At 66.1% G+C, this 45,237-nt stretch carries 38 protein-coding genes, 1 tRNA gene and 3 pseudogenes; 25 read left to right on the top strand and 17 right to left on the bottom strand.

Annotated features, from left to right (window positions below; all coding sequences use genetic code 11):
- Positions 1–177 precede the first annotated feature (177 nt).
- A complete protein-coding gene (locus OA56_RS00565; RefSeq protein WP_461583130.1) occupies positions 178–1,902 on the top strand; it encodes a cation:proton antiporter domain-containing protein in 1,725 nt (574 codons plus the stop codon).
- 23 nt (positions 1,903–1,925) lie between these two features.
- On the opposite strand, the gene OA56_RS00560 is transcribed toward OA56_RS00565, so the two are convergent.
- Positions 1,926–2,813 carry a universal stress protein gene (locus OA56_RS00560; RefSeq protein WP_461583129.1) on the bottom strand — a complete coding sequence of 296 codons (888 nt, stop codon included), beginning with the start codon at positions 2,811–2,813 and terminating at the stop codon, positions 1,926–1,928.
- 18 nt (positions 2,814–2,831) lie between these two features.
- Entirely contained in the window at positions 2,832–5,567 is a 2,736-nt protein-coding gene (locus tag OA56_RS00555; RefSeq protein ID WP_461583128.1) for a cation-transporting P-type ATPase, read from the bottom strand.
- Positions 5,568–5,706: 139 nt separating this feature from the next.
- Between OA56_RS00555 and OA56_RS00550 the strand changes: the two are divergent.
- From OA56_RS00550 to OA56_RS00530, 5 genes and pseudogenes are all read left to right on the top strand, one after another.
- A pseudogene (locus tag OA56_RS00550) lies at positions 5,707–6,868 on the top strand (IS3 family transposase); the annotation flags it as partial.
- 235 nt (positions 6,869–7,103) lie between these two features.
- Positions 7,104–7,988 carry a universal stress protein gene (locus tag OA56_RS00545; RefSeq protein WP_461583127.1) on the top strand — a complete coding sequence of 295 codons (885 nt, stop codon included), beginning with the start codon at positions 7,104–7,106 and terminating at the stop codon, positions 7,986–7,988.
- A gap of 2 nt (positions 7,989–7,990) precedes the next feature.
- On the top strand, positions 7,991–8,149 hold the full coding sequence (locus OA56_RS00540; RefSeq protein WP_461583126.1) for a helix-turn-helix domain-containing protein: 159 nt from the start codon (positions 7,991–7,993) through the stop codon (positions 8,147–8,149).
- Between the two features lie 38 nt (positions 8,150–8,187).
- Positions 8,188–8,550 (top strand): hypothetical protein, encoded by a 363-nt coding sequence (locus tag OA56_RS00535; protein WP_461583125.1) that lies wholly within the window; start codon positions 8,188–8,190, stop codon positions 8,548–8,550.
- Positions 8,551–8,820: 270 nt separating this feature from the next.
- Positions 8,821–9,012: pseudogene (locus tag OA56_RS00530) on the top strand (IS5/IS1182 family transposase); the annotation flags it as partial.
- 16 nt (positions 9,013–9,028) lie between these two features.
- Here the strand turns inward: OA56_RS00530 and OA56_RS00525 are convergent.
- The 3 genes and pseudogenes from OA56_RS00525 to OA56_RS00515 form a co-directional block, all read right to left on the bottom strand.
- Positions 9,029–9,178 (bottom strand): annotated as a pseudogene (locus OA56_RS00525) (BrnT family toxin); the annotation flags it as partial.
- A gap of 130 nt (positions 9,179–9,308) precedes the next feature.
- Positions 9,309–12,194 carry an adenosylcobalamin-dependent ribonucleoside-diphosphate reductase gene (locus OA56_RS00520; protein WP_461583124.1) on the bottom strand — a complete coding sequence of 962 codons (2,886 nt, stop codon included), beginning with the start codon at positions 12,192–12,194 and terminating at the stop codon, positions 9,309–9,311.
- Positions 12,195–12,403: 209 nt separating this feature from the next.
- Positions 12,404–13,840 (bottom strand): putative nucleotidyltransferase substrate binding domain-containing protein, encoded by a 1,437-nt coding sequence (locus OA56_RS00515; protein WP_461583123.1) that lies wholly within the window; start codon positions 13,838–13,840, stop codon positions 12,404–12,406.
- 86 nt (positions 13,841–13,926) lie between these two features.
- Here OA56_RS00515 and tadA point away from each other — a divergent pair, with 86 nt between their 5' ends.
- Positions 13,927–14,421, top strand: a complete 495-nt coding sequence (gene tadA / locus OA56_RS00510; protein WP_218054552.1) for a tRNA adenosine(34) deaminase TadA — start codon at positions 13,927–13,929, stop codon at positions 14,419–14,421.
- Entirely contained in the window at positions 14,412–14,930 is a 519-nt protein-coding gene (locus tag OA56_RS00505) for a L,D-transpeptidase family protein (protein WP_461583122.1), read from the top strand. The genes tadA and OA56_RS00505 overlap by 10 nt, the downstream gene beginning before the upstream one ends.
- A 108-nt stretch (positions 14,931–15,038) precedes the next feature.
- Here OA56_RS00505 and OA56_RS00500 read toward each other — a convergent pair whose 3' ends face one another.
- Positions 15,039–15,800, bottom strand: coding sequence for an NRDE family protein (locus tag OA56_RS00500; protein ID WP_141056607.1), 762 nt, complete (start codon positions 15,798–15,800; stop codon positions 15,039–15,041).
- Positions 15,801–15,803: 3 nt separating this feature from the next.
- Positions 15,804–16,799 (bottom strand): CAF17-like 4Fe-4S cluster assembly/insertion protein YgfZ, encoded by a 996-nt coding sequence (gene ygfZ, locus OA56_RS00495; RefSeq protein ID WP_461583121.1) that lies wholly within the window; start codon positions 16,797–16,799, stop codon positions 15,804–15,806.
- A 96-nt stretch (positions 16,800–16,895) separates the two neighbouring features.
- Between ygfZ and mltG the strand changes: the two genes are divergently transcribed.
- Genes mltG through thrC form a run of 9 tightly spaced genes read left to right on the top strand, consistent with a single transcriptional unit; the run spans position 16,896 to position 26,598 of the window.
- The gene (gene mltG / locus OA56_RS00490) at positions 16,896–17,924 is read left to right on the top strand and encodes an endolytic transglycosylase MltG (RefSeq protein WP_461583120.1); all 1,029 of its coding nucleotides are present in this window, start codon (positions 16,896–16,898) and stop codon (positions 17,922–17,924) included.
- A complete protein-coding gene (tmk, locus tag OA56_RS00485) occupies positions 17,921–18,556 on the top strand; it encodes a dTMP kinase (protein WP_461583119.1) in 636 nt (211 codons plus the stop codon). Before mltG ends, tmk begins: the two co-directional genes overlap by 4 nt.
- The gene (locus OA56_RS00480) at positions 18,544–19,554 is read left to right on the top strand and encodes a DNA polymerase III subunit delta' (RefSeq protein WP_141056609.1); all 1,011 of its coding nucleotides are present in this window, start codon (positions 18,544–18,546) and stop codon (positions 19,552–19,554) included. The genes tmk and OA56_RS00480 overlap by 13 nt, the downstream gene beginning before the upstream one ends.
- Positions 19,551–19,925, top strand: coding sequence for a PilZ domain-containing protein (locus OA56_RS00475; protein WP_461583118.1), 375 nt, complete (start codon positions 19,551–19,553; stop codon positions 19,923–19,925). Before OA56_RS00480 ends, OA56_RS00475 begins: the two co-directional genes overlap by 4 nt.
- Positions 19,926–19,938: 13 nt before the next feature.
- The gene (locus tag OA56_RS00470; RefSeq protein WP_461583117.1) at positions 19,939–20,724 is read left to right on the top strand and encodes a TatD family hydrolase; all 786 of its coding nucleotides are present in this window, start codon (positions 19,939–19,941) and stop codon (positions 20,722–20,724) included.
- Positions 20,721–21,437, top strand: coding sequence for an ankyrin repeat domain-containing protein (locus tag OA56_RS00465; protein WP_055424070.1), 717 nt, complete (start codon positions 20,721–20,723; stop codon positions 21,435–21,437). The genes OA56_RS00470 and OA56_RS00465 overlap by 4 nt, the downstream gene beginning before the upstream one ends.
- A 23-nt stretch (positions 21,438–21,460) precedes the next feature.
- A complete protein-coding gene (locus OA56_RS00460) occupies positions 21,461–22,639 on the top strand; it encodes a M20 aminoacylase family protein (RefSeq protein ID WP_141056628.1) in 1,179 nt (392 codons plus the stop codon).
- Positions 22,636–25,137, top strand: a complete 2,502-nt coding sequence (locus tag OA56_RS00455; protein ID WP_461583116.1) for an ABC transporter permease — start codon at positions 22,636–22,638, stop codon at positions 25,135–25,137. Before OA56_RS00460 ends, OA56_RS00455 begins: the two co-directional genes overlap by 4 nt.
- 30 nt (positions 25,138–25,167) lie before the next feature.
- Positions 25,168–26,598, top strand: a complete 1,431-nt coding sequence (thrC, locus tag OA56_RS00450) for a threonine synthase (RefSeq protein ID WP_461583115.1) — start codon at positions 25,168–25,170, stop codon at positions 26,596–26,598.
- A 67-nt stretch (positions 26,599–26,665) separates the two neighbouring features.
- Here thrC and nadC read toward each other — a convergent pair whose 3' ends face one another.
- Complete coding sequence (gene nadC / locus OA56_RS00445; RefSeq protein WP_055424074.1) at positions 26,666–27,514, bottom strand: carboxylating nicotinate-nucleotide diphosphorylase; 849 nt, start codon at positions 27,512–27,514, stop codon at positions 26,666–26,668.
- 53 nt (positions 27,515–27,567) lie between these two features.
- Between nadC and OA56_RS00440 the strand changes: the two genes are divergently transcribed.
- Positions 27,568–28,242, top strand: a complete 675-nt coding sequence (locus tag OA56_RS00440) for a M48 family metallopeptidase (protein ID WP_170210826.1) — start codon at positions 27,568–27,570, stop codon at positions 28,240–28,242.
- 12 nt (positions 28,243–28,254) lie between these two features.
- Here OA56_RS00440 and OA56_RS00435 read toward each other — a convergent pair whose 3' ends face one another.
- Complete coding sequence (locus tag OA56_RS00435; RefSeq protein WP_028873784.1) at positions 28,255–28,926, bottom strand: OmpA family protein; 672 nt, start codon at positions 28,924–28,926, stop codon at positions 28,255–28,257.
- Between the two features lie 38 nt (positions 28,927–28,964).
- Positions 28,965–30,761, bottom strand: a complete 1,797-nt coding sequence (aceK, locus tag OA56_RS00430) for a bifunctional isocitrate dehydrogenase kinase/phosphatase (RefSeq protein WP_055424076.1) — start codon at positions 30,759–30,761, stop codon at positions 28,965–28,967.
- Between the two features lie 202 nt (positions 30,762–30,963).
- Here aceK and icd point away from each other — a divergent pair, with 202 nt between their 5' ends.
- On the top strand, positions 30,964–32,208 hold the full coding sequence (gene icd, locus OA56_RS00425) for an NADP-dependent isocitrate dehydrogenase (protein ID WP_461583114.1): 1,245 nt from the start codon (positions 30,964–30,966) through the stop codon (positions 32,206–32,208).
- Positions 32,209–32,228: 20 nt separating this feature from the next.
- On the opposite strand, the gene OA56_RS00420 is transcribed toward icd, so the two are convergent.
- The 5 genes from OA56_RS00420 to OA56_RS00400 all read right to left on the bottom strand — a co-directional run bounded on the left by OA56_RS00420 (position 32,229) and on the right by OA56_RS00400 (position 37,237).
- Positions 32,229–32,552 (bottom strand): DUF4212 domain-containing protein, encoded by a 324-nt coding sequence (locus tag OA56_RS00420; protein WP_461583113.1) that lies wholly within the window; start codon positions 32,550–32,552, stop codon positions 32,229–32,231.
- Positions 32,549–34,165, bottom strand: coding sequence for an MFS transporter (locus OA56_RS00415; RefSeq protein WP_055424103.1), 1,617 nt, complete (start codon positions 34,163–34,165; stop codon positions 32,549–32,551). Before OA56_RS00415 ends, OA56_RS00420 begins: the two co-directional genes overlap by 4 nt.
- Before the next feature lie 136 nt (positions 34,166–34,301).
- Positions 34,302–35,903: a malate synthase A gene (aceB, locus tag OA56_RS00410; RefSeq protein ID WP_141056616.1), complete on the bottom strand. Its 1,602-nt coding sequence runs from the start codon at positions 35,901–35,903 to the stop codon at positions 34,302–34,304.
- A gap of 21 nt (positions 35,904–35,924) precedes the next feature.
- Positions 35,925–36,683: a sulfite exporter TauE/SafE family protein gene (locus OA56_RS00405; protein WP_461583112.1), complete on the bottom strand. Its 759-nt coding sequence runs from the start codon at positions 36,681–36,683 to the stop codon at positions 35,925–35,927.
- A gap of 32 nt (positions 36,684–36,715) precedes the next feature.
- Positions 36,716–37,237 (bottom strand): bacteriohemerythrin, encoded by a 522-nt coding sequence (locus OA56_RS00400; RefSeq protein ID WP_055424081.1) that lies wholly within the window; start codon positions 37,235–37,237, stop codon positions 36,716–36,718.
- An 81-nt stretch (positions 37,238–37,318) separates the two neighbouring features.
- Between OA56_RS00400 and OA56_RS00395 the strand changes: the two genes are divergently transcribed.
- Positions 37,319–37,777, top strand: coding sequence for an HIT family protein (locus OA56_RS00395; RefSeq protein WP_461583111.1), 459 nt, complete (start codon positions 37,319–37,321; stop codon positions 37,775–37,777).
- Between the two features lie 46 nt (positions 37,778–37,823).
- A tRNA-Ser gene (locus OA56_RS00390) sits at positions 37,824–37,913 on the top strand.
- A gap of 36 nt (positions 37,914–37,949) precedes the next feature.
- Here the strand turns inward: OA56_RS00390 and OA56_RS00385 are convergent.
- Positions 37,950–39,290: a glycerate kinase type-2 family protein gene (locus OA56_RS00385; RefSeq protein WP_461583110.1), complete on the bottom strand. Its 1,341-nt coding sequence runs from the start codon at positions 39,288–39,290 to the stop codon at positions 37,950–37,952.
- A gap of 7 nt (positions 39,291–39,297) precedes the next feature.
- Entirely contained in the window at positions 39,298–40,959 is a 1,662-nt protein-coding gene (locus tag OA56_RS00380; protein ID WP_141056620.1) for an L-lactate permease, read from the bottom strand.
- A gap of 107 nt (positions 40,960–41,066) precedes the next feature.
- Between OA56_RS00380 and OA56_RS00375 the strand changes: the two genes are divergently transcribed.
- The 4 genes from OA56_RS00375 to OA56_RS00360 form a co-directional block, all read left to right on the top strand.
- On the top strand, positions 41,067–42,149 hold the full coding sequence (locus OA56_RS00375; RefSeq protein ID WP_055424085.1) for a TRAP transporter substrate-binding protein: 1,083 nt from the start codon (positions 41,067–41,069) through the stop codon (positions 42,147–42,149).
- 46 nt (positions 42,150–42,195) lie between these two features.
- Entirely contained in the window at positions 42,196–43,602 is a 1,407-nt protein-coding gene (locus OA56_RS00370; protein ID WP_055424086.1) for an FAD-binding oxidoreductase, read from the top strand.
- 69 nt (positions 43,603–43,671) lie between these two features.
- The gene (locus OA56_RS00365; protein WP_055424087.1) at positions 43,672–44,241 is read left to right on the top strand and encodes a TRAP transporter small permease subunit; all 570 of its coding nucleotides are present in this window, start codon (positions 43,672–43,674) and stop codon (positions 44,239–44,241) included.
- On the top strand, positions 44,238–45,237 hold a 1,000-nt coding region (locus OA56_RS00360), incomplete at its 3' end, for a TRAP transporter large permease subunit (protein WP_461583109.1). The genes OA56_RS00365 and OA56_RS00360, both read left to right, overlap by 4 nt.

Here is a 45,237-nt window from a genome sequence, read left to right as displayed (position 1 = left end):
CTGTACAATCACCACATCCCCCAGAAAGCCTTGGGGCATGTCCCGCCCATCGAAGCCATGAAAAGGTGGTACGCAGAAAAAGCGGAACTTTTCATAAAAATACCGCGTAATCGTCCGAGACCTGACACCTAGCTAGCCCGTTTTCATCATCTCCATTTCCATTTCAAAGACCACTGCATGGATCACAACATCTCACTCATCACCACGCTCGCCGCTGGCTTCGGCATCGCCCTGATCCTCGGTTTTCTGGCCGAGCGGATCAGGGTGCCGGCACTGGTGGGCTACCTGGTGGCCGGCATCATCATCGGACCCGGTACGCCGGGCTTCGTGGCCGATGTGCAGCTGGCCTCCCAACTGTCGGAGATCGGCGTCATGCTGCTGATGTTCGGCGTCGGGCTGCATTTTTCGCTTGATGACCTGTTGGCAGTCAAGCGTATCGCCGTGCCGGGCGCAGTGGTGCAAATGGGACTGGCCACGTTGCTGGGCATGGCGGTTGCGTGGGGATGGGACTGGAGTTGGGGCAGCGGCTTGATCTTCGGCTTGTCGCTGTCGTGCGCCAGCACCGTGGTGCTGCTCAAGGCCCTGGAGAGCCGTGGCGTGCTGGAAAGCATGAATGGTCGCATTGCCGTGGGCTGGCTGGTCGTCGAAGACCTCGCCACGGTGCTGGTCCTGGTCTTGCTGCCGCCGCTGGCCGGCGTCCTGGGCGGTTCAGAAGCCGCCCACGCGGCAGCTGCCAAGCCCTTGTGGATCACCATCGGGCAAACGCTGCTGCAAGTCGGTGCCTTCCTGGCCCTGATGCTGGTTGCCGGCCGACGCGTGCTGCCCTGGATGTTGTGGCAGGTCTCGCGCACAGGTTCGCGCGAGTTGTTTACGCTCGCGGTTGTCGCAAGCGCCATTGGCATTGCCTACGGGGCGGCTGCGTTGTTCAGCGTCTCGTTTGCCCTCGGGGCCTTCTTCGCCGGCATGGTCATGCGCGAGTCGGAATTCAGTCATCGCGCGGCGGAAGAGTCCTTGCCTCTACGCGATGCGTTCTCCGTGCTCTTCTTCGTATCGGTGGGCATGCTGTTCGATCCCGCGATTCTGGTGGAACAGCCCTGGCACGTGCTGGCTGTGCTGGCGATCATCATTTTCGGCAAGTCCGTCGCGGCATTGGCCCTCGTGCTGGCTTTCCGCTATCCGCTCAATACGGCGCTGATCGTTTCCGCCAGTCTGGCGCAGATTGGCGAGTTCTCATTCATTCTGGCTGGGTTGGGTCTTTCCCTGGGGTTGCTGCCCGCCGAAGGCATGAGTCTCGTCCTGGCAGGTGCGCTCATTTCCATCGCGCTCAACCCGGTGCTGTTCGCCACGGTCGAGCCCGTGCGAAAGTGGATTCTCCAACGCTCGGAATTCGCTCGCAGCCTTGACCGGCGCACCGATCCCTATGCCGAGCTGCCGATGAGCACCGAGCGCAAGTACCTGGAGGGGCACGTGGTGCTGGTCGGCTATGGCCGGGTCGGCAAGCGGATCGCCAGCGCGCTGGAGGCGCGCGGCATTCCCTACGTGGTGGCCGAACAGAATCGTGAACTGGTGGAGAAACTCCGTAAGCAAGGAGTGGCAGCGGTTTCAGGCAACGCCGCCGATCCTGCAGTGCTCATCCAGGCGCATATCGCGGAAGCGGCCATGCTCGTGGTGGCCACGCCCGATCCGCTCAATGTCCGGCAGATGGCCGAAACGGCGCGGACGCTCAATCCGGATATCGAGATCGTCCTGCGCACCCACGGCGAGGACGAGGCGCTGATGCTGCGCAAGGAAGGCATCGGCACGGTCTTCTTCGGCGAGGAAGAACTGGCCAAGGGGATGGCCGGGCACGTGCTGCAACGCTTCGCCCCTCAGCCGAACAGTTCGTCCCGCGCTCACGCCTGAAGTTATCCAGGCACGAGCCGCCGTCATCCCCTGGCGCGCGGGTCGGGCACCAGCAGCATGTCGCAAGGCAGCCAGTTGAGCAGTTTGGCGGCGGTGCTGCCCAGCAACAGGCTCATGATCCCGCTACGGCCGTGGCTGCCCATGACCACAAGATCGATGTCGTGCTCGCGCACGTACTGGGTCAACGCGGCCTCGATGGCCCCGTATTCGACGACCGTCCTGAGCTTCGTCCCCTCGGGCAGGACTGTCGCCGCCAGGAAGGCGGCGCACTCGGTTTCCACGATGCTCACGCACACGCCGGAGTTGACCGACGCATCGGCCAGTTCTGCCATCGGAGACCTGTGCGCGTGGTACACGATCAGCTCGCGCCCGGGAAAGAGGCGCGCTGCGGCCATCAGGGCGTGCCGAGAGGATTCAGAAAAGTCGGTCGCCACGACGATCCGCCGATACGGTTCATGCACCCGGTTGTGCACTACCAACAAGGGTACGGGCAGCGTGCGCGCCAGGTTCTCGACGGTCGATCCGAGCAGCAGCCGTCCCAGGGTCTCGTTGCGGGAGACGCCGGTGATAACCAGCGCCGATTGCGTGTCGACGGCCGTTCTGCGAATAGCCGCCGCCGCGTCTCCGCTGCGGCTGATGCAGAGGTTTACCGGAACCTTGATCGCCTTGAGGTCGCGGGCGAGCTGCCGCCGGGCCACGTGCAGGAGCTGCTCATCGGAGGCCCCGCTGGCCCAGGTCAATGCCTGGTCAGGCGATGCTGCCGGGTCGAGGACGTTGAGCACAGTCAGTTCGGCCTGCCATTCTTCGGCCAGCTGGGCCGCCCGATCCAAGGCACGGTCGCAGCGGGCGCTCAGATCGGTGGCCAACAGGAGGCGCTGGGGCGCAGTATCGGACGAAGCAATGGCGGTCATGGGCATCTCCTTGAAAGACTATCTGCTCAGACGCGCGGCCAAAGGACTGCGGCGGATCATGAGCTTCTCGAACTCGGCCACGCTGAACACCAACAAGCCGGCTGCCACGACCTTGCCCCACTCCAGCAGCGTCAGGTCGGCCGAATCGAAAACATCCTGCATAGCCGGCAGATGGGTATAGGCGATCTGGAGCGGGATGCAGGCGGCGATGGCCAGTAGGACGTAACGGTTGCCGGTCAGGCCGTCGAGGCTGACGACCGAGGCAAAAATGAAACGGCTGTTGACCAGATAGAACACCTCTGCCATCACCACCGCGCTAACGACCATGGTGCGCGCGGTTTCAAGGCTCTTGCCCAGCTCCAACTCCCACAGGAACAGGCCAAGGGCAGCACCCGCCATGAGCACCGACACCATCGCCAACCGCCAGACGAAGAACCACGAGAGCAGGGGCTCGCGCGGATCACGGGGTGGGCGGCGCATCACGTCGTGCTCGGGAGGTTCGAAGGCAAGGGCAAGACCGAGCGTGCTGACGGTGACCATATTGATCCACAGCACCTGCGCCGGCGTGAGTGGCAAAGTCAGCTCGAACAGGATGGCGGCGATGACCACCAACGCCTCCCCGCCGTTGGTGGGGAGCATGAACAGGATGAACTTCTTCAGGTTGTCGTAGACGGCGCGGCCTTCGCGCACGGCGCTGACGATGGTGGCGAAGTTGTCGTCGGCCAGTACCATGTCGGCGGCCTCCTTGGCCGCCTCGGTGCCCTTCATGCCCATTGCCACACCCACGTCGGCGCGTTTTAACGCCGGGGCGTCGTTCACCCCATCGCCGGTCATGGCCACGACCTGGCCATCATCCTGGAGCGCCTGCACCAAGCGCAGTTTGTGTTCCGGTGCTGCGCGGGCGAAGACGTCCACCTCCATGGCCACCCGGCGCAAGGCGGCGTCATCCATCACGGCGACTTCGGCCCCGGTGACCGCGGGTTTGCCGACGCCAATGCCGAGCTGCGCACCAATGGCGCGTGCCGTCTCGGCATGATCGCCCGTGATCATCTTGACCCGGATGCCAGCGCGGTGACACTCGCCGACGGCACGCACCGCTTCTTCGCGGGGCGGATCGATGATGCCGACCAGGGCAAGCAGCACGTAGCCCGACTCCGCGTCGGCGAAGCTCAGACGATCCCCCAGTGGGGCTGCCCGCTTGTAGGCGAGGGCGAGCAAACGCAGCCCTTGGGCCGCCATGTCGGTCGCCATGCGCCGCCAGTAGTCGACGTCGAGCGGCCGCTCGACGTCATGGCTCAACTGCGCGCTGCACATGTCGAGGATGCGCTCCGGTGCGCCTTTGACGAAGATCCAGGGCTCACCGTCGCTGTCGCGGTGGTAGGTGATCATGAAGCGGTGCTGCGACTCGAAGGGAATGGCATCCAGCCGCGGCCAGGCCGCGTCGCCCACGCGCTGGGTGAAGCCGGTCTTGCCACCGAGCACGAGCAAGGCCCCTTCGGTCGGGTCGCCCTCTACTCGCCACACGCCATCCTCTTCGCTCAGACGGGCATCGTTGCACAACACGCCCACGCGGATTGCCATGGCCAGCGCGGGATAGTGGTCCGGATCGATGATGTGGCCGTCGATGGAGAGGTCCCCGACCGGGGCATAGCCGACGCCGCCCACGTCGAATACATGCCCTGCGCAGACCACGCGCTGGACGGTCATTTCATTGCGTGTCAGCGTGCCGGTCTTGTCCGAGCAGATCACGGTCACCGAGCCCAAGGCTTCCACGGCCGGCAGGCGGCGGATGATGGCATTGCGGCGGGCCATGCGCTGCACGCCCAGCGCCAGGGTAACGGTCATGGTCGCCGGCAGCCCCTCCGGGATCGCCGAGGCGGCCAGCGCCACCACCATCATGAACATTTCCGACGGGGCATGTCCGCGCAACCAGACGCCGAGCACGAAGGTCGCAGCTGACATGCCCAGGATGGCCACGGCGAGCACCCGGCCGAAACGGTCCACCTGACGCAGCAGGGGTGTGGTCTGGGCGCGGATGCCGGACACCATCCGGTTGATCTTTCCCAACTCAGTGGCGGTGCCGGTCGCGACCACGATGCCGATGCCCTGACCATAGACCACCAGCGTTCCCGAGTAGGCCATGCAGTAGCGGTCCCCCAACGGGGCGTCGGCGGCTACGGCTTCATCGGATTTCTCCACCGGCAGCGACTCGCCGGTCAGGGCGGCCTCTTCGATGCGCAGCTCCCGCACATCGATCAGGCGCAAATCGGCCGGGACGCGATCTCCCGAGGCGAGCACCACCAGGTCGCCCGGCACCAGTTCGGCGGCATCGATCTCGCGGCGCTGCCCGTCGCGGATCACCGTGGCACGCGGCGAGAGCATGGCGCGGATGGCATCGAGCGCCGATTCGGCCTTGCCCTCCTGAATGAAACCGATGATGGCATTGATGAGCACCGCCGCCATCAGCACTCCGGTGTCGATCCAATGTCCGAGCAGGGCCGTGATGGCGGCGGCCCCCATCATCACGTACAGCAAGATGTTGTGGAACTGCATGAGCAGGCGCAGCAGCGGGCCGCGCCGTTTCGGCGGGACCAGGCGGTTCGGGCCATACTGGGCGCGGCGGTTCCGCGCTTCCGTATCCGTCAGGCCATTCATCCCGGTTTGCAGCGTGTGCTCGACCTGTTCCTTCGTCAGCGCATGCCAATGGGGGCGCAGCGGAGTTTCCTGGCGATCACTGGTCAAGTGCTTGGTCATGAAACGGCCTTGTTGTTGGTATGAGGGCTGGAATCTGCACATTGCAGAACAAGTGAAAATACTTGACAATTCTACCTCACTATAGTGGTCCCCGAATTTGAGACACCGGTTTAAGCTGTCGTCCGGGGAGGACGATGACATGAGCGAAGGCAAGAAGCGCAAGGTGCATAGCGCAGAGTTCAAGGCGAAAGTAGGGCTGGAAGCGCTGAGGGGGGTAAAGACGCTCAACGAGATCGGGCAGCAGTACGGCGTGCATCCAGTCGTGGTCGGGCAGTGGAAGAAGGAACTCATGGAGCGGGCGGCCACGCTGTTCGAGGGCAAGCGCGGGCCGAGGCCTGCGGCCCAGGCGGACGAAGAGCGCCTGTATGGGGAGATCGGGCGGCTGAAGATGGAACTGGACTGGCTCAAAAAAAGTCTGGACTATGAGCGGCGAGCTGAGAAAGGGCTGGATTGACCGGAAGGCGGGACCGGCGCTGGCGCGGCAATGCGAACTGGCGGGGGTGGCGCGGGCTACCTTCTACCGGCAGCAGGCACCCGGCGAGGCGAGCGAGGAGGATCTGCTGCAGTGCCGGCTGATCGACGAGGAATACACGCGACGGCCGTTTTACGGCAGCCGGCGGATGGTCGTGTACCTGGCGCGCCAGGGCCATACGGTCAATCGCAAGCGAGTGCAGCGGCTGATGCGCCTGATGGGGTTGGCGGGAATGGCACCTGGGCCGTCGACCCGCGTCAAGCATCCGGGGCATCGGGTCTATCCCTACCTGCTGGGCGGCATCGCAGTGACAAGACCGAACCAGGTGTGGAGCACGGACATCACCTACCTCCGGCTGCTGCGCGGCTTCGTGTATCTGGTGGCGATCATCGACTGGTATTCGCGGCGGGTGCTGTCCTGGCGAATCAGCAACAGCATGGACACGTCATTCTGCGTCGATTGTCTGGAGGATGCGTTGAGCCTGCACAGCAAGCCCGAGATCTTCAACACCGATCAGGGATCGCAGTTCACGAGTGCGGCATTCACGGGCATGCTCCAACGCGAAGAGATCGCCATCAGCATGGATGGGCGCGGCCGTGCCCTGGACAACCTCTTCGTCGAACGGCTGTGGCGCAGCCTCAAGTATGAGGACGTGTATTTGAAAGGGTACGGCACGATAGCCGAGCTGACGATCGGGCTGACGGAGTATTTCGCGTTCTACAACGCCGAGCGCCCGCACCAGTCGTTGGGCAACCGCACGCCGAATGCGGTGTATGCCGACGCGACTGGCGGCGGCGCGAGTATCCCGGATCGGTTCGGCGGCGTGCGGGAAGCATCTCCTGTGCACCGTAGCGGAGCAGGGGATACTCCCTGCGCAACAACAGGGCAGCGCTGTTCTGCTGCGATGGAAGCGATGGACGCAACTTAAACTCGGATGAAATCTGTCTTGACATCGGGGTCCAGTTCACACGATCTGCGGGCAGTCCAAACCGCCGAGGTCGCCAAGGGCACCGGTTTGCCGCTCTGCAATGCACGGCAGGACTCATCAAACCAAGGAGGACGACTTGAGTCAACTGAAACGAATATTGGCGGCGACCGATTTGTCGGCGCCGGCCCGCCATGCGGCCGAACGCGCGGCCCTGATCGGCAAAGAGACGGGGGCTTCCCTTGATCTGCTCTACGTGGCCAATCTCGCCCCGTTGGAACGGCTGCGCCAACTGATGGGGATTGCGCCCGCTGACATGGAACAGAGGGTGCTGGATGCGGCGCGGCAAAAGCTTCGCGACCTGGCGGCATCCCTTCAGCAGCGCTACGGCATCGCGCCCGGCGTACATCTGGCCTCCGGTGCTTTGCTGGCGGAACTGGCGAAAAAAGCCGACGCACTGGCCGCCGACTTGCTGGTCTGTGGGGCCAAGGGAGAAAGCCTCATTCGCCGCTTCGTGCTGGGGACGACGGCCTTGCGCATCCTGAGCACAACGACATGCCCCGTCCTGGTGGTCAAGCTGCCACCACACGAACCCTACCGGCGGCTTCTGGTGCCAGTCGATTTTTCGCCTTCTTCGCTTCGCGCGATCCGGCATGCACGCAGCGTTGCGCCGCAGGCCGACATCGTGCTGCTTCACGCCTTCGAGGTGCCCTTCGAGGGGCAGCTACGCTATGCCAGCGTGGACGAGGACACCATTCACCGCTATCGGATCGTGGCCAGACAGGAGGCGCTTCAAAAGCTTCATGCGCTGCGCGACGAGGCGGGGCTGCCGCCTGAGGGCACCCATCTGGTCGTCCTGCACGGCAATCCAACCTTGCGCATCACCGAGCAGGAGCAGGAATGCGATTGCGACCTCATCGTGATGGGCAAGCACGGAGAGAACTTCCTGGAAGAGTTGCTGCTGGGCAGCGTGACCAAGCATGTGCTGGCCGAATCTCAAGGTGACGTTCTGGTATCGGTGTGATCATGATCGAAACTGGGTTCGATATCCTGACCCTGACTGAAGTCGCCGCCTATCTGCGCGTGACGAAGCGAACGCTGTATCGGCTTGCCCAGGAAGGGCAACTGCCCGCTTTCAAGCTCGGTGGCACATGGCGCTTCCGACGCGAAGAACTCGACCGGTAGATCACCGAGAACATCGGCAAGCAGCGAAACGAGGGCGCGTGACGACGCAGCCTTCGCCGAACGACAGCATGCCGCCCCTTCCATTCAGCACGCATGTCGTCGTCGCCATCGGCGTTCTCCTTGGGGGCGTGCTCGTCAGTACCGTGACCGATTCCCCGGTTCGGAGCATTTTTCCGTATGCCCTGTCGGTGGGCCTGCTGGCCTGGAAGCACGGCATGACTGCCGGGTTCCTGGTTGCGGGAATGGCGACACTTGCCGCGCTGTTCGCCGGGGCATTCCCGAGTAATGCTGCCTTGTCAGGCCAGGAAGTCGGGGAATGGCTGTACACCTATCTGAAACTGTCCGTCGTCAGCGCTGGCGTGGTGCTCGGTAAGCGGAGCAGAAGGCCGCCGTCCGCTTAGCGTACGATTTTTTCCGTTTTCTGAGACGACCCCGAGTTGCCGCACCGCTTCCAGCGTCGGTCGCAGTCCCTCGCCGGCAAGACGGTCGGCGGCGGCGAACACCGCCTCGCGGGTGACGGCGGAGCGGCGGGTGGCGGCGGTCATGATCGTTTCCCAGTTTTATGAATAGTATGTAGTATCGTACTAAGGAAACGCTGATTTATTCCCCCTTCCCGACGTCGACCCGGCCTGGGATAATGCCGGAGACGATCCAGCCGAAGGGGGGCTGCCATGCAGTCGAGCTTTTCCGAACTCGAGTATGCCGCGAAGAAGAAACAGACGCGCCGGGACCGTTTTCTGGCGCAACTCGAGGCAGTGACGCCCTAGAAAGCGCTAGTGGCGACGCTTGATCCGTTCTACCCCAAGAATGAAGGGCCTGGCCGGCCGACGATCGGGCTGGAGCGCATGCTTCGGATGTACGTGGGAACCTCGATCAACCCAATTGGTAACGCTCTTCTCCATAGCTGTATCGGGTGTCAGCCTGGATCAGGCGATTCGGATCGAAGAAGGCTCTGGCCGCATAGGCGAAATCAAACCCGCGCTCGACGAAGCACGTTTCGCTTTTTGCCTCATCCCATTCGAAGTCCATGGCTGAATTGTAGTTCAACGGACTACAAGCCACAAGGGAACCCGCTTCGGATTGGTGTGGCGTTGCAGATGAAAAGCGAAAAACGCCCGGCTCCTGGCCGGGCGTTTCGTTTTCCGCGACGGGGCAGAGGTCAGCCGCAGGTGCCGACCGCGCCGCAGGCGGTGCAGAAGTCGCAGCCGTCTTTGCGGATCACGGCGTAGTTGCCGCATTCGCTGCAGCGCGCGCCTTGCATGAGCTTGGGATCGCGCTCGTCACGCGGTGCTTCCAGCAGGCCCATTTCGCGGATGGGGAATCCCCGTTCATCCAGGATGCCGAGCATGGCGTAGCGGTGGATGATGAGGCGGGCGAGGTAGGCCACGGTGCTGGGGAAGTTCTGCTGGCGCCGGTCGCCGGGCACGAAGGCCATGAAGTCGCCCAGGGGCTCGGGGTAGTTGAGGAGCTTGCGCAGTTTCATGCCGATCCAGGCCGGGTCGATGACGCGCATGTCGAGCGACAGGATCCGGGTGAGGCCGTCGAGCGAGCGCGGATAGTGACCGGCAAGCCACATGGCGTAGGGTCGGGTCATGGGGCCGGCGCCGTCGGGCGAGGGCAGGGTGATCTCTTTCAGGCCCAGGATGAAGTCGTCGCCCGTGGTCGGGTTCTGGATGTCCACCGTCCAGGAGAGCGTGCCTTCCGTGCCGGTCTTGGGCTCGTGGCGGCTGAAGAGGCTGTCGAGCACGGGGGTGTCGCCGAGGTGCTCGAAGGCGCCGAGCCGCTCGCAGCGGTAGCGCACCACCTGACCAAAGGCGGAGACGACGCTGGGGAAGCGCTTGGGCTCGCCATGTGGCGGGAAGGGCATGTCGAAGGATTTCTCGCCCACGACCTTGGCGAGCTCTTCGAGTTTGAGCTGCAGCCAGCCGCGGTCGTTGGCGCGCATGTCCATGGAGAGCGTCTTGGCAACCGCGCCGAGGCCGCGGGGCTGGTCGGCGCCATTGACCCAGACTTCGAAGGGGAAGGCGCCGTGCCCGTTCTGGTCGATGTGGCCGACGAAGAGGGCGAATTCGCCTTCCGGCGTTTCGAGCATGTAGGTCCAGGCGGGGTTGCCGTCGGGCAGTTTCGGCCGCCCGGGCCAGCGCAGGCTGGAGAGGACCGGTGCGGGCAGTTTCTGGATGGAGAGGCGCCGGTTGGCGTCGGTGAATTCGATCTCGCTCGTCTCGGGCGTTTTTTCCTTGGAGGGTTCGACCGTGAGTACGGCGCCGACGACGGTATTGGGCCGGTAGGTGGCCAACCCTTTGAGGCCGGACTTCCAGGCGAAGGTGTAGAGGTCCTGGAAGTCGTCGTAGGGGTAGTCTTCGGCGACGTTGACCGTCTTGGAGATGGAGGTGTCGATGTAAGGGGCGACCGCCGCGACCATGGCGGCGTGGGCCTTGGCCGAGATCTCGAGGGCGGTGACGAAGGCCGGCGGCAGGTGTTCGACGTTGCCGCCCAGGTGTCTGTAGAGGCGCCAGGCGTGGTCTTCGACGCTGTATTCCTTGAAGGTGCCGTCGGCCATGCGCTTGCGCCGAGTGTAGGTGTAGGAGAAGGGCGGTTCGATGCCGTTGCTCGCATTGTCGGCGAAGGCGAGCGAGATGGTGCCGGTGGGGGCGATGGAGAGGAGGTGCGAGTTGCGCAGGCCGTGCTTGCGAATGAGCGCTTTGAGCTCGGCGGGCAGGCGCGAGGCGAAGTTGCCGCCGGTGAGGTAGAGGTCGGGATTGAAGAGGGGGAAGGGGCCGCGCTCCTTGGCGAGTTCCACCGAGGCGGCGTAGGCCCGGTCGCGCATGTAGCGCGAGATCTCGGAGGCGGTGAGGCGCGCTTCTTCGGCGTCGTAGCGCTTGCCGAGCATGATGAGCGCGTCGCCCAGGCCGGTGAAGCCAAGGCCGATGCGCCGCTTGCTCATGGCCTCGCGCTGCTGCTCGGGCAGGGGCCAGTGGGTGACGTCGAGCACGTTGTCGAGCATGCGCACGGCCACGTCGATCACTTTGCCGAAGGCCTCGAAATCGAAGCGTGCTTCGTCGGTGAAGGGGTCACGCACGAAGCGCGTCAGGTTGATCGAACCGAGATCGCAGCAACCGTAGGGGGGAAGGGGTTGCTCAGCACAAGGGTTGGTGGCTTCGATCGTTTCGCAGTAATAGAGGTTGTTGTCCTGGTTGATGCGGTCGATGAAGAGCACGCCTGGTTCGGCGTGGTCGTAGGTCGAGCGCATGATCTGGTCCCAGAGCTCGCGCGCGCGCACCTTGCGATAGACCCAGAGTTTGTCGTCACGCTGGTAGGCGCCGGCGGCCTTGATCTCGGGGCCGGGCTCGGCCTTGTGCACGAGTTCGATCATCTCGTCGGCTTCGACCGCGCGCATGAAGGCGTCGGTGACCGCCACGGAGATGTTGAAGTTCGACAGGTCGCCGTGGTCCTTGGCGTGGATGAAGGTTTCGATGTCGGGGTGGTCGCAGCGCAGCACGCCCATCTGGGCGCCGCGCCGCGCGCCGGCCGATTCCACCGTTTCACAGGAGCGATCGAAGACGCGCATGTAGGAGACGGGCCCGGAGGCGTTCGACTGGGTGCCGCGCACGAGCGCGCCGTGCGGGCGGATGCGGGAGAAGTCGTAGCCGACGCCGCCGCCGCGGCGCATGGTTTCGGCCGATTGGGCGAGCGCCGTGTAGATGCCGGGGTAGCCGTCGACCGATTCGGTGACGGAGTCGCCCACTGGTTGGACGAAACAGTTGATCAGCGTGGCCTGCAGCTGGGTGCCGGCGGCGCTGTTGATGCGCCCGGCGGGGATGAAGCCGTGCTCCTGCGCCCAGAGGAATTTCTTCTCCCAGGCGGGGCGTTCTTCTTCCTTCTCGACCGCGGCGAGCGCCCGGGCGACGCGCCGGCGCACGTCGGCGACGGTGCGTTCGTCGCCTTTGGCATATTTCTCCAGCAGGACCTCGGTGGAGATCTCCTGAGGCGGGAGGTTGTCGACGGTGGGTTTGGCGGGAGTCTGGGTGGTGTTTTTCTGGCTCATCTCGATGCTCCTGGGCGTTGCGCTGGAGCGAACTATAGCCCAGAAATCGGGTAAACGCAAAAAATTAAAGTATTTTAAAATCAATAAGTTATAAAAAATGTAGTTGTTTCAAAGCGTTGTACATACGACATTTAGTATGACAAAAGTATCGGATTTTGGCGAAAACCGGCGCCGCGACAGGGGGTGCGGCACGACGAAGCGTCGAAAAATCAACTGCGCAGCAGATCGAGGCGAAAATGCAGTTTGAGAAATTTCTGGAAACGCCGCACCGTCTCGAGCGCGCTGCGCAGTTCGGCGCGCTGCAGGCGGCCGAGGCGGCGTAAGGGGAGGGCATTGCGCGCGGGCTCTCCGGCGGCGAGGCGTTCGAGCTGGGCGTCGAGCCGCAGCCGGGTGAGGAAGGCGAAGGCGGCGGCGAGCTCGGCCGCTTCGGCTTGCGGCAGCACGCCGAGCGCGGCGAGCCGTTCGATGCGCTTGAACGTATTCCCCTCTAGTGCCCGGTGTTGGATGGAGAGGATGCGCACGCCGTCGGTGATGGCGAAGATGCCGGCTTTCTTGAGATCGAGCAGGTCCTCTTCGCCGGTGTTGGGCTGGATGCGGCCGAACCAGCCCAGAGGGACGGCAAAGCGCAGGGTGTTCTGCGCCATGCGGGCGAGTACCAGAGGGTCGCTCTGCGCGTGTTCGTAATAGGCTTCGCGCAGCGGCTCGGCGAGCGCGGCGTTGCCCGCGAGGGGTTTGAGGTCGGCCAGCATGCTGGCGTTCATGAGGTGGGCGGAAGTAGGCTTTTGCAGCCATTCCCAGAGGAGGATGCGCCATTCATGTACCGAGCGGCGCCAGTCGGGGTTGCGCGTCATGATGCCGCCTGGGCAGGGGGGGATGCCGATGTCGATGAGGCGTTGGGTGAGCGTCTCGCCAAATGCATCGAGCGCGGCGAGTTCTTCCAGGGTGCAGTCGTCGGCGTAGACGAAGGCGTTGTCCTGATCGGTGGCCAGCGTCTGCTCACCGCGCCCCTGGCTGCCCAGGGCGAGGAAGGCGAGCTTGTCTTGGAGGGCCGGATCGGGCAGGGTGAGTTCGAAGACGCGGCGGGCGAGCGCGTCGTCGAGGAAGGCGATCACTTCGACGAGCTCGCGAATGGGGGTCCCGGCACGGGCGAGGACACCGACGAGCCGCTGCAGGTCGCGCTGCAGGGCGGCGAGGGTGGCGAAATCCTCGGCGTGTTCGATGTCGAGCGCGAGCTGGTGCGGCGAGTGGCGCTGCAACCGGAGCAGATCGGTTTGGCTGAGAATGCCGACGAGGCGCCCCTCGGCGTCGACGACACCGAGCCGGTGGATGCGGTGGCGCGCCATGAGGTAGAGGGCGCGGTGCAGGGGTTCGGCTGCGCCCACCGTCACCAGGGGCGTGCTCATGATCTGGGCCACGGTGAGGGTCGAAGGCAGGCGGTTTTCCGCGACGACGCGGTTGCGCAGGTCGCGGTCGGTGAGGATGCCGAGGGGGTGTTCGGGCGCCTCGGCCACGATGAGGCTGGAGATGCCCAATTCCCGCATGCGGCGTGCGGCGGCGTCGACGGAGGTCTCGGGCGGGCAGGCGTGGACCGTGCCCGAGCACCATCGCCCTACCGGCTGGAACAGTGCGCTTTCTTCCGTGGCCATGAGATCCTCCTCGCGGCGTCATTCTAGCCGGGAAGAGGCGGCGCTGGGGTAGACTTGCCGCTTCAGTGTGGTACGAGAGACGCGGCGTGTTGCAGCAAGGAGAGTCGGACGACGAGCGCTTCATGGCGCTGGCGCTTGCGGAGGCGGAGAAAGCCTGGGCGCTTGGCGAGGTGCCGGTGGGGGCGGTGGTGGTGCACGAGGGCGAGGTGATCGGGCGGGGCTTCAACCGTCCGATCGCGAGCCGGGATCCGACGGCGCACGCCGAGATCGTGGCCCTGCGCGAGGCAGCCCTGCGGCTCGACAACTACCGGCTGCCGGGCTGCGTGCTCTACGTGACGCTGGAGCCTTGCCTGATGTGCGTCGGGGCGATGCTGCACGCGCGGCTGGCGGGTGTGGTCTTCGGCGCGCCCGATCCGAAGACGGGGGCGGCAGGCAGTGTGCTCGATCCGTTCCGGGAGCGGCGGCTCAATCATCACACCTCGGTGCGCGGCGGGGTGGCGGCCGAGGCCTGCGGCGCGCTGCTGCGGGCATTTTTCGCCGAGCGGCGCCTTGCGCGGAAAAAGGAGCAGGGATGTTGCTGATCGTGGCGCTCGATGCGCAGCGGCTGTGGTGCTGCGAGGAAGGAAGGGTGGTGGCGAGCTATCCGGTGTCGACGGCGGCCCGCGGGGCGGGACAGCGGCGGGGCAGCCTGCAGACGCCGTTGGGGTGGCACCGCATCCGTGCCAAGATCGGCGCCGGGGCGCCGCTGGGGACGGTGTTCGTCGGACGTCGCCCCACGGGCGAAATCTGGACGCCGGAACTGGCGGCGGCGCACCCGGGGCGGGATTGGATCCTCACCCGCATCCTGTGGCTGTGCGGCGAGGAGCCGGGCTTCAACCGCCTGGGCGAGGTCGACACCATGCGCCGCTATATTTACATCCACGGCGCGCCGGACACGGTGCCGATGGGCGTGCCCGGTTCCCACGGCTGCATCCGCATGCGCAATGCCGATGTGGCCGAACTCTTCGACCGGGTGCCGGTGGGGACGAAAGTGCGGATCGTGGCGCGGGCGCAGGAGGCGGCAGAGTCGCTCGCATCGGCCTCCGAATGAGCGGCTGTGAAGGCAATGTCGCGAGCGGCGCTGTAGCGAGGTGCACGGAAGAGGCAGCGCCGCGTAACGTCACCCCGCCGTCGCGCAGCAGGTGATTCGGGCGGCCCGTCAATCGCTTGGCGTCACGCTGAACCGCACGCTGCCCGCCGCTTCGCCCGCTTCGTTCCAGGTGATCTCTTCGACTTCCGTGACGCCATCGGCGCGGCGCAGCACCAGGGTGCTGCAGCGCGTGCCGTAGCCCGGGGTCTGTACGAAGATCGCCGACAGGGCCCGTTCCCAGTCGGGGGCGATGCCGGTGTCGGGCAGCAGCTCGTCCGGGGCGTGCGCCCGGTCGGTGAGCAGCGCCAGCAGCCGCTCGTGCGAGGGCTGGGGAAAGATGGCGGCGCCGAGCAGTTCCCGCGCGCGCTCGGCCTTGGGCCAGGGGGTGTTGAGGAGCGCGTTCGACAGAACGTGCAGGCCCGGGGGGATGGGCGCGACGCGGCCGGTGCGCGATTCGAGGATCGCCGCCTCGTCACGGTCGATCACGAGGAGATTGAAAGGCGGGTACTCGTCCTTGCGCTCGGCCAGGCGCTCGAGCACGGCGAGCGGGGCGGAGTCGGCGAGCGCCGCGGCGACGACGAGGGCGCCGCGGCTGGGGGCGCCGGGGCGATGCCGGGTCGGGTCGCGGTAGTTGGTCAGCGCGGCGAGCCGTCCGCTGCGCGTGAGGGCGAGCCACGTGCCGCCGCCGGTGCGATCGCGCCCGGCGAGCAGCGGCGCGTCGGGCCACCAGTGCATGGGTTCGGCCGGGCGGGCGAAATACTCGTCGCGGTTGGCGGCGAGGATGAGCGGATAGTCCGGGTGTGCCTGCCAGGCGAAGGCGATGAGGCACATGGGCTAATCCAGAGGGTAGGGCAAGGGCAGGGGTGCGGCGCGAGGCCCGTCGGGGGAGCCGAAGCGCACCTCGCCCGTCTCGGCCGCTTCGCGCTGCAGGACGGCGAGCGCTTCGAACCCGCCTTCGGGGCACGGCGCCGCGAGCACGATGTGGCCGGCCGCCTGCTCGCCGAAGGCGGGGGAGAAACAGTCGGCGCCGGTCGCCGGCGGTTCCCCTTCGCGTGCGCCCAGCCGGTACATCCGCCGCTTGAGGCGGCCGAGGTAGTGCGTTCTGGCGACGATCTCCTGGCCGGGGTAACAGCCTTTGGTGAAACTCACGGCGCCGAGCAGGTCGAGGTTGAGCCATTGGAGGAGGAAGGCTTCGCGGTTCTCCGGCAAGAGCCAAGGTAACCCATGGCGCACCAGGGCGAGCCGCCAGTCGGCGGTTCCGCCGGGGACGTGGCCCGCGGCGAGCAGCGCTTCGAACCGTGCGGGAGCGGTCTCGGCAGGCAGGAACTCGAGGCCGAGCCCGGGGGCGAGGTGCAGCGCATGGCCGGCGTCCAAGCGTTCGAGCGTGGGGGGTACGAGCGGCGGTTCGATCCGGTCTGGCTGCAGGCGAGCGAAGGCGAAAAGCCCTTCTTCGAGGAGGAATTCGACCTTGCTGCGCAGCCGGTAGCGCAGGAGCGCGACGCGCAGCGGCTCGGCGAGCGCCGCTTCCAGGGCGAGCAGGAAACGGTCTTGCGCTTCCCGCCACAGCAGCATGAGCGCGGATACGCGCCCTTTGGGCGTGAGGAGCGCTGCCCAGCGGGCTTCGCCGACGGGCAGGGCGCGTATGTCGTTCGTCAGGAGATTGTGCAGCAGGGTGGCGGCGTCTGGCCCTTCTGCCTTCAGAACGGCCAGCGAAGGCAGCGGCACGACGCGGGGGGCGTTCTCTGGCGAAGGCGGAGCGAGCACTTCGTCGCCGGCGAGGCGGCAGCGGTGCTGGGCGAGGGTTTCGGCGAGCTCGGGAGTCAGGGGCATAGGAACGACCGGAGGACGGAATTGTCGACGCAATCATTATAGAATCGCGCTTTTGGCCGTCCACCCGGCGGACGGCAGGGCTTTGCGAGGCGCTTCGTGGGTAGGAAAGAACGCAAGGGCGCTTGGCGGCGATGGGGGGCGGCGATCGTCCTGGCGCTGGCCGCGATCCTCGGCCTGAGTGCGGCTTCGGTTTGGTGGCTGTGGCTGCGGCCCTTGCCGATGGCGGCGGCGACGATGGAGGTGGAAGTGCCGCGAGGAGCTTCGGTGCTCGAGGCAGGGCGCGCCCTGGCCCGCCAGGGGGTGGGAGTCGAACCCCATGCCTTGTATCTGCTCGCGCGCGTGCAGCCCGGCAGTGCCATCGTCGCGGGCTATTATCGCCTCGAACGCGGCCTGACGGCGCCGCAGCTGCTCGATCTGCTGCGCCGTGGCGAGCGCATCCGCGAGAGCGTCACCTTCGTCGAGGGGTGGACGTTTGCCCAGATGCGCACCGCGCTGGAGCGCCATCCCTGGGTGGAGAAAACACTCACCGGGGCCGACGAGCGAGCGTTGCTCGCGGCGATCGGCGCGAGCGAAGTGCGGGCCGAGGGGCTTTTCTTCCCCGACACCTACGTGTTCGACCGCAAGACGCCGGATCGCGAGCTCTATCGCTTGGCCTATCGCAAGATGAAAGAGGAACTCGAGGCGGCATGGCAGGCGCGCGATCCGGATCTGCCGCTTTCTTCCCCCTACGAAGCGCTGATCCTCGCTTCCCTCGTGGAGAAGGAAACGGGGCGGGCGGAAGATCGCGGCAAGGTGGCCTCGGTCTTCGTCAACCGCCTGCGCCGCGGCATGCCCTTGCAGACCGATCCGACCGTCATCTATGGCCTGGGAGAGGGCTTCGACGGGAACCTGACGCGGCGCCATCTCGGCGAGGACCATCCCTGGAATACCTATACGCGCGGCGGTCTTCCGCCTACGCCGATCTGCCTGCCGGGCCGGGGCTCGCTCTGGGCGGCGGTGCGGCCGGAAAAGACGGAGTACCTTTATTTCGTAGCGCGCGGCGACGGATCGAGCGAATTCTCGCGCACGCTCGAGGAGCACAATCGCGCGGTGGCGCGCTGGCAGAAAGGACGAAAAAGCCCATGACCGGATCCGAGGCACGCGCTCCCTTCATCACCTTCGAAGGGATCGACGGGGCGGGGAAGACGACCCAGCTCGAATCTTTGTGCCATTTTCTGCAGTCGCGCGGCACGCCGTTCGAGCGCACGCGCGAGCCGGGCGGCACGCCCGCCGGTGAGCGCCTGCGCGAGGTGGTGCTCGCGGAAGCGATGCAGCCGGAGACGGAGCTCCTGGTGATGTTCGCCGCGCGCTGCGAGCATGTCCAGGCGCGCATCCTGCCGGCGATCACGGCCGGCCGCTGGGTGGTGTGCGACCGCTTCAGCGATGCGTCCTATGCCTATCAGGTGGGCGGGCGCGGCGTGGACGCGGCGCGCTTCGCCCTGATCGAGCGCTGGGTGCTGGGAGGGTTTCGTCCCGATCTCACCTTCCTCTTCGATCTCGATCCGGCCGTGGCGGGGCGGCGGCTCGCGCAGGCCGGCGCCCGGGGGCGGGACCGCTTCGAGCGGCTCGACCAAGCTTTCTTCGCCCGGGTGCGGGCGGCCTATCTCGAACGGGCGGCGCGCGAGCCGGGGCGCTTCGTCGTGCTCGATGCGACCCGTCCGCCCGAAGCGCTGTCGCAGCAGGTGATTGCGGAGGTGCAGCGGCGATGGCCGAGTTGATGCCCTGGCTCGAACCCTTGTACCGGCGCTTCGCGGCGGCGATGGCCGCAGAACGTGCACCCCAGGCGCTCATGCTCGGCGGGCCGCGCGGCGTGGGCAAAGAGGCGCTCGCCCAAGCGCTCGCCGCCCGTTGGTTGTGCGAGCGTCCGCTCGAGGCGGGTGAATCGGCGTGCGGCCAGTGCCGTTCCTGCCGCTTGCTGCATAGGGGCGCCCATCCGATGGCCTGGCGTCTGGCGCCGGAGACTGCGCTCGGGAACGAAGGGCGGCAGATCACGATCGAACAGATTCGCGCCTTGCAGGAAGGCTTGAGTCTGGCCGAGACGGGGCGGCGGGTGGTGACGATCGTGCCGGCCGACGCGATGAACCGCTTCACGGCCAACGCGCTCCTCAAGGTGCTGGAGGAGCCTCCGGCGGGAGTATCATTCCTTTTGGTAACCGATTCGCCGTCGGCGCTGTTGCCGACGGTGCGCAGCCGCTGCCAGGTTTGGTGGATCGCGCCGCCGCGGCGGGACCTCGCCCTCGCCTGGCTCGAGACTCAGGAGGGCGGGGCTCAGGCCGCGCCGCTGCTCGATCTCGCCGGGGGGGCGCCTTTGGCTGCCTTGCGCTGGGCCCGGTCCGGCTGGGGGCGGTGGCTTGAGCGTTTTCTTGCCGAGGCAGGTGGAGATGCGCCGAAGGCCCCCCTGGCGTGGGCGGCCGGGCTGGAGAGTTGGCTCAGGGCCAAGGAGACGCAGGAGAGCGGCTTCGGGCTGGAGGCGTGGATGGATTGGTGGCTGCGCTGGCTGCATGACCTCGCTCGCGTCGCCTCGGGGGCTGCCGCGCGCCATTTTTCCCGAGCCGCGGGGCAGCTCGAGGCGCTCGCCGGGCGGGCTTCCTTGCGTGCCTGGCTCGCGCTGGAGCGTAGGGCAAGGGCCCGGGCCGAGTGGGTGAGGCATCCGCTCAACCTGCGGCTCTTTCTCGAAGACGTGCTGTCGGATTACGTCGATACGGTGGGAGGATGACGATGGTGTTCGATGAAGGGCCGCGAACCGAAATGCGCCCGACGGTGCTGTCGCTGAACGTGGCCAACGTCAGCGCCCTGTACGCAGCCTACATGCCTTTTCTGCTGCGCGGCGGCGTGTTCGTGCCCACGACCAAGCATTACGATCTGGGTGACGAAGTCTTCCTCCTGCTGCAGCTGCCCGACGAACCGGAGCGTTTCTCGGTCTCCGGCACCGTGGTGTGGATCACGCCGGCGGGGGTGCCGGGGAATCGGGTGCAGGGGATCGGCGTGCATTTCGCCGAATCGGAAACTTCCCAGCAGCTTCGGGTGCGCATCGAGCGTAAGCTCGGCACCTTGCTCGGTTCCGGTCGCACCACTCATACCTTGTAAAGGAAAGGAAACGATGACCGTTCTGGTCGATTCGCATTGCCATCTCGATTTTCCCGGGCTTGCCGAGCGCCTGCCTGCAGTGCTGGACGACATGGCCGCGAACGGCGTGGGTTACGCTCTGTGCATCGGCGTGACGCTGGAGGATTTCCCCAAAGTCTTGGCGGTTGCGCGCAGCGACGATCGGCTGTGGGCGAGCGTCGGCGTGCATCCCGATCACGAGGGTGGCGAGGAGCCGACGCTGGAGCGCCTCGTCGAACTCGCGGCCGAGCCCAAGGTGATCGGCATCGGGGAAACAGGGCTCGATTATTATCGGCTCACCGATCGTCCCGAGTGGCAGCGCGAGCGCTTTCGCACCCACCTGCGGGCGGCGCGTGCCTGTGGCAAGCCGGTCATCGTACACACGCGCGCCGCGGCCGAAGACACGCTGGCGATCCTGCGCGAGGAAGGGATCGAGGCAATCGGTGGGGTGATGCACTGCTTCACCGAATCGCTCGAGGTGGCACGGGCGGCGCTCGACCTGGGCATGTACCTTTCCTTTTCCGGCATCCTCACCTTCAAGAACGCCGCGGCGCTGCGCGAAGTGGCGGCCTTCGTGCCCGAGGATCGCATCCTCGTGGAGACCGACGCGCCCTATCTCGCGCCAGTACCGCACCGCGGCAAGACGAACGAGCCGGCCTATGTGCGTTTCGTGGCCGAGTGCCTCGCCCAAGTGCGCGGCGTGCCCTTCGAGCGCATCGCCGAGCGTACCACCGAGAATTTTTTCCGCCTCTTTTCTGGGGCAAGGAGCTCATCGCAATGAGGAACGCTCGTCGATCCACGAAATCTCTTTTTGGCAAGCGCTGGCTGCACACGGTGGTTTTGGCCGTGACCTTGGGCTGGGGAATCGCCCCGCTCTTCGCTGCCGATCTCGTCGAGGATACGGCGCTCGCCGTGCAAAACGGCGACACGGCCACCATGAAGAAACTGCTCGCCAAGGGGATAGATCCAAATACCACCGACGAAAAGGGCAATCCGCTCTTGAATCTTGCCGCCGCCAACGGCGACGAGGCGATGGTGGATCTGCTGTTGCGCTCCGGGGCGTCTCCCAACCGGCGTAACCTCGTCGGCGAGACGCCGGCGATGATGGCGGCGCTCAAGGGGCATGCCAAGGTGCTGCAGCGTCTGATCGATGCCGGAGCCATCGTCGATCACGCCGGTTGGACGCCGCTGCATTATGCGGCGCTACAGGGCAACCTCGAGTGCGTCGAGGTGCTGCTGCGCGCCAAGGCCGACGTGAATGCCGCTGCGCCCAACGGCAGCACGGCCTTGATGCTGGCGGCGCGCAACGGTCACGTGGACGTGGTCAAACGCCTGCTCGCCGCCGGGGCGGATACCGAAAAACTCAACGAGGAAGGGCGAACGGCGGTGAGCTGGGCGCTGGAAAAACGGCAGACCGAGGCCGCGGATCTCATCGAGAAGGCACGGCGCGCCAAAGGCTTGCCGCCGACCAAGGTGCAGCTCGTGATCGAGTGAGTCCTCGAGGGGGGGAGGGGATGATGGATACGGAATCGTGGTTGGCGCGGGCTCGGGCCCGTGAATCGGTCTGGCGGAGCTGGCGGCACGAGTTGCACGCGCATCCCGAGCTCGCCTATGAAGAGCGGCGGACCGCGGCCTTCGTCGCCGATCGCCTGCGCTCTTTCGGGCTCGAGCCGATCGAGGGACTGGCCGGCACCAGCGTGGTCGCAGTGCTCCGAGGGCGGGGGGGCGACGGCCCCATGATCGCGCTGCGCGCCGACATGGACGCCCTGCCCATCCCCGAGGCCAACACGTTCGCCTACGCCTCGCGCGAGCCGGGCAAGATGCACGCCTGCGGTCACGACGGGCATACGGCCATGTTGCTCGCCGCTGCCGAGCTCCTCGCCGCCGATCCGGCGTTCGCCGGCACCGTCGTCTTCGTCTTCCAGCCTGCCGAGGAGGGGGGCGGAGGGGCGCGGCGTATGGTCGAGGAGGGGTTTTTCGAGCGCTTTCCCGTGCGCGAGCTCTACGGCATGCACAACTGGCCGGGCCTGCCGGTCGGCCAGTTCGCGGTCCACTCCGGTCCGGTGATGGCGGGCACCGAGCGGTTCCGCATCGCCTTGCGCGGTCGCGGCACGCATGCGGCCATGCCGCATCTGGGCGATGATGTCGTCGCCGCCGGGGCGGCGCTCGTGCAGGCGCTGCAGACGGTAGTGAGCCGCCGCGTGGATCCGCTGCAGGCGGCGGTCGTGTCGGTAACACAGTTCCACGCCGGACATGCCTTCAACGTGATCCCCGAGGAGGCAGAGCTCGCCGGTACCGTGCGCGCCTTCGCGCCGGAGCTTTTTTCCCGTATCCGCGAGGAGCTGGAACGCATCGGACGAGGGGTGGCGGCGGCTTTTGGTCTCTCCTTCCGTATCGAGTGGGACGAGGGTTATCCGCCCACGATCAACACCGCCGCCGAGGCGGCGCGCTGCGCCGAGGCGGCCGCCGCGCTCGTCGGAGCGCCGAACGTGCGCCGCAACGAGCCGCCGTCGATGGGGGCGGAGGATTTCGCCTTCTTCCTGCAGCACCGCCCCGGCGCCTATGTCTGGATCGGCAACGGCCCCGGCGAGGGGGGTTGCCTGCTGCATAGTCCGCACTACGACTTCAACGACGAGATCCTGCCGCTGGGGGCGGCCTACTGGGCCACGCTCGCCACGCGCGTGCTCGCGGCATGAACCTGCGGATCACGCTGCGCCTGCTGCGGCGCGATCTGCGCACGCCGGCGCTCGCGGCCATCGTCGCGGCGCTCGCACTCGCCGTCGCCGCCGTGGGCAGCGTCCTGTGGCTCAACGACCGCCTGGGACGGGCCCTGATGAGCGAGGCCGGTTCCTGGCTCGGCGGGGATGCCTTGATCACCGCCAACCGCCCCTGGCGTCCTGAAGTGCTTTCCTGGCTGGATCGTCATCCCGAGCTCGAGCGCGTGCAGAGCGTGGCCATGACCTCGATCCTGCGCGCGGGCGAGCGCTGGCAGCTGTCGGCTTTGCGGGCGATTCCGCCGCGCTATCCCCTACGCGGACGGTTCCTCTTGCGGCGAAATGCCGACGGGCCGGAAGAATCCGTACAAGAAGGACCAGCGCCAGGGGATGTCTGGGTCGACGAGGCGCTGGCGGGCCTGCTCGGTATCGAACCCGGCGACGAGGTTCGGGTGGGGCGCCTCACCCTGCGCGTTTCTGCCATCGTGCGCGTCAATCCCGAGCACGGGGGAAGCTTTCTCGATTTTCTCCCTGAATCCTGGATCAGTCTCGAGGATCTGCCGGCGAGCGGCCTCCTCGGGCCGGGGGTGCGGGCGCAGTGGCGCGTTCATCTGGCCGGGCCTGCGAAGGCGCTGAGTCGCGTGGCCGAGGAGGCGCAAGAGCGTCTGGGCAAGGGGGAAGAATTCGTCTCGCTGCAAGACGGTCAGCCGGCGGTGAAAACGCTGCTCGAACAGACGCAGCGCTTTCTGCGCCTTGCCGTGCTCGCGGCCGTGGCGCTCGCGGCCGTGGCCGTGGGGCTCGCCACGCGCCGTTTCGTGCGCGACCGGCTCGACGTCGCCGCCTTGCTGCGCTGCCTGGGGGCGAGCCGGCGGCAGGTGGCAGCGATCGTACTGGGGGAATTCGTCGCGGCGCTTGCGCTCGCCTTGGTGCTCGGGGCGGCGCTGGGGCTCTTCGCTCAGCAGGGGTTTGCGGTGCTTGCGGCGCAGGTGGTGGAGACGGCGAGCCTTCCTTCGCTGCGGTGGTGGGCCGCCTGGCCGGCGGGGCTGCTCGCCCTGCTGCTCGCCTTCGGCTTCGCCGTGCCACAGCTCGTGGCGCTCGCGCAGGTGACGCCGCTTGCCGTGTTGCGGCGCGATTGGGGCGGCTGGCGTGGCGGGGTGCTCGCCACCGCCGGCGCCGGGGCGCTGGCGCTCTTTGCGCTCACAGTCCTGCTCGCGGGGGAGACGCAACTGGCCTTGGGCGTCTTCGGGGGACTGGTGGCGGGTTTCGCGCTGCTGCTGGTGGCGGGCTCGAGCGGTTTTGCCGCCCTCAGGCGGCTTGCCGCGGGCGCGGCGGTGCCACTGCGCCTTGCCTGGCGTGCGCTCGGCAACCAGAAGGGCCTCTCCGCCCTGCAGGCCGGGGCGCTCGCTCTGGGGCTGGCGGCGCTGTGGCTGCTGGCCATCGTGCGTGGCGATCTGCTGGAAGCCTGGCGCTTCAGAATCCCGCCGGATGCCCCCAACCGCTTTCTCATCAACGTGCAGGCCGACCAGATGGAGGCGCTGCGCACGTCCTTTGCCGAGGCAGTGCTAGCCGAACCGCGCTTCTGGCCCATGGTGCGCGGTGCCCGCCTGGTGGCGATCGACGGCGCGCCGGTGAGCGATACCTCTTTCGAAGATCCGCGCGCGCAGCGCCTGATGCGCCACGAGTTCAACCTGAGCTATGGCACGACGCTGCCCGAGGACAACCGCGTGGTGGCGGGGCGCTGGCACGGCGAGGCGGGTGCGCCGGAGAATGCGATCTCGGTCGAAGAGGGGCTGGCGCAAGCCTTCGGCCTACGGCTGGGCAGCCGCCTGCGCTTCGTCATCGATTTGCAGGAAGTCGAGGGGGTGGTGACCAGCATCCGGCGGCTGCGATGGGAATCGATGAACGTCAATTTCTTCGTCGTCACGCAGCCGGCACTGCTCGAATCCTTTGCCGCTACCTGGATCACGAGCTATCGCCTGCCGCCGGGACGGGAATCCTTCGAGCGGATGCTCGTCGAGCGCTTTCCCAACGTGACCGTGATCGACGTCGGTCGCATCCGCGAGCAGTTCGAACGCATGAGCGATCGGGTGGCGGCGTTGCTGCAGGCGGTGTTCGCCTTCACCCTGGGGGCGGGGGCATTGGTGCTGGCGGTGGGCTGGATGCTGGGGCAGGAGGAGCGGCGCCAGCGCGTGGCCGTCCTGCGGGCGCTGGGGGCGCGTCGCCGGCAGATCCTCGCCACGCTCGCGCTCGAGTTCGCCACGCTGGGCGCCGTGGGGGCGCTGGTTTCGGTCGTGCTGAGCGCGGGACTCGGCCTGTGGCTCGCGGCGTCGGTCTTCCGCCTGGAAGTGGCGCTCAGCTGGGGGCTGCTCGCCGCGGCCGCCGGGTTCGCCGTGCTGCTGGTGGCCGTTGCCGGCATGCTTACGGTGACGCCGCTGCTGCGCCGTCCGCCGCTCGAAGCGCTGCGCTCGAGCGTCGTATAATCGCGACTATCGTTCGATCTCGAGGTGGCCGTGGAGTACTTGTCGACGCGCGGGCAGGCGCCCGTACTGAAGTTTTCCGACATCTTGCTGGAGGGGCTCGCCGCCGACGGCGGGCTCTACGTGCCGGCGCATTATCCCCATATTCCGCTCGAAGAGCTCGAGCGCCTGTCGCGCCTGCCCTATGGGGAACTCGCCTGGGAGCTGCTACGCCGCTACCTCGACGATATTGCCGAGGACGATCTCGCCCGGCTCGTGGTGCGCACCTATACCGCCACGCGCTACCCCTTCGCCCGCCATCCGGCGCGCGCCGCGCGCATCACGCCGCTCACCTGGCTGGAAGAGGGCCGTTTCGGGCTGCTCGAGCTCTCCAACGGCCCCACGCTCGCCTTCAAGGACATGGCCCTACAGCTGCTGGGCGAGCTCTTCGAGTACGTGCTCGAGCGCCGCGATGAGCGCTTGAACATCCTCGGTGCCACCTCGGGCGATACCGGCTCGGCCGCCGAATACGCCATGCGCGGGCGCGAGCGCGTGCAGGTCTTCATGCTCTCGCCGGCCGGGCGCATGAGCCCGTTCCAGCGCGCACAGATGTATTCGCTGCAGGAACCGAACATCCACAACCTCGCCGTCAAGGGGACCTTCGACGATGCCCAGGACATCGTCAAGGCGGTGAGCCAGGATGCCGAGTTCAAGCGCCGCCATCGCATCGGCGCGGTCAATTCGATCAACTGGGCGCGCATCGCTGCGCAGGTGGTCTATTACTTCGCCGGTTATTTCCAGTCGGCCGAGCGCGTGGGCGAGCCGGTGGCTTTCGCCGTGCCCAGCGGCAACTTCGGCAATATCCTCGCCGGGCACATCGCCCGCCAGATGGGGCTGCCCATCGGGTGTCTGATTCTGGCGACCAACGAGAACGACGTGCTCGACGAATTCTTCCGCACCGGCGTCTACCGCCCGCGCGCATCGAGCGAGACCTTCGCCACCTCCAGCCCGTCGATGGACATCTCCAAGGCCTCGAACTTCGAGCGCTTCGTCTTCGACCTGGTGGGGCGCGACGCCGAGGCGCTGCGCCGGCTGTGGCAGGCGCTGGAGACACAGGGATATTTCGACCTCAAGGGGACGCCGTATTGGGCGCGCTTGCCCGAATTCGGCTTCGTCTCCGGTCGCAGCACGCATGCCGACCGGCTCGCAACCATCCGCGACGTCTGGACGCGCCACGGCGTGCTCATCGATCCGCATACGGCCGACGCGGTGACGGTGGCACGCTGCGCTGGCATCGAGGACACGCCCGTGGTCGTGCTCGAGACGGCGCAAGCGGCGAAGTTCGCCGAGACGCTGCGCGAGGCGGTGGGATTCGAACCGCCGCGCCCGGCCGAACTCGCCGATCTGGAGCAACGGCCGCAGCGCGTCACACGCCTGCCCGCCGACGTGCAGCAGGTGAAGGACTACGTCGCGGCGCATGCCTGAGGGCGTGTGAATCGTTCCTGAGGACGCCTCGCTTGCCTGTGCGCAGGGGCCGCGGTCCTCCGGAGGCTCAGGTTTCGAGCAGGCGCAGCGAGAGGTCGACGGCACGCACGTCCTTGGTGAGCTTGCCCACCGAGATGCGGTCGACCCCCGTCTCGGCGATCGCCCGCACCCGCTCGAGCTCGACGCCGCCGGAGACTTCGAGCTCGGCGCGGCCGGCGTTGATCCACACGGCTTCCTTCATCTGCTCGAGCGTCATGTTGTCGAGCAGGATCATCTGCGCCCCGGCTTCCAGCGCTTCCGCGAGTTCGTCGAGCGTCTCCACCTCCACCTGGATGAAGGCGTGCGCCGCCCCTAGCGCCTGCGCCCGCGCGAGCGCCTGGCGGATGCCGCCAGCGGCGATGATGTGGTTCTCCTTGATGAGGATTCCGTCGTAGAGTCCCAGCCGGTGGTTGGTGCCGCCGCCCACGTGCACGGCGTATTTCTGCGCCAGGCGCAGCCCCGGCACCGTCTTGCGCGTGTCGACGATGCGGGCGCGCGTCCCTTCGACCGCACGCACGTAGGTGCGCGTGGTGCTGGCCGTGCCGGAGAGCAGCTGCAGGAAGTTGAGCGCCGTGCGTTCGGCGGTGAGCAGCGCCCGGGCGTTCGCCTCCACTTCACACAGCGTCTGCCCGGGTGCGACTTCCGCCCCCTCGGCGGCGTGCCAGGTGAAACTCGCCGCAGGGTCGAGCACGCGCAGCGTCGCCTCGAACCAGGGTTGGCCGCACAGGATCGCCGCTTCGCGGCTGATGACGCGGGCGCGTGTGCGGACATCGGCGTCGATCAGGCGGGCGGTGAGATCGCCCGTGCCGACGTCTTCGGCGAGCGCCTGGGCGACGTTGCGTTGGATCTCGATGCGCAGGGCTTCGGTGAAGAGCATGATGGCATCCTCGCAGGGTGGCATGAGTGAGGGCTATGGTAGCATCGCTGGCCATGAAAGCCGAAACCGGATTCTTGGAGGTCGACGGGGAAGTCGTGGAAGTGCGGCGTAAGCCCATCCGCCACTGGCATCTTCGTGTCATGCCACCCGACGGGCGTCTGCGCGTGTCCATTCCCCTGCATGCCGATGGGGACGCGGTATCGGCCTGGATACGAGGAAAATCGGCCTGGGTGCAAAAACAGCGATCGCGCTTGCGCCGTGAACCTCCGGATCGGGTCTGGCTCTTCGGGGTTCCCTATCCCTTGAAAATATCTCCGGACACAGGGGAGGCAGTGGTCCTTTTCGGCGAAGGGGAAGGATTTCTCGTGCGCGGTGTCCGGAGCCTGGACGAAGGGTGGAGGCTCCTGCGCGCCTGGCAGGGAGAGCGCCTCGCGCGATGCCTCGCGGAAATGCTACCCCACTGGCAGGAGCGAATGCACGCACCTTCCGTTCGTTGGCGCATCCGTCCCTGCAAATCCATCTGGGGCAGTTGTACCCGGGCCACGGGACGTTTGACGTTCAACCTCTATCTGGCCGAGCGCTCGCCCGATCTCATCGAATACGTGGTCGTCCATGAGCTCGCCCATCTGTTCCATGCACACCACGGCCCGGCGTTCTGGGCCATGGTGGCGCGCTACCTGCCGGATTGGCAACAGCGGCGCAGTGCGCTCAGACGGCCACTGGGCTGAATCTTCGGCCGGTCAGCCTTGGCCCTGCTGATCCACGATGGGCACGAGCAAAATCTCCACCCGGCGGTTCTTCGCCCGGCCCTCGGGAGTGCGGTTGTCGGCGATGGGACGGGTGGCGCCGAAGCCCACGGTCTGGATGCGGTTGGCCGGCACGCCGCGCTGGATGAGGTAGCTCGCCACCGCCTGAGCGCGGTTCTCCGACAGCGTCTGGTTGAAGGCCGCCGAACCGGTGGAGTCGGTGTGCCCCTCGATGCGCACGATGGTGTTGGGATACTGCTGCAGGCTCTGGGCGAGCTGGTCGAGTACGCTCATGAACTGCGGCTGCAGGGTGGCGCTGCCCGTTTGGAAGGTGATGGCCTCGGGCGCCTGCAGGCGGATGGTGTCGCCCTGGCGGTGGACCTCCACGCCGCTGCTCGCCATCTGGCGGCGCAGTTCGGCTTCCTGCTGGTCCATCTGGCGGCCGATGAGTCCGCCCACGGTGGCGCCCACCGCGGCGCCGATCAGCGTTCCTCCGGTTTTGGCGTTGTCGCTGGCCACGACCCGGCCGAGCACGCCGCCCGCCACCGCACCGATGGTGGCACCGGTGGCAGTCTTCGCATTCTCGCCGCGGTAGGGGTTTTCGGCGCAGGCGGCGAGCAGTGCCGTGGCGCCGAGAATGAGGAGGGGAAATCTCGTCTTCTTCATGGCAGTCCGTTCCATGGGGATCGTTTCATCGTTTTCCATTATGGCATCTCGCCGCCGGTTTGGGGTAACGAAGGCTTTCGCCGTTTCGGCGGGTAGAGACGGCAGAAGCGCAATTCTTCACCGTAAGGGAAGAAGTCCTCGACCATGCCGGCGCGGATGCGACGCTGCACCTCCTGCCAGAATTGGGGCGTGAGCAGGTCGCGATGGTATTTGAGGAAGGCTTTGCGGATGCGCGGATCGCCCAGCAGGAAAGTGGCGAACTCTTCGGGAAAGACGTCGAGCGGCCCGGCGCTGTACCAGGCTTCGCCCGAGAACTCCATCTCGGGGTAGGGCGCTGGCGGGATGGCGCGGAAATTGACGTCGGTCATGTACTCGATCTCGTCGTAGTCATAGAACACCACCCGGCCGTAGCGCGTCACCCCGAAGTTCTTCCACAGCATGTCGCCGGGGAAGATGTTGGCGATGGCCATCTCGCGGATGGCGTTGCCGTATTCGCGCACTGCGTGTTCGAGCGTTTCGTCGTCGGCGTTTTCCAGATAGAGGTTGAGCGGGGTCATGCGCCGTTCGATGTAGAGGTGCTTGATGACGATCTGGTCTCCCTCGATTTCGAAGGAAGAAGCGGCCACCGCACGCAGCTCTTCGAGCAGCTCCGGCGAGAAACGCGCCAGCGGCAGGGCCACCTGGGAGAATTCCAGGGTGTCGGCCATGCGCCCGACCCGGTCGACGCGCTTGACCATGAGGTATTTCTGCCGCACCGTTTCGCGGTCGATGTTCTTGCTGCTGCCGAAGACGTCCTTGATGATCTTGAAGACGTAAGGAAAGGAAGGCAGGGTGAATACGAGCATCACCATGCCCTTGATGCCGGGGGCGATGATGAAATGGTCGTTGGAGTGGCGCAAATGGGCGATGAGATCCCGGAAGAACATGGTCTTGCCCTGCTTGCCCAGCCCCAGCATGGTATAGAGCTCGGAGCGCGGCTTGTTGGGCAGGATAGAGCGCAGGAAATTGACGTAGCCAGAGGGCACTTCCATGTCGACGAGAAAGTAGGCCCGCGACAGCGAAAAGAGCACCGAGATGCGCCAGGCTTCGAGCAGGAGGGCATCGACCACCAGCATGCCCGAGTCGCCGTGGCGCACCGCCACCGCGAAGGGATACTCCTGGTGGCCGTTGATCGCCTTGCCAATCACGTAGGCGGTCTTGTTGCGATAGAAGGCGGAATAGAGTACCTGGATCTGGGCATTGACTTCCGGCGCCGGCCAGCGCCCGCCCAGGTGGCGCTTGACGGTGCGCAGGATGTAGAGCACGTCGCGATCCAGATCCTCGAACGGTCGCTGCCAGTCGAAGTCTTCGAGGATGCGCCGGATGGTGCGCCGCAGCCCCTCTTCCTTGGGATAGTAGCTGGTATAGACCGGAGGGAAGGACTCGATGTACTCGGTGGAGATCGCCGGACGGGCGAAGATGTACTGGTTGTTGAAGTAGCTGCGGTGCAGGATCTTGGTCGTCACCGAGTTGAAGAAGGTCTCGGCGAGTTCCGGTTGTTTGTGTTCGAGCAGATGACCGATGTAGTAGAGCTTCACCTGCTGCCAGGTCGCGTCGTCGAGGTGAGCGACGTCGAATTCGCGGCGCAGGCGTTCGACCGTCTCCTCGACGCGCTGGTCGTAGAATTCCACCCGCTCGCGCACCGCCTCGAGCAGCTTGGGCCAGTCGCCGGCCTCGAACAGCTCTTTGGCGCGGCTGGACGTTTCGCGGAAGATGCGGTAGTGGCGGTCGAACCCTTCGATCATCACGCGGGCCATCGCCTCGGCGATGCGCTCGGACGGCAGGGATGGGGACATCGTGTTTCCGCTCCGTGGCTCCTCGTGCTCATGAGGAAAATGATACAACGGCGCCGTTGCGTCGCGCGCTTTCGGATCGTGGGACTTTATTGGATAATACGAAATGGCGGCGCGCGAAGGCGCCAAACGGCTCGGGGCGGCGGTTGCGGCAGGGCGGCGGCCGGTGCACGACCCCGAAATGATGACATCAGGGAGAAGAACCGTGAGCTATTCCAAGATCAAGGTACCTGCGGGCGGCCAGAAAATCGTATTGGGTCAGCCGATCCCCGACGATCCCATCGTGCCCTACATCGAAGGCGACGGCATCGGCGTCGACATCACGCCGGTGATGATCGAGGTGATCGACGCGGCGGTGGCCAAGGCCTACGGCGGCAAGCGCAAGATCCACTGGATGGAAGTCTACGCCGGCGAGAAAGCCACCCGCGTCTACGGTCCCGACCAGTGGCTGCCCGAAGAGACGCTCGCGGCGCTCAAGGAATTCGCCGTGTCCATCAAGGGGCCGATGACCACGCCGGTGGGCGGCGGCATCCGCTCGCTCAACGTGGCGCTGCGCCAGGAGATGGACCTCTATCAGTGCATACGCCCCGTGCGCTACTTCAATGGCGTGCCCTCGCCGGTGAAGCGCCCCGAGCTCGTCGACATGGTGATCTTCCGTGAGAACACGGAAGACATCTACGCCGGCATCGAATGGCCGGCGCAGTCCGAAGGCGCGCGCAAGGTGATCGACTTCCTGCAAAAGGAAATGGGCGTGAAGAAGATCCGTTTCCCCGAAACCTCGGGAATCGGCATCAAGCCCGTGTCGATCGAGGGCACCACGCGCCTGGTGCGCGCGGCGATTCAGTACGCCATCGACAACGACCGCAAGTCGGTGACGCTGGTGCACAAGGGCAACATCATGAAGTTCACCGAAGGGCTCTTCCGCGACGTGGGCTACCGCGTAGCACAGGAGCAGTTCGGCGCCCAGCCCATCGACGGCGGCCCGTGGTGCAAGTTCACCAATCCGAAGACGGGGCGCGAGATCGTGGTCAAGGACGCGATCGCCGATGCTTTCCTGCAGCAGATCCTGCTGCGCCCGGCCGAGTACGACGTGATCGCCACGCTCAACCTCAACGGCGACTACATCTCGGACGCGCTGGCAGCCCAGGTGGGCGGCATCGGCATCGCCCCGGGGGCGAACGTCGGCGACAAATACGCCGTGTTCGAGGCCACGCACGGCACGGCGCCGAAGTACGCCGGGCTCGACAAGGTGAACCCCGGCTCGCTCATCCTCTCGGCCGAGATGATGCTGCGTTTCTTCGACTGGAAAGAGGCGGCCGATCTGGTCATCAAGGCGATGGAGCGCACCATCCAGGACAAGATCGTCACTTACGACTTTGCCCGCCTGATGGAAGGGGCGACCGAAGTGAGCTGCTCCGGCTTCGGCAAGGCGATGATCGAGCGCATGTGATTCGCCCCCTTGCCGTTGCGCTACGACGAAACCCGCCGCGAGGCGGGTTTTTTAATGGGAGTCCAATCTCCGGGCCGGCGCGCCTGGCGCTCCCAACGATTGATCGCTATGGCATAGACCGTGGCAATGACCGTAAAGAGCAAAGGGGAGGCCGTCGACAGCAGCAGAAAACCCAAGGGTACGCCACCCACGGAGATCGTATTGAGCGCTTCGGCGTACCAGGCGGCGCCGAGATTGAAGGCGAACCACAAGAGCAGCAAGGCGAAGGTGAGCCGGCGCGTGCGTCGCCAGTACCAGAGGACGAGCTCTTCCTGATCGTCGGGGGAAGAGGGGGTCGGCATCATTGGGCCTGTAGCCTCGTGCTGCTGCGCACGTACCACACGGTAGCCAAGGGCGCGATGAGCCCAATGGCGATCACGGCAGTGAGCAGCATACCGAGCTGGGAATAGTCGGCCGGCACGAGCACCGTGCCGTCGGGGGCGCGCACCTCGCGCGTGACCACGAAGATCGTGTTGAGGTACTTCGTGCCCAGCTCGGCGGCCGACAACGCCAGATTGGTGAAGGAAGCCATCACGGCGAAAAACGTGGCCTTGAGGTGTGGCGGCGCCGAGTGCGCGATCCAGGCGAGCATGGGCACCATCGACACTTGTCCCAGCGGCGATTCGACGGCGGTATTGACCAGGGCAATGAAGCGCGCGTCGATCACGCCGTGGGTCATCCGGCTGGTCCATTCGTGCAGGCCGTGATACATCCCCAGGTAGGGCAGCGAGAGCAGCGATCCGATCACCGACAGGATCACCACGATGTCGAGAATGGAGCGCTCGGCCATGAAGCGGCGGAAGATGAAGAGCCCCGCCAAGGTGAGCACCGAGCCGATCAGGGAAAGCCTGGCAAGGAAGGATTGGTCGAAGCCGAGCACGTCGATCATCCACCAGGTGAGCCCCGGACCGGCGGTGGGCGTGGCGCGGAAGACGAAGATCACCAGCGCCGTGCCGGCGAGGGTACGCCGCGCCAAGGGCGTGAGTTCGTTCATGAGGCGGCGCATCAAAAAGAGGATCACCGCCATCGAACCGACGAAGATCACCTCTTGGTTGCCGGGAAAATCCAGCAGCCCCATCGTCACGGTGAAGGCGACGAAAAAGAGGCTCCCCCACAGCAGTGGCCAGTTGGGCGCCGGAGCTTCCACGCTGGCTTCGTTCCACAGGGCCGGGTCGAGGCCGCGCCGCAGGTGGCGGCGCCGCGCCTGCCGGCGCATCCAGGCCGCCATGAGCACGCCGGAGACCGACACGAGAGGGATGACGAGCGCCAGCGCATACACCCGCGCATAGAGCGGGGCTTTCTGCGCCGCCGTGAGCTGCTCGGTACCCGAGAAAACGAGCACATTGGCGAGCGACACCAGCACTCCGCCGCCAAGGATCGCGATGCGCCCCAGCGTCTGCAGCGTGGTGTGCATGAGCTTGATCTGCGCCTCGGGCAGTGGCTCGCCGCGCTCGTCGCGCGTGGGCACCGCCTCCACCGTCATCGCGTCGGCCACCACGTCCTGCAAGACGTAGCCGAGCGGTGCGAGTAGCGTCGAGAGCACGTACCAGTAGGAAACGGGCCACAACGCCGCCATTGCCTCCCGGTCGGTGGTGAGCCCGATCATGATGAGAAGGCTCGCGGCGATCAGGGCGGCGCCCAGCCAGACGAAGAGCGCCTTGCGGCGCCAGAAGAGATCGACCAGATGCCCCAAGGGCATTTTCAGCGCCCAGGGGATGCCGGCCCAGAAACCGAGCGCGGCGAGAAAGGCCGCCGAGAGGTCGAGGTATTCCTTGACGAAGAAGGTACCGGCGATGCCGGTGAGTCCCGAGATGCCCGCCGCCATGTAGATCATGAGCGGCGGCAGGAAGCTCCAGCGCCATTCCTTGGCCAGTTCCAGCACGTCGTCCCGCCACCAGCGGCGCAGGGCAAGCATCAGGCGCAAGGGCAACGCGGGACGCATCGTCATGCCGCATCATCCTTTGGTGCGAGCAGCGCATGCCGCCCCGCACGGCAGCGGGGCGGGTCCAGGTCGGTGCGATGCTTCCGCGGGAAGAAACGCACCGTGGCCAGGCTCAGGGCAGCTCTTCGTAGAGGGGCAGTGTGAGGAATTCGGTGAATTCCTCGCTGAGTGCCATCTTCTCGAAGATCTTCGCCGCCTTGTCGTAGTTGGCGGTGTCTTCCCCTTGCGCAGAGACTTCTGCCTTGACTTTGGCGAGCTCTTCGGGGATGAGGGTACGCACCAGCTCCGCCGTCACCTTGCGCCCGTCGTCCAGCACGCCTTTGGGGCTGTAGATCCACTGCCAGACCTGGGCGCGGGCGATCTCGGCGGTGGCGGCGTCTTCCATCAGGTTGTGGATCGCCACTGCGCCGTTGCCGCCCAGCCAGGAGCCCAGATAATGGATGGCTACGTTGATGTTGTTGCGTAGCCCCCCTTCGGTGATAGGCTTTTCCGGCTGGAAGTTGAGGAAGTCGCGCGCGGTGAAGGTCTCGTCGCGCTGCTTGTCCCACTGGTTGGGCCGATCGCCCAGCACGGCCTTGAATTCCTCCATGGCCACCTCGACCAGGCCCGGGTGGGCCACCCAGCCGCCGTCGAAACCGTCGTTGGCGTCGCGTCGCTTGTCGTGGCGCACGCCGGCGAGCGCCCGTTCGTTCGCTTCCGGGTCGTTCTTGATCGGGATGAGCGCGCTCATGCCGCCGATGGCCGGCGCGCCGCGCTTGTGGCAGGCTTTGACGAGCGCGAGCGCATAGGCGCGCATGAAGGGGACTTCCATGGTGATGCGGGCGCGGTCGGCCAGGCAGAAGTCCTTGTCCTTACGGAACTTCTTGATGCAGGAGAAGATGTAATCCCAGCGCCCGGCGTTGAGCCCGGCGGAGTGGTCGCGCAGCTCGTAGAGGATCTCTTCCATCTCGAAGGTGGCGAGGATCGTCTCGATGAGCACCGTGGCCTTGATGGTGCCGCGTGGCAGCCCCAGTTCGTCCTGGGCGAAGCAGAAGACGTCGTTCCACAGGCGCGCTTCGAGATGGCTCTCGAGCTTGGGCAGGTAGTAGAAGGGGCCTTGGCCGCGCGCGAGCTGCTCTTTGGCGTTGTGGTAGAAGGCGAGGCCAAAGTCGAAGAGCGAGCCGGAGAGGCGCTGTCCGTCAACGGTGACGTGTTTTTCGTCGAGATGCCAGCCGCGCGGACGGATCTGCAGCACGGCGATCTGGTCGGCGAGCTTGTATTCCTTGCCGTTTTCGGCCACGAAGTCGATTTTGCGGCGAATGGCGTCGTAGACGTTGATCTGCCCCTGCACCTGGTTGAACCAGTTGGGGCTGTTGGAATCCTCGAAGTCGGTCATGTAGCTGTCCGCCCCCGAGTTGAAGGCATTGATGACCATCTTGCGGTCCGCCGCCGGGCCGGTGATTTCGGCGCGACGGCATTCGAGCGCCTTGGGTAGCGGCGCGATCTTCCAGTCGCCCTCGCGCACGGCGCGCGTCTCGGGCAGGAAGTCGGGTTTTTCGCCGGCGTCGATGCGCGCCTGGCGTTCTTGCCGTGCGCGCAGCAGCTCCTGGCGGCGGGGTTCGAAGCGGCGGTGCAGTTTGGCGACGAACTCGAGCGCGCCAGGGGTGAGGATTTCGTCGAAACGCGGGTGCAGCGGCGCGTGCAGTTGCACGCCTTGGGGCAAGGCGATGGTCATGGGGTTTCCCTCTCTTCTCGATCAAAAAAGGAAATAATAAAGCGTGAGTGCCGTTCCCACCAAGAGGATGAAGCGGCGCAGCCAAATGGCCGGCAGGCGGCGCGCCACGTATCCGGCCAGATATCCCCCCACGGCGGCGGCGAGCAAGACCACGAGCGTGTGCGGCCAGCTCACCGCGCCGCCCAGGGTGAAGGTGAGGGCGGCCACGCTGTAGATCACCGCCGAGAGCCAGTTCTTCAGCGCGTTGATCTCGTTGAGGTCCTCGATGCCCTGCATGGCGATGGCGGCGATCATCACGATGCCCATGCCGGCGCCGAAAAAACCGCCATAGATCGACACCAGCAGCTGGAAGAGCGTGCCGCCCCAGCCCAGCGCCTGGCGCGGCCCGGCGCGGCGACGCGCTTCCAGCCAGCGGTTGATGCGCGGCGCAAGCGCGAAGAGGAGCGTGGCCGTGAGCAGCAACCAGGGAACGAGGCGGGCGAAGAGGGCGTTGCTCGTCACCAGCAGCAAGCCACCGCCCAGCGCGCCGCCGACGAAGGCGGCGAGCGTCAGGCGCGGCAGGTGCTGGCGGTAGCGGGCGAGCTCGCGGCGATAGGCCCAGGCGCTCGCCAGGCTCGCCGGCCACAGGGCCACCGAGTTGCTCGCGTTGGCAGTGACCGGTGGCAGGCCAATGGCGAGCAGCGCCGGAAAGGAGAGGAAGGTGCCGCCGCCAGCGATCGCGTTCATCGCGCCGGCGCCAAACCCGCCCAGTGCGAGCAGGATCCAGTCGCTTGCCGTCATCTTTCCCTCCGCTCGATTGGATGCGAAGGATTCTAGCCGGGAGTGGCTGTTTGGTGCGTTTTTTCCGGAGGGCGGGAAGGGGCGTCGGCCGGGTTCCAGTCACGGGGGAATCGCTCCAGCCAGGGGCGCAGCTGAAGGTCTTCCTTGATGATGTGGTCGATGAGCCAGGAGCGCAGCAGCGAGAGCAGGTCGCGTCGGGTGTCGTCGTCTAGGGCATCGAGCGTGGTGCGATCGACCGGCTGGGCGAGGATGCGACCGGTGAGGTCTTGCAGCTGCCGTTTGAGCGTTTCGTGCGCGCGGTGATGCTCGCCGAGGTGAGGGTAGCCTGCTGCCCGTTGGATTGCCTCTTCGCGCGTGAAGTGCTCCTCGGTGTAGCGGGCGAGTTCGTCGAGCGCGACGGTGAGCTGGGCGAGCGAGGCGCGCCTGAGGATCAGCGACTGGATGCGGTCGACGAGCTCGATCAGCCAGCGGTGGTCGCGGTCGATGGCGTCGTTGTGCACCGAGAGCGCCTCGCGCCATTGAAGCTGGAACGCAGGCTCGGGTCGGGGATCCATGGCGGGCGAATTCATGGCGGTCGCTTGCAGCGCAATAAAGAGCGGATTATAGTGATCCAATTCACGTTTGGGGAATGTGCTATGCCGCCTTCTGCCGATCGTTTCGATAGCTGCCCTCTATGCCTTGGGAAAGCGGAAGACGTCCTGTGGCGCGACGCGCGCTGCCGCATCATCGACGCTCGCCACGCCGACTACCCTGGCTACCTGCGCGTGATCTGGGAAGCGCACGTCGCCGAGATGACGGACCTGGGCGCGACCGACTGCGCGCACCTGTGGCAGGTGCTGCTTGGCGCGGAGCGCGTGCTGCGCCGTCTCATGAGCCCGGACAAGGTGAACCTCGCCAGTCTGGGCAACATGGTGCCGCACCTGCACTGGCACGTGATTCCGCGCTATCGCGACGACGCGCACTTTCCCGATGCCATCTGGGCCCCGCCGCGCCGTCGCGGTTCGTCGCCGCACGCCGTGATCCTTCCCTCGGCGACGCTTGCCGCCGCGCTGCGGGCAGAGTTGGGCGGCAGCGGAGCGACGGCATTCGCCTGAACTTGCGGTAGAATCGCCTGCGCCGGCGCGCAAGGCGCTGGTGCACGGAGGCGTGGCCGAGCGGTTGAAGGCAGCGGTCTTGAAAACCGCCAGGGGTTTGCGCCCCTCGTGAGTTCGAATCTCACCGCCTCCGCCATTTTTCTTTGTTTTTCAATACCTTCAATACAGATCGTCATTTTCCTGCTTCGATCAGGATGATGTCGATGTCCATCACGTTCGTCCCGGTCGGCCCGGGACGGAAGTGGCTGCAGTCCCCGGTGAGGGCATCGAACGTGGCGAAAAACGTATAGGAATCGCAGCGCGCGAGAAAATCGTCGGGGTCGAGCCCCAGCGCGCGGGCGCGGGCGATGGTGTCGCCATCGACATAGGCGCCGGCAGCGTCGGTGGGACCATCGGTGCCGTCGGTGCCGGCGGCAAGGAGCGAGATGCGGGGATGGCCCGAGACCTCCCGCGCGAAGGCGAGCGCCAGGTGCTGGTTGCGTCCGCCCTTGCCGTTACCGAGCACCTGCACCGTGGTCTCGCCGCCTGCGAGCAGGCAGCGCCGTTCCTTCGTCGATCGTTCCTCGTTCAGTGCAATGTGCGCCAGATGGTGGGCAGCGGCGACGGCATCGCCTTGCAGCGTCTCGGTGAGAAGGGTGCTGCGATAGCCCAGGCGCTGCGCTGTCGCTTGCGCCGCGATCAGCGCCTCGTGCAGGTTCCCGATTACCGCCGTGTGGCTGCGGGCGAGCCGGGGATCGCCCGGTTTGGGTGACTCGGGAATTTCTCCTCTCAGGCCGCGGCGCAGGTGTGCCGCCACGCGCGACGGAACGCGTGCTTGCAGGCCATGGCGCTCGAGGATGGACCAGGCTTCGGCATGGGTGGAAGGATCCGCGACCGTCGGGCCAGAGGCGATGACTTCCAGCGGATCGCCGATCACGTCCGAGAGCACGAGCGTGAGGAGGGTGGCCGGATGGGCGGCCACGGCGAGCCGTCCACCCTTGACGGCCGAGAGGTGTTTGCGCACCGTGTTGAGTTCGCGGACGTCGGCGCCGGCGGCGAGCAGCAAGGCGGTGGTTTCTTGGATGTCTGCCAGCGTCAGGCCGGGCAGAGGGTGCTCGAGCAGGGCCGAAGCACCACCGGTGAGCAGGCACAGCACCAAAGTACGTTCGTCGGCCTCCTCCAGCAATTGCAGGATGCGGGCGGTCGCGGCGAGGCCGGCCGCGTCGGGGACGGGGTGCGCCGCTTCGGCGAGCTCGATCGTGCGCAGAGGAGCGGCATGGCCGTACTTGACGACGACGAGGCCGGCGGTGAGCCGATCGCCGAGCAAGTCCTCCGCCGCCTGGGCCATGGCCGCCGCTCCTTTCCCCGCTCCGACGACGAGGAGGCGCTCGAAGCGTTCGAGCGCGTAGGATGTGCCGTCATTGAGCAGCAGGCGGTCGGCGTCGCGCCGCACGGCCCGCCGCAGCGCCGCGCCGGGGGCGACGGCAGCGATGGCGGCGTGGAAAATGGCCTCGTGCGGCTGGGGAAGGCGCACTGCGGGCTTACCTGATCACCATGGACGTGAAAGGCGGCACGTAGGCCTGCAGCGTCACGAAGATCCCCATCAGGCAGGCGAGGGCGATCGAATGGAAGAAGACATAGCGCAGGATGTCGCCTTCGTGGTGGAACCAGCGCGTGGCAGTGGAGGCGACGACGATGGACTGGGCGTCGATCATCTTGCCCATCACGCCGCCGGAGCTGTTCGCCGCACCCATCAAGTTCGGCGACAGACCCAGCTGTTCGGCCGCCACCTTCTGCATGCCGCCGAAGAGCACGTTGGAGGCGGTGTCCGAGCCGGTGAGCGCCACGCCGAGCCAGCCCATCAGAGTGCCGAAGAAAGGATAGAACATGCCCGTGGTGGCGAAGGCCAGCCCCAGCGTGGTATCCAGTCCCGAGTAGCGCGTCAGCGTGCCGAGCGCGAGCATCAGCACGATGGTGAGCAGCGAGTAGCGCACGAGCCACAGCGTCCGGCCATAGGATTTGAAGAGGGCGGGCAGGCGATAGCCCATCACCAATCCGCCGATGATCGCGGCGACGAAAATGGCGGTGCCGGTCATCGACAGCACGCTGAAGACGAACTCGGCCGACTCCGGCGTGGGCTGGGGAACCACTGGCGGCACCTTTTCCACCATTTTATGCAGGCCTTCGATGACGAACTTGGGTGCCCACAGGGAATTGAGCCAATTTTTGACTGCCGGAAGACCCCAGACGAAGACCGAGACGGTGAGGATGACCCAAGGCGTCCAGGCCTTGATCACCTCGGCGCGCGGTGGGCGGGCGATCGGCGTGGCGGGTGGCGGCGTACCACCGTCGTCTTCGTGGCCGACGATGGAGGCCGAAGTCCAGAGGCGGCGCGGTTGCCACACTTTCAAGAAAGCCACCAGCGCGGCCATGGAGCAGAGGGCGGCGATCACGTCGACCAGCTCCGGGCCGATGAAATTCGACACGAGGAATTGGGGAATCGCGAAACTCACCCCCGTCACCAGGATCGCCGGCCACACTTCCTTCATGCCGCGCCAGCCGGCGAAGGCCCAGATGAGCCAGAAGGGCACGAGCACGGAGAAAAACGGCAGCTGCCGACCGACCATGGCACTGATCTCGTACACATCGTAGCCGTGGACCTTGGCGAGCGTGATGATGGGGGTGCCGAGCGCGCCGTAGGCGACCGGCGCCGTGTTGGCAATCAGGCTCAGGCCCGAGGCGGCGAGCGGCGAAAAGCCAAGGCCGATCAGGAGCGCCGCCGTGACCGCCACGGGCGTGCCGAAACCCGCCGCGCCTTCGAAGAACGCCCCGAAGGCGAAGGCGATGAGCAGGAGCTGAAGCCGTCGGTCCTCCGTGATGCCGGCGATCGATTCCTGCAGCACGCGGAAGCTGCCATTCTGCGTCGTGAGCTGGTGCAGGAAGATCACGTTGAGTACGATCCAGCCGATGGGGAAGAGCCCAGTGAGCGCGCCGAGGAAGGCGGCCTTGGTCGCCATCGGCGTGGGCATGCCAAACGCGACGATGGCGATGGCGAGCGCCGCGATCAACCCCAATCCCGCCGCGATATGGGCGCGCAACCGGACGATGCCCAGCCCGATCAGCAGAACCGCCACGGGGATGGCGGCGATGAGGGTGGACACGATCATGTTTCCGAATGGGTCATAGACTTGCTGCCAGGTCATGTCTCGTCTCCTCTCTTGGTGTGGTTATTGGCGGTCGATTGTCGTCGGCGCCGTTTCATTGTACCCTAATCGAAATATTGTATCGTTTGATAAAAAGTGGAGGAGGGATGCAACGACGTCGTTTCATCCAGGGAACCGGCTTGGCCGGAATCCTTTTTTCCGGGATGGCTCCGGCCGTGGTAATGGCCCAGCGCAACGTGCGCTGGCGCCTGGCCTCGAGCTATCCGCGTTCGCTCGACACGCTCTTCGGCGTGAGCGAGGATTTTGCGCGCAACGTCGCCGACCTGACCGACGGTGCCTTTCAGATCGACATTTCGGCCGGAGGGGAGATCGTTCCGGCGCTGAGTGTGTTCGATGCGGTGCAAAACGGCACGGTGGAGATGGCGCACGCCATCACCTTTTATTTCATCGGCAAGAATGAGGCCTTCGCCTTCGACGCGATCCTGCCTTTCGGCATGAACGCCCGGATGATGAATGCCTGGATGTACGATGGTGGGGGATTGCAGCTCCTGCGCGAGATCTATGCCCGTTACGGCATCGTCAATTTCCCCCTAGGCAATACCGGAGCGCAGTGGGGCGGGTGGTATCGCAAGGAGATCCGCTCGGTCGATGATTTGAAGGGCCTGAAGATGCGCATGGGCAACATGGCCGGCCACGTGCTCGGCAAGCTCGGGGCGGTGTCCCAGGCCATTCCCGGCGGCGAGGTCTATCAGGCGCTGGAGAAAGGGACGATCGACGCAGTGGAATGGAGCTCGCCCTACGACGACCAGAAGCTGGGTTTTCATCGCGTCGCTCCCTACGGCTATTATCCGGCATGGTGGGAGGGCAGCGCCCAGGTGACCTTGCTCGTCAATGCCAAGGCGTACGAATCCTTGCCCAAAGCCTATCAGGAAGCGATCCGCATCGCCGCCACCGACGCGCACACCCGCATGCTCGCCAAGTACGATGCACGCAATCCCGAGGCGCTGCGCCGCCTCATCGCCGAGGGGGCCAAGATCCAGCGCATGCCCAAGGAGGTAATGGACGCGGCCTTCAAGGCGAGCCGCGAGGTCTTTGCCGAGTTCGAGGCGAAGAGCGAGGATTTCCGCCGCTTGAACGCGCAATACCAGAAGTTCCTGCGCGACGAATACGCCTGGTTCCGCCTCTCGGAGCTGAGCTACGACCAATACATGGCCGGTTTGCCGCTGTGAGCGCCCAGTGCGCTCGCTCTGAGCGACCCTTCCCGAGGACGAAACGATGGACGTCTCACCCCGCGATTTGCCTTTGGCGGCCGAGCTGCCGCCGACTTTGGTCGAGGAGTTGACCCTGCTGCTCGGCGAGCGTTTCACCCAGTCGCCCGGCGTGTGTGCGCACCACGGGCACGACGAATCCCACTTCCCCGACCGGCCGCCGCAGGCGGTGGCTTTCGTCGAGAGCAGGGAAGAGATTGCCGCCCTGCTGCGCGCCTGCTCGGCGCACCGCGTACCGGTCATCCCCTTCGGCGCGGGCTCTTCGCTCGAGGGGCACGTCCTGGCCGTCCACGGGGGGATTGCCCTCGACTGCACCCGCATGGATCGCATCCTCGAAATCGAGCCGGCAGACATGCTCGCGGTGGTGCAGCCAGGGGTGACGCGCAAGCAGTTGAACAACGCCTTGCGCGGTACGGGACTCTTCTTTCCCATCGACCCAGGGGCGGACGCCTCGATCGGCGGGATGACGGCCACGCGCGCCTCGGGCACCAACGCGGTGCGCTACGGCACCATGCGCGAGAATGTGCTGGCGCTCGAGGTGGTGCTCGCCGACGGGCGAATCCTGCGCACGGGCACGCGGGCGAAGAAATCCTCCGCCGGCTATGATCTGACGCGGCTCTTCGTCGGTTCGGAGGGGACGCTGGGGGTTTTCAGCGAGGTCACGGTGCGCTTGCATCCGCTGCCGGAGGAGATGGCCGCGGCGGTGGTGCGTTTCCCTTCGATGCAGGCGGCGGTGGAAACGGTGATCCGCACCATCCAGAGCGGCGTGCCCGTCGGGCGCGTCGAATTCCTCGACGAGGTCTCGATCCACGCCATCAACCGTTACAGCAAGACCGACCTTGCCGAGGCGCCCACGCTCTTCTTCGAGTTCCATGGCTCACCGAGCGCGCTCGAGGAGCAGGTGGCGCTCGTCCAAGAGCTCGCGCGCGAACACGGTGCCGAGGACTTCGCCTGGGCAAGCCGCCCGGAGGATCGCTCCCGCTTGTGGGAGGCACGGCATCAAGCTTACTTCGCCTGCATCAACCTGCGTCCAGGCTGCCGCGGCATCACCACCGATTCCTGCGTGCCGATCTCCAAGCTGGCCGAGGCGGTGCTGCGGGCGCGAGCGGCGATCGATGCTTCCGGCCTGATCGCCCCCATCCTGGGGCACGTGGGCGACGGCAATTTCCACACGGTGATCCTGATCGATCCGGAAGACGAGGCCGAACTTGCGCGCGCCGAGGCCCTGAGCGCCGAACTCGTGGCGATCGCCCAGTCGCTGGGTGGAACCTGCAGCGGCGAGCACGGCGTGGGCATGGGCAAGCGCGAGTTCGTCGCGCACGAGGCGGGCGAGGTGGGCGTGGCGCTGATGCGCTCGATCAAGGCTGCGCTCGACCCGAAAGGAATCCTCAACCCGGGCAAACTCGTACCGTGAGCCAGCGGCTTTCAAGCTGGCGGTGATCGGTTGTCTTATAATTTATCTTTTTTACGAAGGGGCGGTGCGATGCAGGCTTGGCTGAGGCTGTCGCGCGGCATCGACGCGCTCAACCGGTTCTTCGGGCGAATTGCGATCTGGTTCATCTTCGCCGCCACCGTGTTGAGCGCCGGCAATGCCATCGTGAGAAAACTCCTGAACGTAGGCTCGAACGCCTGGCTCGAGGCGCAGTGGTATCTCTACGCGGCGGCCTTCATGCTGGCGGCGGCGCTCACGCTGCGCAACAACGAGCACGTGCGCATCGACATCCTGATCTCGCGCTTCTCGCTGCGCACGCAGGCGTGGATGGATCTCTTCGGCCTGTTCTTCATGCTGCTGCCGGTGTGCGTGGGCGTGCTCTATTTCTCCATCCCTTTCTTCTGGCAGGGTTTCGTCTCCGGCGAGATGTCCTCGAATTCCGGCGGGCTCATTCGCTGGCCGGTCTACCTCACGATTCCCGTCGGTTTCACGCTTTTGTTGCTTCAGGGAATTTCCGAGGCGATCAAGCGCGTCGCCTTTCTCCGGGGCGCCTTGCCTTCGCCTTTCGTCAAGGAAAGCGATGAAACGCCGCCGGCCGGCGGCGCCGAGGGAGCACGATGATGGCCTGGCTTGCACAGAATCTCGCGCCCCTGATGTTCCTGGGGCTGGTCTTCTTTCTGCTCTACGGCTTTCCGGTGGCGTTCGCCCTTGGGGCGTGCGGCTTGTTCTTCGGCTTGATCGGCATCGAGCTCGGTCTGCTTTCGCCGGTGTTCTTCCAGGCGTTGCCGCTGCGCATCTTCGGCATCATTCAAAACGAGACGCTGCTCGCCGTGCCTTTCTTCACCTTGATGGGCCTGGTGCTCGAGCGCTCGGGCATGGCCGAGGATCTGCTCGACACCATCGGCCAGCTTTTCGGCTCGGTGCGCGGGGGGCTTGCCTTCGCCGTGATCTTCGTCGGGGCGCTGCTTGCCGCCACCACCGGCGTGGTGGCGGCTTCCGTGATTTCCATGGGGCTCATCTCGCTGCCCATCATGCTGCGCTACGGGTACGATCGCAAGCTCGCCAGCGGTGTGATCGCCGCTTCGGGCACCCTGGCACAGATCATTCCCCCTTCGCTCGTGCTGATCGTGCTCGCCGACCAGCTGGGCAAGAGCGTGGGCGATCTCTACAAAGGGGCGTTCATCCCCGCGTTTGCCCTGGTGGGGCTCTACGTGCTCTACGTGATCGGTCTGACGATCCTGCGTCCGAAAGACCTGCCGGCCCTGCCGCCGGAGGCGCGGACCATCCGCGAGAACGACGGTTCGAGCGGCACGCGTTCGGTGGCTGTGCTGGCGGCGATCGCGATCACGGTGGGCATCGTCGCCGGCCAGCACTACAATGAAATGCTCGCCTGGCTCGTCGGCGGCGAGCCCAAGGAACAGCCGGTCGACGAGACGGTGGTGGTGGCGACCACCTTCGCCGCGCTCATCGCCTTCGTGATCGCGCTCATCAACCGCGCCTTCCGTTTGGGGCTGCTCTCGCGCATGGCCGAGCGGGTCACTTTCGTGCTCATTCCGCCGCTCGCGCTTATCTTCCTCGTGCTCGGCACCATCTTTCTCGGCGTGGCCACGCCCACCG

This window comes from Tepidiphilus sp. HLB4 (assembly GCF_054823945.1).
The sequence above is the reverse complement of the archived record's forward strand: the minus strand, read 5'-3'. Positions and strand labels throughout refer to the sequence as shown.

What these genes read in the sequence shown, in the direction of transcription:
- aceK (WP_055424076.1), bottom strand. Translation starts at nt 30,761, where the DNA reads ATGTCCCCATCCCTGCCGTCCGAGCGCATCGCCGAGGCGATGGCCCGC.
- OA56_RS00395 (WP_461583111.1), top strand. Translation starts at nt 37,319, where the DNA reads ATGCCGCCTTCTGCCGATCGTTTCGATAGCTGCCCTCTATGCCTTGGG.
- ygfZ (WP_461583121.1), bottom strand. Translation starts at nt 16,799, where the DNA reads ATGCCCCTGACTCCCGAGCTCGCCGAAACCCTCGCCCAGCACCGCTGC.
- OA56_RS00380 (WP_141056620.1), bottom strand. Translation starts at nt 40,959, where the DNA reads ATGACCTGGCAGCAAGTCTATGACCCATTCGGAAACATGATCGTGTCC.
- OA56_RS00405 (WP_461583112.1), bottom strand. Translation starts at nt 36,683, where the DNA reads ATGACGGCAAGCGACTGGATCCTGCTCGCACTGGGCGGGTTTGGCGCC.
- OA56_RS00400 (WP_055424081.1), bottom strand. Translation starts at nt 37,237, where the DNA reads ATGGATCCCCGACCCGAGCCTGCGTTCCAGCTTCAATGGCGCGAGGCG.
- OA56_RS00440 (WP_170210826.1), top strand. Translation starts at nt 27,568, where the DNA reads ATGAAAGCCGAAACCGGATTCTTGGAGGTCGACGGGGAAGTCGTGGAA.
- OA56_RS00455 (WP_461583116.1), top strand. Translation starts at nt 22,636, where the DNA reads ATGAACCTGCGGATCACGCTGCGCCTGCTGCGGCGCGATCTGCGCACG.
- OA56_RS00460 (WP_141056628.1), top strand. Translation starts at nt 21,461, where the DNA reads ATGGATACGGAATCGTGGTTGGCGCGGGCTCGGGCCCGTGAATCGGTC.
- OA56_RS00500 (WP_141056607.1), bottom strand. Translation starts at nt 15,800, where the DNA reads ATGTGCCTCATCGCCTTCGCCTGGCAGGCACACCCGGACTATCCGCTC.
- OA56_RS00565 (WP_461583130.1), top strand. Translation starts at nt 178, where the DNA reads ATGGATCACAACATCTCACTCATCACCACGCTCGCCGCTGGCTTCGGC.
- OA56_RS00435 (WP_028873784.1), bottom strand. Translation starts at nt 28,926, where the DNA reads ATGAAGAAGACGAGATTTCCCCTCCTCATTCTCGGCGCCACGGCACTG.
- aceB (WP_141056616.1), bottom strand. Translation starts at nt 35,903, where the DNA reads ATGACCATCGCCTTGCCCCAAGGCGTGCAACTGCACGCGCCGCTGCAC.
- OA56_RS00370 (WP_055424086.1), top strand. Translation starts at nt 42,196, where the DNA reads ATGGACGTCTCACCCCGCGATTTGCCTTTGGCGGCCGAGCTGCCGCCG.
- OA56_RS00540 (WP_461583126.1), top strand. Translation starts at nt 7,991, where the DNA reads ATGATCGAAACTGGGTTCGATATCCTGACCCTGACTGAAGTCGCCGCC.
- tmk (WP_461583119.1), top strand. Translation starts at nt 17,921, where the DNA reads ATGACCGGATCCGAGGCACGCGCTCCCTTCATCACCTTCGAAGGGATC.
- OA56_RS00505 (WP_461583122.1), top strand. Translation starts at nt 14,412, where the DNA reads ATGTTGCTGATCGTGGCGCTCGATGCGCAGCGGCTGTGGTGCTGCGAG.
- OA56_RS00480 (WP_141056609.1), top strand. Translation starts at nt 18,544, where the DNA reads ATGGCCGAGTTGATGCCCTGGCTCGAACCCTTGTACCGGCGCTTCGCG.
- OA56_RS00420 (WP_461583113.1), bottom strand. Translation starts at nt 32,552, where the DNA reads ATGATGCCGACCCCCTCTTCCCCCGACGATCAGGAAGAGCTCGTCCTC.
- OA56_RS00365 (WP_055424087.1), top strand. Translation starts at nt 43,672, where the DNA reads ATGCAGGCTTGGCTGAGGCTGTCGCGCGGCATCGACGCGCTCAACCGG.
- OA56_RS00465 (WP_055424070.1), top strand. Translation starts at nt 20,721, where the DNA reads ATGAGGAACGCTCGTCGATCCACGAAATCTCTTTTTGGCAAGCGCTGG.
- OA56_RS00520 (WP_461583124.1), bottom strand. Translation starts at nt 12,194, where the DNA reads ATGAGCCAGAAAAACACCACCCAGACTCCCGCCAAACCCACCGTCGAC.
- OA56_RS00470 (WP_461583117.1), top strand. Translation starts at nt 19,939, where the DNA reads ATGACCGTTCTGGTCGATTCGCATTGCCATCTCGATTTTCCCGGGCTT.
- nadC (WP_055424074.1), bottom strand. Translation starts at nt 27,514, where the DNA reads ATGCTCTTCACCGAAGCCCTGCGCATCGAGATCCAACGCAACGTCGCC.
- OA56_RS00475 (WP_461583118.1), top strand. Translation starts at nt 19,551, where the DNA reads ATGACGATGGTGTTCGATGAAGGGCCGCGAACCGAAATGCGCCCGACG.
- OA56_RS00555 (WP_461583128.1), bottom strand. Translation starts at nt 5,567, where the DNA reads ATGACCAAGCACTTGACCAGTGATCGCCAGGAAACTCCGCTGCGCCCC.
- OA56_RS00560 (WP_461583129.1), bottom strand. Translation starts at nt 2,813, where the DNA reads ATGACCGCCATTGCTTCGTCCGATACTGCGCCCCAGCGCCTCCTGTTG.
- OA56_RS00375 (WP_055424085.1), top strand. Translation starts at nt 41,067, where the DNA reads ATGCAACGACGTCGTTTCATCCAGGGAACCGGCTTGGCCGGAATCCTT.
- OA56_RS00515 (WP_461583123.1), bottom strand. Translation starts at nt 13,840, where the DNA reads ATGGCCACGGAAGAAAGCGCACTGTTCCAGCCGGTAGGGCGATGGTGC.